Genomic DNA, 55,853 nt, shown 5'->3' with positions numbered 1-55,853 from the left:
GGGGCGGGCGGGGCCTGGATGGGATTCCACGTTTCCGCATTCACCACCAACGCGCAGAACTGGCCCTGGTACCACAACCAGTTCCTCGGCAGCGGCGGCTTCAAATCGAACACCTGGGGGCCGACGACCGCGGTGCTGCGAACCGAGGACCGGACGCATCCCTCGACCGTGGGCCTGCCCACCACCTTCACCTCGTCGGTGAGCGAGTGGTACAGCTGGCAGAACGACCTGCGCAACAACCCGGACATCAAGATCCTTGCGTCCGTCGACCCGGTGAGCTTCCCACTGGGCACTGACCCCAACCAGTCCTGGTACAGCGGCTACTACCCGATCCTCTGGACCAACACCAAGTACAAGATGCTCTACGCCAACTTCGGGCACAACGCCGTGGACTACAGCACGGGAACGACACTGTCTTCCACGTTCGCCAACGCCACGCAGAACCGGTTCCTGGTGGACGGGCTGAAGTGGCTGGGCGGCGGCGGAGGCGATCCCACGCCGACGGCCCCGATATCCGAGACCGCCTGGTATTCGCTCACCGGCAGCGCGACCGGCGCCTGTGTGGATGCCCGCGGAGCGGCCACCGCCAATGGGACCGCGATCCAGCAGTACGCGTGCAATCAGACCGCGGCTCAGCAGTACCAATTCCGCTCCACGGACGGCGGGTTCATGCGCATAGGCGTCCGAGCCAACAGCCAGCAGGTCATCGACGTGACCAATGTGTCGACCGCCGACAATGCCCCCCTCCAGCTGTGGTCCTACGGAGGCGGAGCCAACCAGCAGTGGCAACCAGTGCGGGAATCCTCCGGTCGCTATCACTTCGTCGCCCGGCACAGCGGAAAATGCCTCAGCACGCCGGCGTCCTCGGCGGGCGGCGTCCAGCTGATTCAGCGTTCCTGCGACAACTCGGCCGCACAGAGCTTCCAGCTCACCGCCCAGCCCTGACGGTTACTCGATAAATCCGCTCCCCCATGCACCGCCGGCACACGGCCGCCCGTGTGCCGGCTCCGCTGACCGCCTTGGAAGCGGCTGGGCCGGCGTACGCGCACGGCTGGCCCCGCCCATGGCCGGTATCCGCTCTACTGTGCCGCTGTGTCCCTGAGAGCGTCGATCAGCCCGCGCAACGCGGGCTGGGGCAGCGAGGTTTCCCGCACCGCCGCGTAGATCCCGCGGATCGGCTCGGGTTTGCGGACCTTGCGTACGACGACTCCGGGATGGCGGCTTCCCAGGCCCATTCTCGGCATCAGGCTGATTCCGAGACCAGCGGCGACAAAGCCCTGGGCCGTGGCGTAATCCTCGCTGTCCACCACGAAGTTGGGACTGAACCCCGCCGCGGCGCAGGCATCGAGCACGACGTCGGGGCAGGGGCCGGACGCCCATTCGTTGCCGACCCATGGCTCGTCGGCGAGGTCGGCCAGGTCGAGTACGCGCTTTTCGGCAAGCCGGTGCCGCCGCGGTGACGGACCCGTCGGCACGTCAGCGGCTGCCGCGTGCCCGGAGAACCGGGGCGCGACGGTACTCGACGGGTGAGGGGGCGTTCGTGGGTGCCGGTGCGCTGGACCACGCGGTGCACAGTGACCGCGGCCCCGGTGAGCGGTTCGCCTTCCGGGTGCGTGCCATAGGTCGGCGCCGGCCTGTGCTGCCCGGTCGCATCGCCACCTGGGAGTACCGCTTCGCGGCCGTCGATGGCGGCACCCGGGTGACCGAGACCTGGACCGACGACCGGCGTGCCTGGCCCGATGCGCTGGCCCATGCCTTCGACAGGCTGGCGACCCGGGGGCACACGTTCGCCGACTTCCAGCGCCGCAATATCCGCACCACCCTGGACAACCTGAAGCAGGCGATGGAGGCGGGGCCGGCCAAGGACTGACCGGTCGGCTGCGCTCAGCCGGTGGACAGTCCGGCCGCGGACGCGGCGAGCGCGTCGAGGAGCGGCCGGAACAGGGGGTGCGCTTCCGCTCCACGGCGTACGGCGGCGAAGACCCGGCGGGTCGCGGCAGGGCCCGCCACCGGCCGCACGACGGTGTCCTTCAACTCCATCCCGCGCAGCGCCGAGCGGGGTACCAGCGCCACCCCGGCGCCCGCTCCGGCAAGTGCCACGACGGCGCGGAAGTCGTCCGAGGAGTGCATGAGGCGGGGCTGGAAACCGGCTAGTTCGCAGGCGAGCAGCACCATGTCGTGGCAGGGGTTGCCGGGGTACGGACCGATCCAGTCGCTGTCCGCGAGCTCGGCCAGCGCGACGCGTTCGGACGCGCCGAGGGGGTGGCCGGCGTGCAGCACGGCGTCGAAGGGCTCCGCGTACAGCGGCACGCGAGCCAGGCGTCGGTCGTCCTCGCGGGGCGCTCCCCGGTATTCGACAGCGACGGCCAGATCCGCCTCGCCGTCGAGCACCAGTGGCAGGCTCTCGTCGCCCTCGGCGTCCCGTACGCGTACCCGGATGCCCGGGTGCTCCGCGGCGAGGCGCCCTATGGCCGGGGCGACGACCTCGGCGATGCCGGTGGCGAACGCGGCGACCGTGACCTCGCCGGACGCGCCGCCCGCGTAGGCCGCGAGCTCTGCCTCGGCCCGCTCCAGCTGGGTCAGAACCGCGTTGGCGTGCTCCAGCAGGATTTCTCCGGCCGCCGTAAGCCGTACGCCTTTGCCGCTGCGGGTCAGCAGGGTGTGACCGGTCTCCTGTTCCAGCGCGGCGAGCTGCTGGGAGACGGCGGAGGGGGTCAGATACAGCGCTGCGGCAGCGGCGGTCACCGTTCGGTGGTCCGCCGCGGCACGCAGGATACGCAGCCGGCGGGGGTCAATCACCCAGCCATTGTCGCCCGCGCGTCGACGAAGGCCGCCACCGCCCGCTCCACGTCCTCGGTGGAATGCGCGGCCGAGAGCTGGACCCGGATCCGGGCCTGGTCCATCGGGACGACGGGGTACGAGAAGCCGATGACGTACACGCCGCGCTCCAGCAGGAGTTCGGCCATCCGGCCGGCCTCGGCGGCGTCGCCGATCATGACTGGGGCGATGGCGTGGTCGCCGGGCAGGATCTTGAAGCCCGCCTCGGTCATCTTGGTACGGAAGAGCGCGGTGTTCGCGTTCAGCCGCTCGCGCAGGTCACCGGCCGACTCCAGCAGGTCGAGGACCTTGAGGGAGGCTGCGGCGATCACCGGGGCGAGGGAGTTGGAGAAGAGGTACGGGCGGGAGCGCTGGCGCAGCAGGGCCACGATCTCGGCGCGGGCCGCGACATAGCCGCCGGACGCGCCGCCGAGCGCCTTGCCGAGGGTGCCGGTGATGATGTCGACGCGGTCCATCACGCCGTGCAGCTCGGGGGTGCCGCGGCCGCCGGGGCCGACGAAGCCGACTGCGTGCGAGTCGTCGACCATGACCATCGCGTCGTAGCGGTCGGCGAGGTCGCAGATCTCGGCGAGGGGGGCGACATAGCCGTCCATGGAGAACACGCCGTCGGTGACGATGAGGCGGCGGCGGGCGTCCTGGGTCTCCTTGAGCTGCTGCTCAAGGTCGGCGATGTCGCGGTTGGCGTAGCGGTGGCGGCGGGCCTTGGACAGGCGGATGCCATCGATGATGCTGGCGTGGTTCAGGGAGTCGGAGATGACCGCGTCCTCGGGGCCGAGGAGGGTCTCGAAGACGCCGCCGTTGGCGTCGAAACAGGAGGAGTAGAGGATCGTGTCCTCCTGGCCGAGGAACGCCGACAGGCGTGCCTCGAGCTCCTTGTGCACGTCCTGCGTGCCGCAGATGAAACGGACGGAGGCCATGCCGTAGCCCCAGCGGTCCAGCGCTTCCTTGGCGGCGGCGACGACCTCGGGGTGGTCGGCGAGACCGAGGTAGTTGTTGGCGCAGAAGTTGAGCACGTCACCCGAGGCGACAGATACGGAGGCGTTCTGCGGGGTGGCGATGACCCGCTCCGGCTTGTAGAGACCGGCGGCGCGGATCTCCTCGAGGGTGGTGCGGAGGTCGTCGCGGACGGACGCGTACATGGTGGGGCTCCTTAACGAAAAGCTTTCAGACGGTCCAGTCGAGGATGATCTTGCCACTGCGGGCGGTGGCGGCCTCGTCGAAAGCGGCGTCGAAGTCCTGGTAACCGTAGCTGCCAGTGATCACCGGCGAGAGGTCGAGGCCGCCTTCGAGCAGGACCGTCATCGCGTACCAGGTCTCGAACATCTCGCGGCCGTAGATGCCCTTGATTGTGATCATCGACGTGACGATCTTCGACCAGTCGACGGCGAACTCGTCCGCGGGCAGGCCCAGCATGGCGATGCGGCCGCCGTGCGTCATATTGGCGACCATGTCGCGCATCGCCTCGGGGCGGCCGGACATCTCAAGACCGATGTCGAAACCCTCCTTGAGCCCGAGCTGCCGCTGCGCCTCGGCGATGTCGCTCTGGGCGACGTTCAGAGCGAGGGTGGCGCCGGCTTTGCGGGCCAGTTCCAGGCGGGGCTCGCTGACATCGGTGATGACGACATTGCGCGCGCCGGCGTGCCGGGCGACGGCCGCGGCCATGATCCCGATCGGGCCCGCGCCGGTGATCAGTACGTCTTCGCCGACCAGCGGGAACGAGAGCGCGGTGTGCACGGCGTTCCCGAACGGGTCGAAGATCGCGGCGATGTCCAGGTCGACCTTCGTGCGGTGCACCCAGACATTGGACGCGGGCAGCGCGACATACTCGGCGAACGCGCCGTCGCGGCCGACGCCGAGGCCGATGGTACTGCGGCACAGATGGCGGCGGCCGGCGAGACAGTTGCGGCACTTGCCGCAGACGAGGTGGCCCTCGCCGCTCACCACGTCGCCCACCGCGATGTCCTGGACGTCGGCGCCGACCGCGGCGACCTCGCCGACGAACTCGTGGCCGAGGACGCGGGGCGCACTGACGGCATGCTGGGCCCAGCCGTCCCACGACCTGATGTGCAGGTCGGTGCCGCAGATCCCGGTGCGCAGCACCTTGATCAGCACGTCAGCGGGGCCGGTCTCCGGCTCCGGCACGTCCATGAGCCAGAGACCTGGCTCGGCGTGCTGCTTGACAAGTGCCTTCATCGGGGCGGCTCCAGCATCGTGGTGGGGGTGACCGAGGACAGGTGTGACGGCTCCGGCGGGTGCGGCGGCGGATGCGACGGTTGCGGCAGTACCGGCCGGTGGACCTGCACCAATCTGCCCATCGGTGACTTCAGAGTCCATCGAGGATTTCTTAAGCGGGCCAACAGCGCAGCTTCATGCCGGTCCGGCGTCCAAGATTCCGAGAGAGGAAACGACACGAACAACACGTTGTACGGGAAAGGGGACCGCACTCCGCAAGGCTGCACTGAACTCGCGCTCGGACCACTCGATCAGCTGCGGGTTTCGGTCGCAGCGCATCCGGGAGCCGGTCGTTCAACGAGCGGCGGGCGACTGGTTTTCGTGCCGCATCGGCGCCGCCGTGGGCCGCACCGCTTGTTCGGCTCCTGCCGCCGTCGCAGCACCGGTCAGTCGATGCCGTGGATGCTGCGGGCGCGGCCCGTGATGCCGCCGCTCTGGCGCGATACCCGCGCCTCCATCAGGTTGGGAAGGTCGGCGGCCGAGGCGTCGGCCCGTCGGTCGGTCAGCCGGTTCGGTCCCCGGCCGCCCCATCAAGGCTCCGACAGTTGCGAGCGACCCGTAGTCAGCCCACAGGCCCCGTCTTTCTGATGCGCAGTCGCCTGAGCAGGCCGTGTCCGTACGGACTTCGGCGCACCGGCATCAGCCGGGGGCGCCCGGGAACTTCCTCACCCTTGAACTCGGGGTCGGTCTTCGCGGCGGGCCGTGGCGCCGGGCGCAGCTCGCGCGCCTCCCGCAGGGCATGGGCCAGGCTCACTCGGTGCCAGAGGATCTCGTCCGGGTGGCCCGCCAGGAGCAGCCGCCCCACCACCTCTCTCCCGGCCTGCGATTCCGGGCGGCCCGGGACGAGTTCGGGCCGGAGCACCCGCAGATGCGAGCGTTCGTAGGGATCGGGCACCACCTCCGCCACGGCGAACGGGTCAAGTACCGAGGCGATCGCCGCGGCCCGCTCCCAGGGGTCCTCGGTCCTGCGCAGCAGCAGTCCGAGCCGTCGGCCCCGCCAGTTCCGTGGGCGCCGGTCCTCGCCCTTGTCCAGCATCGTCCGAAGAGCGGGCGGGGTCCTGCCGCTGAGGAGGTCGGGATGGGCGAGGGCGAATTCGCTGAGTTCTTCGGCCAGATAGAGCCAGACGACCGCGCGGTAGCGGTTCAGATAAAACCGGATCGGGATGACATGGCCGGTGCGGGCGAGCCGGGTGAACCGCGCCGGGCTGATCGAGATGAGCCGCGCGCCCTCGACCGTGCCCACGGTCCTCACCCGGTCCCGCAGGGCGTCCGGGAATCCTTCCGCCCTGCGCAGCTGGTCGACCTCCTGCCGGTCGATCCGTGGCGGGCCGCCGCTCGCACCGGGAGTGGTGCGGATGTGCCCCAACTGGACCGCGAGATCCAGCTCGCCCCGCTTCAGGTCCAGTTCCTGAGCGGCCCGGCCCAGTGCCAGACTGCCCACCGCCGCGCCGCTTCCGGCTGCTGTCTGACTGCTCGGTGCGTGCGGTGCGTGCGGTGCGTGCGGTGCGTGCGGTGCGTGCGGTGCGTGCGGTGCGTGCGGTGCGTGCGGTGCGTGCGGTGCCAGACTGCGCGTCGATGCTTCCTTCACCGTCATGACGGTCTCCCCCGTGAGGTGTGAATACTCTCGGTGACGACCGTAGCCCGACTGCGGCACTTCCCGCCCGGCCTGTGGAAAACTCCACGGACCGGGCCATGCCCAGCCGAATTCCCGCAGCTCAGCGGGCAGTCCCGCCCGGCTGCCTGGCCTCGACGCCCAGATGCTCGCCGACCCGGTTCACCATCAGCGTCATCTCGTACGCGACCTGACCGACATCCGCCTCGGCCGCGCTGAGGACGCACAGACAGCTTCCCTCGCCTGCCGCCGTGACGAAGAGCAGCGCTTCGTCGAACTCGACCATGGTCTGACGCGCCTTGCCCGCGCGGAAATGCCGTCCGGACCCGCGCGCCAGGGAGTGCAGACCGGACGAGACCGCGGCGAGATGTTCCGCGTCCTCGCGCGCCAGTCCCGTACTCGCTCCGGTCACCAGACCGTCGTTGGAAAGCACCAATGCGTGACGTATGTACTCAATCCTCTTCGTCAGGTCGTCCAGTAGCCAGTCAAGTCCCTTGTCCAACGCCATGGTCGGTCCTCCCCGCTCATACGTTCCCCGTGGCCGCGCGTCGCCCGTAAGCCTTTCGTACGAGGGACGACACGGCAAGGTGCAGCCAGCCGACGGAATCGAGCAGCCGGACAGTGTGCATCCGGCTGGCATATTCGACCAGTCGTACGAGCACTTCCTTTCCGGAGTCGTGATCACGCGCGTCGCACAGCACCACAGGTGTCCCGCGATCGAGATCGAGGGCGCGTGAGACTTCATGCGCACCGTAAGTGCGGGCGCCGGCGAAGCAGTTGACCGCGACAACAAACGGAATGCGGCGGTGCTCGAAGTAATCGGCGGCGGGAAAGCAGTGCACGAGGCGCCGTGTGTCGGCGAGGACCAAGGGCGGCCCTCCCCGGTGGGAAGGGATCGCTTTTAGAGCGTTGTGATTGTTCCGGGCCCATTCGATGCCCATTTCTGCAGCCCTTTCCGCAGTCTTCCCGCAGTCTTCCCGCAGTCCTTCTGTAGCCACTCCATGCACCGGAGGGGCGCGACCGGCGAGGCCGCAGGATATTCGCTGGCGGCTTCCGCCGGGTGTGCCGAGGATCGGGTCATGCCCTACTTCCTTGCGACCGACCGTCTTGGGCTTCGCCCTTTCAGCGAGGCCGATGTGGACCATCTGTTCGACCTCGACAACGATCCCGAGGTCATGCGTTTCATCAACGGAGGCCGGCCCACCACCCGCGAAGCGGTCAAGGCCGAGTCTCTGCCACGGTTCCTCCGTCACTATCCGTGCATCGACAACCGCGGCTGCTGGGCGGCCGAGGAGCGCACCACCGGCGAATTTCTGGGCTGGTTCGAATTCCGGCCGCAGGACGACCACAGTGCCGCCGTGGTGGAACTCGGCTACCGGCTCGGCAGGGCAGCCTGGGGGCACGGTTACGCCACGGAGGGTTCGACCGCCTTGATCCGCAAGGGGTTCACGGAGCTCGGCGTGCTGCGGGTGACCGCGAACACGATGACGGTCAACGCCCGTTCGCGGCATGTGATGGAGAAAGCGGGCCTGAGCTATGTCCGGACCTTCTTCGAGGAGTGGCCGGAGACCATCGAAGGTGCCGAGCGGGGCGATGTCGAGTACGCCCTGACCAGAGCCGACTGGGCGCGTGCGCGCTAGAGAGCCCTCAGTCCCTCGATCACCTCCCTGAGGATCTTCTCGTCGGGCAGCTGAGCGGGCGGTACGGGGCGGCTGACGCGGACATAACCCGCTTCGAGGAGATCGCCGAGAAGGACCCGTACGACACCGACCGGCAGATCGGCGTCGGCGGCGAGTTCCGCGACGGACTGGGTCTCGCAGCGGCACAGCGTGAGCAGTGCGCGGTGTTCGGGGCCGAGGAGGGACTCCTCTGCGGCGCCCGGTGCGTCGGCGGCGATGTCGACCAGTGCGATCAGGTCGAACCGTACGTTGCTGGGGCCCGGCTTGGTCCGCCCGCCGGTCATCGCGTACGGGCGGACGAGCGGGCCGGCTTCGGCGTCGTACCACTGGCTGCCGACGATGTCGGCCATGTCTGATGCGTCGGTCATGTTCGTCACGTCGCGATGATGCGCGGCGGGGTGCGCAAATGCTCGCCGACACGTTTGACGAGACGCGCCATTTCATAGGCGATCAGGCCGATGTCGGCGACGACGGAGGTGAGTACGGCGAGGCAGGACCCGTCGCCCGCGGCCGCCACGAAGAGGAAGCCGTCGTCCATCTCCACCATCGTCTGGCGTACGCCCCCGGCGTGAAAGTGGCGTCCCGCTCCCTTTGCCAGGCTGTGGAATCCGGAGGCGACGGCTGCCAGATGCTCGGCGTCCTCGCGGGTCAGCGCGGTTGAAGCACCCACCGGCAGGCCGTCGTTGGACAGCACGACCGCGTGGCGGACTTCGCCGACGCGCAGGACGAGGTCGTCCAGCAGCCAGTCGAGGTCGCCAAGGGTGTGGCGGGCTGCGGCTGTCTCGTGCTCGGTCATGGTCTGTCTCCTTCGCTGCCGGGGGCGGCGGCGGTGCGAGGCGCGGGCATGCGAAGCGCGGGCGGGCGGGGTGCTGCCATGCCACGCGCGCCCGTGCCTGGAGCCGCGCCGCCGCCCCTGGTCCAGCCGTTGCGGTACGCCGTCATTCGGTCCCGTACCTGTTCGGGGGTGCGTTCGGGGGATTCCTCCGCGCCCGTTGCCTGGTCCTCCGGCTCCTTGGCCGGGGGCTCTTCACGCAACTGCGGGACGAGGTGCGCCTGCCTGACCCGGCGCGGGAGTTCGCCGTTCTCGGTCTGCGGCGGGGCGCCGCGCAGCCGCAGGGCGGTGACTCCGGGCGGTGTGGGAATCTCGGCCTGCGCTGCGAGCGCCGGGCGGTGGGCCGGGGCCGGGACGGGTGGGCTTGTCCTGCGCGGTCCCGGTTCCGGCGGCGCGGACGGTGCCTCGTGGCCGGGGTCCGGAGCACCGCGGGAGCCCGCCGGGGCGGTCAGGGCGCTCTGCAGGAGTGAGGTCGGCAGCAGCACCACCGCGGTTGTGCCGCCGTACGGCGAGGTGCGCAGATGGACCTTGATGTCGCGGCGAAGGGCAAGGCGGCTGACGACAAACAGGCCGAGCCGGTCGCTGTCGAACAGGTCGAGGGCTTCGGACTCCTCCAGGCGGCGGTTGGCTTCCGCGAGGGTGTCCTTGCCCATGCCGAGGCCGCGGTCCTCGATCTCCAGGACGTAGCCGTTGCCGACGGGTTCGCCGCTGACCCGCACCTTGGTGTAGGGCGGGGAGAACTGGGCGGCGTTCTCGACCAGTTCGGCCAGCAGGTGGGTGACGTCGGCGACAGCGGCGCCGACGACGGCGGTCTCGGGGAGTTGCCGCACCTCCACGCGCGCGTAGTCCTCGATTTCCGAGACGGCGGCCCGTACGACGCTGGTCAGCGGGACGGGCAGGCGCCAGGCGCGACCGGGCGCGGCGCCGGACAGGATGATCAGGCTCTCGGCGTGCCGCCGCATACGGGTGGTGAGGTGGTCGAGCCGGAACAGGTCGCCGAGTTCGTTCGGGTCGTCGGCGCGGCGCTCCATGGTGTCGAGCAGGGTGAGCTGGCGGTGGACCAGGATCTGGCTGCGGCGGGCGAGGTTGACGAAGACGCCGGAGATGCTGCCGGCGAGCTCGGCGCGTTCGATCGCGGCGCGCAGCGCGGCCCGGTGGACGATGCCGAGCGCCTCGCCGACCTGGCCGATCTCGTCCTCGGCGGGCGGACCCGGTGGGGCCTCGGCCTGGATGTCGATCTCTTCGCCGGTACGCAGTCGGCGCATGGCGTGCGGCAGCCTGTGCCGGGCGATCTTGAGTGCGCCGTTGCGCAGGCTGATCAGTTCGACGACGAGGACGCGGCCGATGCGTACGGAGATGATCAACGAGGCGGTGACAGCGGCGAGTCCGAGGAGCACGGCCGCTCCTGCCGGGGTGAGGATGCCGCCCGTGACGGGGTCCGCCCTGTCTGCGGCGCTGCCGCGGGCGTCCGTCTCGATGGCGCGTATGCCGTCCGCGACGGTGGCACGGGCCTTGTCCCACGCCGTGGCCGGGACGGTCTGTGCCGCCTTGCGGCCTGCGGGGGCGGTGAGCACCTTGTCCTCGGCCAATTGCAACTGCCGGTAGGCGCTCTGCCCGGCGAGTTGGCGCCAGGCGGTGCGCTCGGGGCCGCGCAGGTCGATGACGGTCGATTCGGTGAGGCTTCTGCGGGTCGAGACGGCTCCGGTGAACAGCCGCAGGCGTTCCGCGGCCATGGAGTTGCTGAGCTGCGCCGAGGTGAGGAGCGCGTCCTCCTGAGCGAGCATCTCGCCGGCCCGGGCGAACTCCAGCAGCACGCGGGCATCAGAGCCCGGTCCGGCGTCCTGGACGCCGGCGAGTGCGCCGGAAACGCCGAACGCGGCGGTGACGGTGGCGGTGTACTGCTCGTACGTGGCGTTCCAGCGGGCCTTGCCGTTGACGACGGCGGCGCGGAGGGTTCGCAGTCCCTCCGCGCGGGCGACGAACTGGTCAAGCCGTCCCGCGACGCCGGCCGGGAGGCCGCCGCCCGCGGCGACCGTCGTCCGGTCGTTGAGGCGCAGTCTGCTCACGGCGTCGTCGGTACGCCGTGCCTCCTGCTGCACTGCGGCGACGCCTTCGTCCGAGGGAGCCGCCACCTGACGTACGGCCGCGCGCCGTTCGGCCTGCAGGGCGGCGACCGCGGCGGCTACAGGTTCGCGGATCTGGGCGTCGACGCGCTGCAACTGGCTCAGCCGCGACACCTCCTGGGCGGTGCTGACGGTGGCGAACCCCCACAGGGCCAGCAGCGAGACGACGGGCACCATCAGCAGGGAGATGATCTTCGCTCGTACGGTTCTGGGGCGCGGCAGCCATCGTCCGCGTACGACAGCGGCGGTCGGGGGTATGTCCGGTGGCTCCTGTCCGGTGTGTTCGACTGCGGGCGGCCCGGCGTGCGCGCGTCGTCCGCGGGCTGCCGACGCGGGCGCGGGCGGCAGCGGGGGCGGCGTCGTCGGGTCGGCGCCCGGGGTCCTGCGGGGTGTGCGCATGGCCTCCTCGTTCCGGTTACGGGGCTGGGGGTGCGGCAGCCGGGCCGGCTAGGCGGTGGGTCGGCCGCTCGGCCGAGGTGTAGGCGGCGCGTTCGCGTGCCGTCGGGGAGAGCGCGACGAACGCGGAGGTGACGAAGAGGTACGACCCGAGGCCGACGGCGAGGGGGAAGATGAATTGCATCGCCGCGGCCCCGGGCAGTTCGGCGCCGGAGGGCTCGACCCGCACGCTGACCGCGAGCATTCCGGTGTAGTGCATGCTGCTGACCGCCGCGCCCATGACGAGCGAGGCGATCGCGACCGCCACCGGCGACTTGATGTTGAGCGCCGCCCACAGGGCCGCGGTCGCGGCGACCACGGCGATGACGACGGAAACCACGATGAGCAGTGGGTCGTAGCGCACCGTGCCGTGCAGCCGCAGGGCGGCCATGCCCAGGTAGTGCATGCTGGCCACCCCGAGCCCGGTGGTGAGCCCGCCGACCAGCAGCGACCTGGCAGGGTCGCGGCCGAAGCCGACGCAGAACACACCGGCGCCGACGACCAGCATGGCGACGAGCAGGCTGAGGATGGTCAGCGGCACGTAGCGGATGTCGGTGCCGCGCACGGCGAAGCCGAGCATCGCGACGAAGTGCATCGTCCAGATGCCGGTGCCGATCGCCGATGCGGCGGTGATCAGCCAGTTGCGGCGGGAGCGGCCGTTCGCGCCGAGCGCGCGTACGGTGCAGCGCAGCCCGAGGGCGGCGCCGATGACGGCCATCGCGTACGACAGCACGGGAGTCAGCAAGCCGAAGGCGGCGTGGTCCAGGTGTCCCATGGCTCAGTGACGCTAGACCCGCAGGGGGCGCGCACAAGGGGCGCATTTCGAAAGCTGATGGAATATGACAGAGAGATGTTTCAGAACGATCGTGCCGCGCTCGAACGTGTGCACAGTACGGTCGTGGTGCCGCACGATCGGATCGGCTGAGCCACCCGGGCGGACGAGCCGCACGGTCGGGTCGGGTGGACCGCACGGTCGGCTGAGCCGGTGGGGGATCATGGCCTCATGGCCGACGACCACACACATGTGCAGGAGTTCTTCGGCGCCCGCGCCGCGGACTGGGACACGCGCTTCCCCGACGACGGCCCGGCCTACGCCGCCGCCGTCGCCGAGCTCGGGCTGCACCCCGGCGACGCCGTGCTCGACGCCGGCTGCGGCACGGGCCGGGCACTGCCGCCCCTGCGGTCCGCCGTGGGACCGCGGGGCACGGTCATCGGAGCGGATCTGACACCCGCGATGCTGGCTGCGGCACTGCGCGCCGGGCGAGGCGACAGCGGGCAACTGCTGCTCACGGATGTAGCCAGGCTGCCGCTGCGCACCGAGTCACTGGACGCCGTGTTCGCCGCCGGCCTGATCGCCCACCTACCCCAACCGGACGTGAATCTACGCGAGTTGGCCCGGGTGGTGCGGCCGGGCGGAAGGCTGGCACTTTTCCACCCCATCGGCCGCGCGGCCCTCGCCGCCCGCCAGAGCCGGCAGATCACCGACGACGATCTGCGCGCCGGGCCCAACCTCCGTCCGCTGCTGGCCGGTTCGGGCTGGCGGATGATCTCGTACGTCGACGAGGACGCCCGCTTCCTCGCACTCGCCGTCCGTCAGGACTGAGCCGCCGCCACGGCCCGTACGAACTCCCCCGGGCTGTCGAACTTGACGTTGTATCCGGCGTCGGGACCGTGACCACCCGTACGCCGGAGGCCACCAGCTCGTCGTGGCATGGGAGTTCGCCACTGAGCGCCTTGCGAATACGTGCGTTAGATCGGCAGCTCAATGAGATCCGGCGCATCGTGGGCCGCGTACTGCGGTTCAGGCCTGTCGCGCTGCGGTGCAGGCCGAGTGGGTCGGCGCCACGAGATTGGCGGAGCTGGGGTGACTGCGTACCGCGATCGACTCCATCGCCCCGGGACGCCGACACTCGTTGCAGGTCCAAGACCGCACAGGGATGACAGACTTGAAAGATCGGCGGCGGACGCGCCGCCCTGGGGAGAGGTGGTCCTGGTGTTCAACAGGCTCCGCAAGTTCCTCGCGTACCGCCCCGAGGACCCCGAGGGGACGGCGGCAGGGCGGGTCCCGCCACGCCGGCACAACATCTTCGAGGCCGCGGCCGTCTATGTGTCGGGGTGCGTGGAGGACGATCAGGAGCAGATCGACGAGGCGGTGACCTGGGTGTCCCCCGAGGCGCTCTCCTTCGGGATAAACGAGCTGGCCTGCCGCGCGGTCATCGCCCTCGCCCGCGAGCGGGACGAGTCCCCGCAGACGGTGGCGCGTAGTCTCCTCGGCCTGCCCGCCGCCTGACGTCGGTCAGAGACAGGTCGTACCGGGCGAGCGCCTGCGCCGGGGGCGGTCTGGTGCGCTCGGCGTGGGCGAGCCGTTCCTTGACCTCACGGACGGTCCGCGGCCGATAGCCGGGGACGCCGCAGCAGCCCTGCCGGAAGCGGAGGCCCGCGCTCAGCACGGCGGAGAGCGCGCGCCAGCCTGCGGTGTCACGGCGACGCGGCACCGCGAGGGCCGAGCCCCGCGTTCAGCAGGACGCCACCGCATCGCGGGCAGGGGTCCGTGCGGACCCTGGCGCAGTCCGGCGCCTTCTTGAAGGAGGCCCAGCAGGGCAGGCAGATGAAGTGGTGACGGGCGGCGGGCATGGGGAGATGCTGGAACCCCGGCGCGGACGGGGCCGAATCAATTTCGCCACCCAGGCCCTCGACGGCCGGGTTACCTACTGGTTAGGGTGCGCCGACGAATGATCGGATGGGGAGGGTGACGTGGCCGGGACGGACGACGCCGTCGACGACGACGCGCTGTATGTGCTGACCGCGGTGCTGCTGACGCCGGCGCAGTTCCCGAGCGTGCTCGGCGACGACTTCCCGGCCGCGTGCGCGGCACTGGGCCTCGAGCCGTTCGCCGAGGGGTATGGGCTCGTGCTCGGCCAGGACGCCGAGGGCGCGCGGTGGACGGTCGTCATCGACGATGTGTCGCTCGTCGCCGTCGCGATCGCGTCCTGGGACTGCGGGATGGAATACGACCTGTCCCCCGACGAGCGCACGGTGGTCGCCGCGCTCCCGGGCTGGCCGCTGGCCGTCGCGGTCGCGGCTCCCGGCTTGCCCGCGCCCCACGATCCGGCGCCCGAGGAGGGCGACCCGCCACCGTTGGCGCCGCCCGACACTGATGAGTGGGGGCCCGCGCAGCGCCGGCTGGGGGCCGACGAGATCGCGCTCCAGTGGGCGGAGTGGCGACAGCAGCTCGACGACGAGGTGCCTGCGTCGCCGGACACGGCCTACGACGATCGGCAAGAACCGCACGAGGGAGTACGGCGGGTGCTGAAAGATGCCCACGGCTACGTGGAGTCGCCCCCGCCGACCGGGCGGGTCCGCTCCAGCTTCGCACCCGGTGGGGCGCGGACGCTGCGCGCCGACGGTCCTGGTTGGTCCCTGGTCGCCAGGACCGACGACATCGCTTTCGTGCTGCTGGACGAGGAGCCCTGCGAGGTCCTGCCGGTAGGCCGCGGGCCGGAATTGCCGGCGCTGCTGGAGGCGCTGGACAAGATGGCCGTGCGCCCGGCCTGAGCGTCGGCCCAGCTGTATTCCTGGCGCACGCGCCAGGCCGTCTCCACGGCGGTCGGGCGCTCAAACCCCGCGCGCCGCGCCGTCACGCGCATCGCGCCCCTCGCACCCGTCGCGCGGAGATTCGGTCAGCGGCCGATCTCCTTGCGGGAGGCACGGCGCAGCCTGCGGCGCTGGCTGGGGTCGAGCATCAGATACGCCGCCGCGGGCACTCCGAGCACCACCAGCAGCGACCACCAGAATCCGATCAGCGGCATCAGGAGCAGGCCGACGGCCACTCCCCCTATGACGAGCTTTGTTCGTGTCGACATCTTCGCGCCTCCTTCGCGGCCTTGGCCGCTCCTGGCGTGAGAACGTGCACGCACGTCTCACGGTTCCACTATGCGTCCGCGCGCAGCGGTTCGCCGACCTCGTGCAGGTGGGTCAGTGCCTGCCGGTAGGAGTCGATGAGCCCGGTCTCGGTGTACGAGACCCCCAGCGAGCGGCAGTGAGCGCGTACCAGCGGCTGGGCGAGCCTCAGGTGGGGGCGCGGCATGCTCGGGAAGAGGTGGTGCTCGACCTGGTAGTTGAGTCCGCCCAGGAACCAGTCCGTGACCAGGCCGCCGCGGATGTTGCGGGAGGTGAGCACCTGCCTGCGCAGATGGCCCCAGCGCTCGCCGCTCTCCTCGTCGGGCACCTCCATGCCCTTGTGGTTCGGCGCGAAGGCCATGCCCAGGTGGAGGCCGAGCAGCATCTGGTGAATGAGCGCGAAGACCACTGCCTGGCCGAGCGGCATGGTCGTCAGCAGCAGGGTGGCGTAGGCGACGACATGGGTGAGCAGCAGCAGGCCCTCGAGGGCGCGCTCGCGCCTGGACTGGCGGGCGCCCCCATCCTTGGAGAAGACGGCCTGGAATCCGTAGACCTTGAGCGCGATGCCTTCGAGGGTGGTCAGCGGGAAGAACAGCCAGGCCTGGTGGCGGGTGAGCCAGCCGCGGATCCCGGCGCGGCCCTTGGCCTGCTTCCGTGTGAAGACCAGGATGTCGGCGGCGACGTCCGGGTCCTTGTCCATGTGGTTGGGATTGGCGTGGTGCCGGTTGTGCTTGTCGTTCCACCATTCCTGGCTCATGCCGAGGAGCCCATTGGCGTGGATGAGCTGGATGATCCGGCTCCCCCGGCGGTCGCCGGTGATCTGCGCGTGTCCGGCGTCATGGCCGAAGAAGGCGGTACGGGCGGACACCACGGCGAGCAGCGGCGCGAGCAGGAGCACCGACCAGGAGCCGCCGATCAGCGCCATCCCCGTGATCACGGCGGCGAGGCCGAGCAGGTTCAGGGTGATGCCGCGTGCGTACCAGCCGGTACGGCGTTCCAGGAGGCCCTGTTCCTTGACGGTCCGCAGGAGAGGCGCGAAGTCGCTCCCGGTGCTCCGCCGCGCTCCCTCGGCAGGGGCAGGTGGCGCGAGGGTGGCAATGACCTGGGGCATGAGCGGACTCCGGTCTGTAGGCCGTGCACTGATTTGCTTCTGCGCTGGCCTGAGCAAACGTACGTTCCCGTGCCCCTTCGCAGCCATGACGCCAGCACCCGGACTTCGGCGGAGGCCAGCCCGTGACCAAGGGTGGTGCTGACTACACCACCGTCAGCTCATAGTGAGCTACGTCACGGCCCTGCCGCATCCGCTCGACGGCCGACGTGGAGTACTCTCGGCGGCCGGTCCGCAGTAGTCAAATTTGAGGAATGCGTCATCGCTGTGCACAGGTCCCCCGCGGCAACGCCCTCCCCGGTCGCCGAACTCACCCGCTGCTCCGCGATCTTCGTGCCCGCCGACCCGGCCCGCACCGGACGCGTCGCCTTCTGGCGTCCCGAAGGCGGCGAGCCCCCGGCCCCGCCCGGATCACGCTCGCACTCCGTCGAGCCATTCACCGTGGTCGGCGACGACGCCCGCCCGCGGGCCGTACGGGCGCTGCTGCTGCCGGTCCGGGACGCGCTTGCGGTCCTCACCAGGGCGCGGGCCGGCGCGGACGCCTCCCCCGCGGCCGCCTTCTGGGGCGCGGCGACCGTCCTCGCCCTTCAACTCGCCGCACGCGGGCTGCTGTTGCCTGGCCTGACCGCCACCGACCATGACGCCTGGCGGGTCGGGCCGCTCACCCCCCAGGATCTGGAGCGGGTGCGTACGCTCGCGGCATCGATGCCGCCGGCCGCGCACGCCGTGCCGCTGGACGAGGCGGCCGATCCCGTACTGCTCCCCGAACCGGAGCGGCTGCTGCGGGCGTTCCTGGACGCGGTCGCGGACGGCCTGCCGCGCACCCCCGCCGCGCCGCTCGCCACCGGCAGCCCCGCCTTCGCCGCGCCCGAGCCGCAGCACCTCCCCGACCAGCGCGCCTGGGCCACGGATGTCGCGGCGGGTTACGACGCGGGCGTACGGCTCTCCCTGCGCGTCGAACTGCCGGGGCTCGCAGAGGCCGACGCGGATGGCGAGGGCCCGGCCTTCCGTGCCGTCCTGCAGATGCACAGCGTCAGCGATCCGGCCGTCGTCATGGAGGCCGCGGACGTCTGGGCAGGACGACCGGGGACGGCCTTTGGTCCGCGGGCCCGGATGGACGCCCTGCTTGCGCTGCGCCGCGCCGCCCGCGCATGGACGCCGCTCACCCCGCTGCTCCACGCCGCCGTCCCCGACGCCATCGAGCTCGCCGACGAGGAGGTCACCGAGCTCCTCGGCGAGGCGGCCAGGGCACTGGCGACGACCGGCGTGCAGGTGCACTGGCCCAAGGAGATGGCGCGCAAGCTCACCGCCCGTGCCGTGGTCGGCCCGCCCGAGGGAGCCGAGACCGAAGCCGGGACCGAAGCGGAGACCAAGACCCCGCAAAAGGACGGTTCCGGGCTGCCCTCCTTCCTCTCCGCCGACGCTCTGCTGGCCTTCAACTGGTGGTTCGCGCTGGGCGATCAGCAGCTCACCCGCGCCGAGCTGGACCACCTCGCCGAAGCCACCAGGCCCGTCGTGCGCCTGCGCGACCAGTGGGTGCTCATCGACCCCGAAGAGGCCAGGCGGGCCCGCGAGAGCCAGGACCGCAAGCTGACTCCGGTCGACGCGCTCGGCGCCGCGCTGACCGGCTCGACCGAGGTCGACGGCCGCCGCGTCGACGTACAGGCGTCCGGGTGGCTGGCGCGGCTGCGCGACCGGCTCGCCGACCCCGAGGGCGGGCAGCAGGAGATCGGCCAGCCGGCCGCGCTCGACGCGGTGCTGCGCGACTACCAACTGCGCGGCCTCAACTGGCTGAACCGGATGACCTCGCTCGGCCTCGGCGGCGCTCTCGCCGACGACATGGGCCTGGGCAAGACCATCACGCTCATCGCGCTCCATCTGCACCGGCAGACCGACGTCTCGGCAGCGGGCCCCACGCTCGTCGTCTGTCCGACGTCCCTGATGGGCAACTGGCAGCGCGAGATCGAGAGGTTCGCGCCGGGCACACCGGTGCGGCGCTTCCATGGCGCCTCGCGCGGTCTCGACTCGCTCGCGGACGGCGAGTTCGTACTCACGACGTACGGCACGATGCGCCTGGACGCCGAGGTCCTCGCCAACGTGCACTGGGGCATGGTCGTCGCCGACGAGGCTCAGCACGTCAAGAACCCGTACTCCGCCACCGCCAAGCAGCTGCGCACCATCGGCGCGAAGGCGCGCGTCGCGCTCAGCGGCACACCCGTGGAGAACAACCTGTCCGAGCTGTGGGCAATTCTCGACTGGACCACACCCGGGCTGCTCGGCCGGCTCGGCACCTTCCGTACGCGCTATGCGCAGGCGGTTGAGGGCGGCAACGATCCCGCCGCCGCACAGCGACTGGCCGCGCTGGTACGCCCGTTCCTGCTCCGTCGACGCAAGTCCGACCCGGGCATCGCCCCCGAACTGCCGCCCAAGACCGAGACCGACCACGCCGTGTCGTTGACCAAGGAGCAGACAGGGTTGTACGAAGCGGTGGTACGGGAGACCCTCGCCGCAATCTCGGAGGCCGGCGGCATGGAGCGGCGCGGCCTGGTGGTGAAGCTGCTCACCGCGCTCAAGCAGATCTGCAACCACCCGGCGCAGTACTTGAAGGAGCACAGCCTCAAGGAGGAGCGGCCCCGGATCGCGGGCCGCTCCGGGAAGCTGGAACTGCTGGACGAACTGCTCGACACGATCCTGGCCGAGGACGCGAGCGTGCTGGTCTTCACCCAGTACGTGCAGATGGCGCGGCTGCTGGAACAGCATCTGGCGGCCCGCGGGGTGCGTACCCAGTTCCTGCACGGCGGCACGCCGATCGCCGAGCGCGAGGCGATGGTGAACCGCTTCCAGGATGGTGAAGTTCCCGTCTTCCTGCTGTCGTTGAAGGCGGCTGGCACCGGGCTGAACCTCACCCGCGCCGAGCATGTCGTGCACTACGACCGCTGGTGGAACCCGGCGGTCGAGGCGCAGGCCACCGACCGCGCGTACCGCATCGGCCAGCACCGCCCCGTACAGGTCCACCGGCTGATCGCCGAGGGGACCATCGAGGACCGGATCGCGGACATGCTGGCGCGCAAACGGGAGTTGGCGGACGCGGTACTCGGCTCCGGCGAGGCCGCGCTGACGGAACTGACCGATGCCGAACTGGCGGACCTGGTGAAGCTGCGAGGGAGCGGGCGATGAGCGGCGGGGACGAGATGGAGCGGACATTCGCCGCGCTGCCGCCGGCGCGCGGACGTGGCTTCGCGCAGACCTGGTGGGGCCAGGCCTGGCTCAAGGCGCTGGAGGACACAGCGCTCGACGGTGAGCAACTGAAGCGGGGCCGCCGGCATGCGCGCGAGGGCGCGGTCGGTGCGGTGTCTGTGCGTCCGGGGCGGATCACCGCCGTCGTGCGGGACCGGGACGGCACCGCGCAGCGCAGCGATGTGCTGCTGCAGGAACTGACCGAGGCCGAGTGGGACCGTTTCCTGGACATGGCGGTCGACCGTGCGGGGCACATCGCGGCGCTGCTGGACCGGGAGATGCCGCCGCACCTGGTGGAGGACGCGGCGGCGGCCGGGGTCGAACTCCTTCCGGGAATCGGCGACTTGGAGCCCGAGTGCATGTGCGAGGCGTGGGACCACTGCCCGCACACAGCCGCCCTGTGTTACCAGGTGGCGCGGCTCCTGGACCAGGATCCGTTCGTGCTGCTGCTGATGCGCGGGCGCGGCGAGCGCAGGCTGCTGGACGAGTTGCAGATACGGAGCGTGGCGCGGGCGAGCGCCTCGGCGGCGCCGGAGCACAAGAGTGAGCGGCCTGTGGGTGTGCGGGCCGACGAGGTGTTCGCGGCGTGGGACATCCTGCCGCCGCTGCCCGCTCCCCCGCCGGTGCCCGAGGAGCCCGGCCTGCCGCCCGCCTTGGACACCGAGACCACTCCGGCGGCAGGTGTCGACCCCGCGGCGCTGGAGTTCCTGGCCGCGGACGCGGCGGCGCGGGCGCACCGGATGCTCACGGAGGCGCTCTCGCCCGGGCACGGGCTTCCGCCGCCTGAGCCGGAGTTGAACCAGGACCAGGATGCGGTGCGGCTCGCGTCCGCATTGCCCTCGCCGGCGATCGCGGGTCGGCTGGCCGCGGGCACGGCCCGGCAGCGCGCCGAGCTGAAACTTGCCGTACGCGCCTGGCAGTTCGGCGCGGTGGCCGCGCTCTCGGCGCTCGAGGAGGAGTGGACGCCGGAGCCCGAGGCCCTCGCCCGGGCGGCGACAGCGCTTGCGGAGGCCTGGGAGGCGGCGGACCGGCCGCAGTTGCGGGCGGCGGGCCCGGCCCGGTGGACAGTGGTGGGCGCGGAGGCGCAACTGCGCCTGGGGCGTGACGGCCGCTGGTGGCCGTACCGCAAGGAGCGGGGCCGCTGGGCGCCGGCCGGGCCCGCTGACCACGATCCGGCGGCGGCGCTGGCGGGCGTCCTGGGCGAGACCGGCGCGCTCGGCGGTACCGGCGCGGCGGGCCATACCGACTGAACAGCCGTGCCGCGCCCGCATGGTGGCCGTGTGTCCGACAACGACTTCGGGATGACGGACGACCCCCGAGGCCTTCGACGCACAGGGCCTCCTTCTGGACAGCGGCATTAAAGACGACGGTTACGTACGTGCGACTGCCGCGGCCGCTGCGGCGCAACTGCTGCCCGGATGACGTCCACGGTCGTGTCGGAACGGCGGTTCGTGGGCAGCACCCTCCTGTTCGCGTAACCCCGTCCCGGCCATGGCAGTTGCACCTGGTGCAGTGGCCGGCCCGCGACTACGGGCCGGCCACTTTGGACGCGTAGGAGCTGATCGCGACACCAACTGCACCTGCGTCGCCGAGATCCGCAAGGAATGGCTTCCGGCGGGGGATCCTCATGGCGGCCTCCACCGTCATCTGCGGGGGGCCGCCGCCGTACTGACCCGCGCATCCCCCCACCAGGAGATGACCCATGGACCGTAGACGACTGATTCAAGGTGCCGCCGCCGCGGCCACCGCCGGTGTGCTGCTGCCCGCCCCTCGCGCGTATGCGTCCGCCCGGGCGGACACCGACTATCCGTCAGCGCAATGGATGCCGGCCTCGCCGTCCAACTACACGGTCTCCAGCCGTCCTTGGGAGTATCCGGTGCAGTATGTGATCATCCATGTGACGCAGCTGACCTTCGCCGTCACGCTGGGGATTTTTCAGAACCCGGCCAAGAAGGTCTCCGCGCACTATGTGGTGCGCTCGTCGGACGGCGCTGTCGCCCAGTGCGTAGAGGAGCGCAACGTCGCTTGGCACGCGGGCAATTGGGACTACAACACGCGCAGCGTCGGCATCGAGCACGAGGGCTGGGTGGACCAGCCGAAGTACTTCACGCACGCACTGTACGAGCAGTCGGCGGCGCTCACCGCCTCGGTCTGCGACCGGTACGGCATCCCCAAGGACCGGGCTCACATCATCGGCCACAATGAAGTGCCCGGCGCCACCCACACCGACCCGGGACCGCTGTGGGACTGGACGCGCTATATCCGCCTGGTCAACTTCGCCTGACGCCGGGACGCTTGTCGCCAGGACGCTTGTCGCAATTCGCCGATGGGGTCACGATGGGCTCAGGAGGCCGAGGTGAGCGACGCATGGGTGGCCCTTGAGTCCGGCGCGGATCCGACGGAGCGGATCGCCGTGCTGCGCAGGGCGTACGACGCGTATCTGGCAGGGGGACGGGTCGAACGGCCGGTCCGGTCCGTGGTGGCCGACTCATGGCGGCGTTCGGCGCGCGCGCACGTCAGCCCGGAGGGCACGGCGGGCGTCGAGCTGGACGACGACGCGCTGGCGGCGTACCGCGGGAGTCATCCGCTGGCGCGGGCGATGCCGCTGGTGCGGGAGCTGATGGGTGCCTACGCCATGGACGGCGATCATCTGGTCGCGGTGTGCGACGCGCACGGTCGGCTGCTGTGGGTCGAAGGGCCGAATGCCACGCGCCGGAAAGCGGACCGGATGAACTTCGTGCCGGGTGCCCGCTGGGCCGAGGCGGTCGCCGGTACGAACGCCCCGGGCACGGCGATCACCGTGGACCGGCCCGTTCAGGTCTTCGCCGCCGAGCACTTCCGGCGGACGGTGCACGCCTGGACGTGCGCGGCAGCCCCGATCCACGATCCGGCCACCGGGCGGGTGCTCGGCGCGGTGGACATCACCGGCGGGGACCAGCTTGCGCATCCGCACAGCCTCGCGTTCGTGGGGGCGGTGGCACGGGCCGCCGAGTCGCAGCTGGCGCTGCTCGCCCCGCCGCCCGCCGCCGGCCGGGTGCGGTTGTCGGCGCTGGGGCGGGACGAGGCGCTGCTGGTGGTGGGCGGCCGCAAGGTGCGCCTGAGCCGCCGGCACAGCGAGATCGTCGTGGTGCTGGCACACCGGCCCGCGGGCGTCGGCGGCGACGAACTGCTGATGGAGCTGTACGAGGACGAGTCGGTCACCCCGGTGACGCTGCGGGCGGAGCTGTCCCGGCTGCGCGGGCTGCTGGGCCCTGAGCTGCTGCGCTCGCGCCCGTACCGGCTCGCGGTACCCGTCGACGCGGACTTCGACACGGTGGCGCGGCGGCTTGCGTCCGGGGCGGTGACCGGGGCGCTGAGCGCGTACGCCGGACCGCTGTTGCCCGCCTCGCAGGCGCCCGCGGTGGCGCGGCTGCGCCGCCGCCTGGAGGACCAGCTGCGGGCGGCGCTGATCGCGCGCGGCGATCCGGGGCTGCTGGCGGACTGGGCGTACAGCCCGTGGGGCGAGGACGACCTCCCTGTGTGGCGGGCGCTGGCCGCGGTACTCCCCGTACAGCAGCGTCCGTCCGCGCTCGCGCGCGTGCACGACCTGGATGGCTGGCAGGGGGCGTGACGGCTGCCGCCGGGCGCACACCAGACCGCATTCGAACACATGAACGGTGTCTTTTCCCGCCCGATGACCGATCCCGCACTGCGAAAGGGGCCCGATCTCCTTACTGTCAATGGGTGGAGCACCACGGGGCATGGCCCGGCCGGGCCCGTGTCGGGTGCCCGCCCATCCGAAGCCGGAGGAGTCCCCATGCCGGAGCTGTTCATCGGCGGTAAGTGGACCGCTGCGGGCGACGGGCGTGTTCGTGAGATCCGCTGCCCTGCGGACGGCACCCTTGTCGCCACCGTCGACGAGGCGGGGCCGAAGGACGCAGCGGCGGCGATCACCGCGGCCCGGGACGCCTTCGACCGCGGACCCTGGCCCGCCGCCGCGGCCGCAGAGCGTGGCCGGCTGCTGCTGGGCGTCGCCGACCTGCTGGAACGCGACAAGGACGCACTCGCCCGCGCCGAATCCCTGGACACCGGGAAGCGGCTGGTGGAGAGCGAGTACGACATGGACGACATCGCCAAGTGCTTCCGCTACTACGGCAATCTGACGGCGTCGGGCGGCAGAGACCGGATCGTCGACGCCGGCAATCCGGAGGTGGACAGCCGGGTGGTGCACGAGCCGGTCGGCGTATGCGCGCTGATCACTCCATGGAACTATCCGCTGCTGCAGACCGCGTGGAAGGTCGCGCCGGCCCTCGGCGCGGGCAATACCTTCGTCCTCAAGCCCAGCGAGCTGACCCCGCACACCGCGATCATTCTGATGCGCCTGCTGGCCGAGGCGGGGCTGCCGGACGGTGTGGCCAATCTGGTGCTGGGCCCGGGTCCCACGGTTGGCGCGCCACTCACCGTGGACCCGCGGGTCGATCTGGTGTCGTTCACCGGCGGGCTCCTCACCGGGCGCAACATCATGGCCGCCGCCGCACCCACCGTGAAGAAGGTCGCCCTCGAGCTGGGCGGCAAGAACCCCAATATCGTCTTCGCCGACGCCGACTTCGACACCGCGGTCGACTACGCACTGCTGGCGGTTTTCCTGCACTCCGGGCAGGTTTGCTCGGCCGGGGCGCGGCTGCTGGTCCAGGACGAACTGCACGACAGGTTCGTCGACGCGGTGGTGGCGCAGGCGCGGGAGATCCGGCTCGGCGGCCCGTTCGACCCGAACGCCCGCGCGGGGACGCTGATCTCCGCCGCCCACCGCGAGAAGGTCGAGGCCCATGTCGCGGCGGGCATCGCCGAGGGCGCGGTGCTGCGCTGCGGCGGCGCGCGGCCCGACGACCCGGCTCTGCAGGACGGCTTCTACTACCTGCCGACCGTGCTGGACGAGTGCACACCGGGCATGTCGGTGGTGACCGACGAGTCGTTCGGCCCGGTCCTCACCGTCGAGCGGTTCCGCGACGAGAAGGAGGCGGTCGCGCTCGCCAACGACACCGTCTACGGGCTGGCGGGGGCGGTCTGGTCGCAGGACATCGGCCGGACGCACCGGGTCGCCTCCCAGCTGCGCGCCGGAACCGTATGGATCAACGACTTCCATCCATACGTCCCGCAGGCGGAGTGGGGCGGGATGAAACAGTCCGGCTTCGGCCGCGAACTGGGCCCCGCGGGTCTCGCGGAGTACCAGGAGACCAAACACATCTGGCGCAACCTCGCTCCCCGCCCCCAGAGGTGGTTCGCATGAGCACGGACGCCGGTGCAGGGCCGGACCCCACCAGACCCGCCGGCGCCGCCCGGACCCAGGGCCAGGACGACGACGACGCGCTCGGCGTACTCGGCTACCGTCCGGAGCTGAAGCGGACCCTCGGCAACTTCCACACCTTCGCCGCCGGGATCAGCTACATCTCGATTCTGACCGGCACCTTCCAGCTGTTCTACTTCGGCGTCAGCTTCGGCGGCCCGGCCTACTGGTGGTCCTGGCCGATGGTCTTCGTCGGCCAGCTGATGGTGGCGCTGTGCTTCTGCGAGCTCGCCGCCCGCTACCCGGTGGCCGGGTCCGTCTACAACTGGGCCAAGAACATGGGCGGCCCGCACGTCGGCTGGCTCGGCGGCTGGATGATGATGACTGCCACCATGGTCACGCTGTCGGCCGTGGCGCTCGCCTACCAGATCACGCTGCCGCAGATCGACGACTGGTTCCAGTTCGTGGGTGACGGCAGCGGCAAGAACGACGCGGCCGCCAACGCCGTCCTCCTCGGCACGGTGCTCGTCCTCTTCTCCACCGTGGTCAACGCCTTCGGTGTCCAGCTCATGGCGCGCATCAACTCCGCAGGTGTGTTCATCGAGTTGATCGCCGCGGTCGCTCTCATCGTCTTCCTTGCGGCGCACGTCACCCGCGGTCCCAGCACCGTCCTGACCGAGACGTACGGGCTCGGCAGCGGCGAGCCCCTCGGCTACTTCGGCGCGTTCCTGACGGCGTCCCTGGCCTCCGCGTATGTGATGTACGGCTTCGACACGGCGTCGTCGCTCGGCGAGGAGTCGCACGACCCGAGCCGCAACGCGCCCCGTGCGATCCTGCGGGCCCTGATCGCGTCCTTCGTCATCGGCGGTCTGATCCTGCTCTTCGCCCTCATGGCGGTGCCGGATCTGTTTGCCAAGGAGCTGTCCACGGTCGGTCTGCAGTACGTGGTCCTGGAGACGCTCGGTTCGACGATCGGCGAAATCTTCCTGTGGTGCGTGGTCATCGCGGTCACGGTCTGCACACTGGCGGTGCACGCCGCCGGTATCCGGCTGATGTTCGCCATGGCCCGGGACAACAACCTGCCCGCGGGCTCGCTGCTCGCGCGTGTCAGCCCGCGCTTCAAGACGCCCGTGGTGCCCGCCGTGGTGATCGGCGTCGTGGCTGTCGTCATCCTGGTCATCAACATCAACCAGCCGCAGATCTTCTCTGTGATCACCAGCATCGCGATCATCATGATCTACGTGGCGTATCTGCTGGTCACCGCACCCATGCTGATCCAGCGACTGCGCGGCACTTGGCAGCCCGCCGAGGGAAAGTTCTCACTCGGCAGGTTCGGACTGCCCGTCAACATCCTCGCCGCGCTGTGGGGCGTGGCCATGTCGATCAATCTTGCCTGGCCTCGCGCCGAGGTCTACAACGCGACCGGTCCGCAGCACTGGTACCTGCGCTGGGGCGCGTTCCTGTTCATCGGCGTGGTCGCCCTCGGCGGCTTCGCCTACTACTGGTTCGTGCAGCGCCACCGCACCGGCGTACTCGCCGAGCACCGCGCCGTGGTCGAGGGCGCGGCGCCGACCGCCATCCCCTGACCTCCCTCGATCCTGGAGATGCGATGTCCGCACAGAGCCCCGTCCACGAGTTCGACTATGTGGTGGTCGGCGGCGGCACGGCCGGCGCCGTCATCGCCGCGCGCCTGACCGAGAACCCGGACGTCAGCGTCTGCGTACTGGAGGCGGGGCCCTCGGACGTCGGTGACGAGAACGTCCTCCGGCTCGACCGCTGGATGGCCCTGCTGGAGTCCGGCTACGACTGGGACTATCCGGTGGAGCCGCAGGAGAACGGCAACAGCTTTCTGCGGCACGCCCGGGCCAAGGTGCTCGGCGGCTGCTCGTCGCACAACTCCTGCATCGCCTTCTGGGCCCCGGCCGAGGACCTCGACGAGTGGGGCGCGATGGGCTGTACGGGCTGGAGCGCCAAGGACTGCTTCCCGCTCTACCAAAGCCTGGAGAACAACGACGCGCCCGGGGAGCACCATGGCCGCTCGGGCCCTGTCATCATCCGCACCGTACCGCCGAACGACCCGTGCGGCAGGGCGCTGCTCGCCGCCTGCGAGGCGGACGGCATCCCCACCACGCCGTTCAACAGCGGCACCACGGTGGTGCGCGGCGCGAACTGGTTCCAGATCAACGCCCGTCCGGACGGCATCCGTTCGTCCGCCTCGGTGTCCTATCTGCACCCCATTCTCGGCAAGCGGCCGAACCTGGAAGTACGCACCGAACTGCAGGTCAAGCGGCTGCTGTTCGGCGGAGACGGGCGCTGCACGGGCGTCGAGTACCTGGAGCCCGACACCATTCACAGCGGGTCGGTCTCGGCGCGCCGCGAGGTGATCGTCTGCTGCGGGGCCATCGACTCGCCGAAGCTGCTGATGCTGTCGGGTATCGGACCTGCCGGGCATCTGCGGGAGTGCGGTGTCGATGTGCGGGTCGACTCCCCCGGGGTCGGCTCCCGTCTCCAGGACCACCCGGAGGGCGTGATCATGTGGGAGGCGAAGCAGCCCATGGTCACCTCGTCCACGCAGTGGTGGGAGATCGGCATCTTCGCCGACACGGAACCGGGCCTGGACCGGCCCGACCTGATGTTCCACTACGGCTCGGTGCCGTTCGACATGAACACCTACCGGCGCGGCTACCCGACGTCCGACAACGCCTTCTGTCTGACCCCGAACGTCACCCGCGCCCGCTCGATGGGCACGGTGCGGCTGCGCACCCGTGACTTCCGGGACAAGCCGAAGGTCGACCCGCGCTACTTCACGCACGAGCACGACATGAGGGTGATGACGTACGGCCTGCGGCTCGCGCGTGAGATCGCCGCGCAGGCTCCGATGGCGGAGTGGGCCGGCAAGGAGCTCGCTCCCGGGCAGGCGCTGCAGTCCGACGAGGAGCTGTTCTCGTACATCCGCGAGACCCACAACACCGTCTACCACCCGGCGGGCACGGTGCGCATGGGCGCGGCGGACGACGCGGATTCGCCGCTCGATCCGCAGCTGCGGGTCAAGGGCGTCAGCGGGCTGCGGGTGGCCGACGCGTCCATCATGCCGTTCCTGACGACGGTCAACCCGTGCATCACAGTGATGATGATCGGCGAGAAGTGCGCGGATCTGATCAAGTCGGCCTGAGCAACGATCAATTGACCGGCTGTCGTGCAACACCTCGTGCAACACACCTCGTGCAACCTGGCTGCAACGTCCGGGCTCCTAGCCTCGCGGCGAGCGCCGTCCAAAGGCGGGCGGCACCCTCACCGGGAGGCCATGGAGATGACCCGATACGCAGCGCCGGGCAGCGACGGCGCACTCGTCTCGTACCAGTCCCGCTACGACCACTGGATCGGCGGCGAGTACGTACCACCGGCCCGCGGCCAGTACTTCGAGAACCCTAGCCCGGTCAACGGCCGCCCCTTCACCGAGATTGCCCGCGGCACCGCCGAGGACGTCGAGCGTGCCCTGGACGCGGCGCACGCGGCAGCGCCCGGCTGGGGCCGCACCTCGGCCGGCGACCGCGCCACGATCCTGCTGCGGATCGCCGACCGGATGGAGGCCCATCTGGAGGAGCTGGCGGTCGCCGAGAGCTGGGAGAACGGCAAGCCGGTCCGGGAGACACTGGCCGCCGACATCCCGCTGGCCATCGACCACTTCCGCTATTTCGCGGGCGCCCTGCGCGCCCAGGAGGGCTCGCTCAGCGAGGTCGACGACGACACCGTTGCGTACCACTTCCATGAGCCGCTCGGCGTCGTGGGCCAGATCATCCCCTGGAACTTCCCGATTCTGATGGCCACCTGGAAGCTGGCACCCGCGCTGGCCGCCGGCAACGCGGTCGTGCTCAAGCCGGCCGAACAGACCCCGGCCTCGATCCACTTCTGGTTGAGCCTGGTCGCCGATCTGCTGCCGCCGGGAGTCATCAACATCGTCAACGGCTTCGGCGTGGAGGCCGGCAAGCCGCTGGCCTCCAGCCCGCGCGTCGCGAAAATCGCGTTCACCGGGGAGACCACGACGGGGCGGCTGATCATGCAGTACGCCTCCGAGAACATCAAACCGGTCACGCTGGAACTCGGCGGCAAGTCGCCGAACATCTTCTTCGACGACGTCTCGGCCGCCGACGACGACTTGCGCGACAAAGCGCTCGAGGGCTTCACGATGTTCGCCCTCAACCAGGGCGAGGTGTGCACCTGCCCCTCACGCGCACTGATCCAGCGCGGCCACTACAGCGAGTTCCTGGAGGCGGGCATCGCCCGCACCGAACAGATCGTGCCCGGCCACCCGCTGGACACCGACACGATGATCGGCGCTCAGGCCTCCAACGACCAGCTCCAGAAGATCCTTTCGTACCTGGACATCGGTCAGCAGGAGGGCGCGAAGATCCTGACGGGCGGTCAGCGAATCGAGCACGACGGCGAACTGGCGGGCGGCTACTACGTCCAGCCGACGGTCTTCGAGGGCGACAACCGGATGCGGGTCTTCCAGGAGGAGATCTTCGGCCCGGTCGTCGCTGTCACGTCCTTCGCGGACTTCGACGACGCGATCAAGACGGCGAACGACACGCTGTACGGACTGGGCGCGGGCGTGTGGACGCGAGACATCAACACGGCCTACCGGGCGGGGCGCGCCATCCAGGCGGGGCGGGTCTGGACGAACTGCTACCACGCGTATCCGGCGCATGCGGCGTTCGGCGGCTACAAGCAGTCCGGGATCGGCCGGGAGAACCACAAGATGATGCTGGAGCACTACCAGCAGACGAAGAATCTGCTGGTGAGCTACTCGCCGAAGAAGCTGGGCTTCTTCTAGACACATGCGAAAAGGCGCCTGACCTGGGTTTTCACCCGTCAGGCGCCCTTAGCTCAACCTGCTCTCTACCGAGCCCGGCTTGCGCGCTAACTCCCAATTCCTCCCACGACTGCACCTTTCCTGACCAGTGCTTCCGGACCAGTCACGGACCAAACCCCCGGTTCAGCCCTCGGGTACGTCACCTTGACTGACGCGCTGCCACTCGTTCATGGACTGCTCGATGAGGCGGTTCGCCTACTCTCGAAGGCCGTCAAGGAACGTACGGCTGCCGGAGCCGGAGGACCCGCAGCCGGCCGCCGCGAGCACCGCCGCCAGCGCAGCCGCAGCCGTCCTACTCCCCACACCGCAGTAACGCCGGCGCCGACGTGTCCATGTGCTGTTCCCAGTCGCGGGGCCGCAGTTCACGGCCGGCAGTCGCACAGACCGTGCGGATCCAGTCACGTGGATCGAGCCTCCATTGGATGAGCGTTCCGAGGTTGTCGGTGGTGGGGCCGTCGAGGGCGGGGGACTCGGTCTCGGAGTAGTCGGCCTCGGTGGCGGTGACGAGCCCGGTGCCGTCCGGCGTGAGGGCGAGGCCGGTGGAGTTCGCGAAGTTGTGCTCGGGCAGGGGGAGGGTGCCGAGGCTGGTCTGCGACGCGAGGTCGAGGAGGCGGACGGCCTGGTCCTCGACGGTGGTGCCGGCCAGCAGCTTCCCGTCGGTCACCGGGCCCACCGCGGGGTCGTCCACGCCCTCTGCAGTGCCGAGCCGCCGGTCGCCGGAGGCGGACCGCACCTCGATGGTGCCGCTGTCGTGCTGGATCAGCAGGTGGTTGCCGCTGTAGGTGAGGCCGCGGGCGTCGGCCGCCGGGATCGTACGGATACGGCCGGAAGCCGTGCTGATCACGTGCACGCGGGCCTTGCCAGGGTTGTCGAGGACCTGCTCGTCCAGTACCGCCGCGTACGAACCCCGCGCGTGCAGCGCCACCTTGGTGGTTGCCGGATACCGGTATCCGTCGGCGGTCGGTGCCATCGACCGCGGGCCGTCCACTTTCCGCAGCGGCTTCCCCGACTCCGCGTCCCGGAACCAGACGGCGCCGGACATGTGCACCTCGGCCACCTCCCGGCCCCCGGGCAGGTAGCGCGCCAGCGCCGGCGGATCGGACACCCGCAGCGGATTCGGTACTGCGGGCCAGGAGCCGACCGGCCGCCACACCTTGCCCCGCGCAAGGCTTTGCGCGCTGCCGTCCGGCGCCAGCACGGTCAGCCGCCTGCTGTCCGGCCGCCACGCCAGCGCCGAGAACCCGGGGATCCGCATCGTGCCTTCTTCGCCCCGCGGCTTCGTGCCGGGCGGGCCGAGCCGCGACAGGGCCAGCCTATTGCCCAGGCCGTCGAGGACCGCCGCGTCCTGTCCGTCCGGGGCCACCGCCACCTGCGGCGCCACGCAGCTCAGGCAGGAGCCGGGGATGTCGGCCTTGCTCTCCCAGGCGATCCGGGTGTGCTGCCCCAGGTCCCACAGGGTCAGCGCATCCGAGGAAGCCGACAGGAGCCGGTCGCCGCCGGAGCCGAGGAAGGCGAGCGCGTTTGGCGACACCGGCCCGGCACCCGGCAGCGCCAGCGGCCCGGAGCCCTTCTCCGCCCGCCCGTGCGTCCGGCTCACCCGCAGCGTCGAGCCGATCGCCACCGCCGCGTGCGTGCCGCCCCGGCTGACCGCGAGCGCCGAGGGCAGCCCCGGCTCGGTGTCCGCGACCAGCTCCGGCTTGTCGATGTCGGGCTTGCCCCGGGAGGGCCAGACTGGCAGCGGGGAGCCCTTGTTGCTGTAGGTGAAGTGGCTGCCGTCCGGGGCGAGCGCGGCCGCCGAGTTGTGTACGCCGAAGCCGAGGGAGCTGCCAGCGGTGCGCTTGAGCCGCGGCACGGAGATACGGTTCCAGCTGCCGTACGCGAACTCGATGACCACCAGCTCGTCGTCTCCGTCGAAGGCCAGGGCGGAGGGATCCGAGGACAGGTCGGCGAGCTTCAGATGCTTGGTGCGGCCGGAGTCCCGGTCCAGCACCGACAGAGTGCCCGGGACCTCGAACACCGAGGACTTGGTGGCGACTGCGATGAAGCGGCCAGACGGTGAGACCGCGACGGCCGCAGGTGCCTGTCCCTCGGGCAGACGGGGCGCAGGAGAGCTCTTTCCGGCCGCCCAGACGCTGACCGTCCGGTCGTCGGAGGCAGCCACGACGCGGCCGTCGACATCCGAAGCGACCGCCTCCACCGAGCCGGGCAGGCGGCCGATCTTCTGGTGGTATCCGGTGAATCGCCCGCCCTCCAGGCCCCACACCTCCACGTCACCGCCGCGGCTCCCGGTGAGCGCCCGCTCACCGTTCTGCGACGCCGCCACCGCCGAGACCGTACCCGCGGCCCGTACCGAACCGGCCAAATGCGGGCTCGCGGTCACCGCGCGGAACAGCGCCTTTCTGGTCTGCGGATCGGCATGCTGCCGGTACGCGCGCTCGGCGAACAGCCCGGCCAGCGTGACGTCCGTGGACAGCAGGTCCGCCGACGCCTCCGCCAGCCGGTGCGCCTGCGCCATCCGCTCCCGGGCCGTGGCCTCCCGGTACTGCACCACCACCCCGGACGCCGTCATCGCCAACACCAGCACCACCGCGGTGACCAGGCGGCCGGTACGGAACCGGCGGGCGTATCGGTCGGCTTGGCGGAGCGTCCCGGCGAACTTCACGTCCGCTGGCTCGGGTGCGTGCGCCGCGTCGGGCCGGTTCGCGGCGGGCGCCACCAGGCGCAGCCCTTTGCGGCGGGCCGCCAGCAGCTTGTCCTCCATGCCGCTGACCCCGTCCAGACGCTCGCCGTGCCCCAGCGCGCCGGTCACCGCGGTGCGCGGGCGCAGGCCGTAGAACACGCCGCGCAGCCAGGCCGCGCTGGGCCGCCGCCGCTGCGGATACCGCAGGAGCTCCCGCAGGCCCAGCGCGAAGGCGGCACCCAGCGAGGGGCCTTCGACACGGGTGGGCGAGCGGTCGGTGAACACCAGCCGCCATAGCACACAGCGCGCCCCCCGGCCGCGGCCGGCCACCGCCCACGCCCGGCCCAGCGCGGTCGCGAACTGGCCGTCCGAGCTGCGCAGCCCGGTCATGTACCGCGGATCGGGGTAGAGACCGGGTGGCCCGGCGGGGAACTCGCGGAGCTCCAGCACGCCGCTGGCGCCTGCCTCGCCGGAGCGCTCCGTTTCGCCGAACACCACCGGGACCTGCACCCGCCGGCTCGGCTTGCAGCCCGCCATCAGCAGGACAGCGGCCACCAGCATGCTGTCGGGTGCGGGGGCCGCCTCCCCGGGCAGGTGCGGGATGCGTTCCAGCACGGCTTCGAGGCGCGCGGCGGCTGATTCCGGCACGGCGTCCAGGCCGCGGCCGGACGGTTGCACGGGGCCGGGCGCGGCGTTGGCGGACAGCAGGCCGGAGTCCGCCCACAGGGTGCGCAGGGAGGCCAGCGCCTCATCCTGGTCCGACGGGGAGGCCAGGGCGCGGGCCAGGAGGTAGGCGTGCCGGGCGGGGGTGAGAGTGGTGGGCTCGCGGTCCGGGGCGTTGGCGTCGATCCAGTCCGCCAGGGCTTCGGCGGACTCCTCGGTCAGCCAGGCGGGGTCGGTGCGGGCTGCCTCGCTGCAGGACCTCCACCACAACCGCCGCTCACCCAGGAGCTCGTGGACCGCCCCCTGCGGGGTGGATTCGCGCAGGACTGTGTCCAGAGCGGTGCGGTGCGTTCTCCCGGCCGCCGTCACAACGCCCCGTCGATGGTGTCGCGTACCCCCTGGCCTGCGCATTCCCCGACCCGACGCCAGGCCTCGCGAGTCGCCTCGTTGCGTGCGGCGCGGACGGAGTGCGCGACCGTGGCGGGGGGCCAGTCGGGGTCCTCGGGGACGGGTGCCGGGCCGTTTGCCTGCCAAGTCGAGCCTGCCGTGAAGCCGTTGAGGCGGACGAGAGAGGCTGCGGGGCCGAAGCGGGACGGGGCTACGGGGACGAGGAGGGTGTGCTCCTCGCCGTCCGGTCGGGTGTACGTGACGGTGGCCAACTCCGGTTGGTCCGCGGTGTCTCGTACGACCAACTCGAGGGCGTACTCGGCCGTCTGGTCGCCGGTGCGGCGCAGGACGAAGACTGCGCGGCCGTCGGGAGAGGGGGCCTCCAAGACCACCGTGTCGCTTCCGGAAGCGGTCAGCGCGCCAGCCACGGGAAGCGAGGGCAGGGCGAACCAGCCCGCGGCGGCAGGGGCTGCCGGCGGGCGAGATGCGGGCGTGAGGCGGGGAGCCGCTTCAGGCGCGTGCCCGGGGCGTGGGGGCAGGTTGATCCCGGTGAACGAGGCCCAGGTGCGCTGCCACAGCGCGTACCCGGCGCGACCGCGCCCCCCTGCGAGCGAGGAAGCAGCACGGCGGCCGGTGGTGAAGGACGACCAGAAGCGCCGGGCGACCGATCCGCGCGTCATGGGATGGCCTCCCCGGAGGCGGGTGGGGGAGAGCTCGGACTGGTGGGAGCGGCTGGAGCTGCGGGGACGCCTGGTGTACCCGGGACAGCCGAAGCAGGAGGCGCGATCACTGGGGCAGGCGCCACTGGCACAGCAGGTCCGGGGGCCGCCCCTGCCCCCACAGCTCCAGCCGCACCGGGCGTGGCCCCCAACTGCAGCGCCTCGGTAACGGTCGTGGCACTCCCCATCTGTGCCAGCACCGCAGGCGCCGAAGCCCCTACCGCGACCGCCGCGAGCATCCCGCCCAGCTCTCCGTGGAGCAGCCATCCTGCGGCGCAGCCCAGCACCACCCGGAACAGCGCCGCCAGCGAATCCGCAGGCAGATCGATATACGCGCCGAGCTGCGGCAGCGCCTCGGCAGCCACCCGCGCCGTGTGCCGCGCCTGCTGCCAGGCATGCAGCCGCCCGAACGTCACGACGGCCTCCACCACCAGCCCGCCGCCGGCGCCGTACAGCGCGCCCTCGGCCCCCGAAAGCATCCGACCTCCTCCGCCCGAGCCCCACACCCGCCGCAACGCCTTGCACGTCAGCAAAACCTAGCGGCGTATCAGCTGCACTGACCTTGGTTGTACAGAAGTTTCGCCTCCTCGGTGGAACATGGCCGGATCGGTATGGGGCTGCGCGCTCGCGGCTGTGTCAACGGCCCTTACCTTGATCATGGGTCGATGGACGGGTTTTCCGCCGCCACCCACCTCACAAGCTCAGGACTTCGCGTCATCTGCCTGTCCAACCACACCGGTATCGCGGCCGACCACATCACGGCCACCGCACTCGCCGAACTCGGCCGCCACCCCGACGCGACCCAAGTGAGGCCCTGCCCCGAGCCCTTCAGCATCGCCCTGCCCCACCATGCATCCCATCCCCGTTTTCCGCCCCAACAGCGACACACCGCACACCCCGCTGGGCACGTACGCCGCCTGCCAGGACGTACCCGGCACCGTCCGCCTCTCGCCCTGCCCCACCTGCTCGCCCAGTGCGGCACCCAGCCGGAACGATGGCACGCCCTGCTCAAAGCACTCGACTACGGTCCCACCGACGAACAGATCACCTTCGAGCGGCTCCTCGACAGCATCCAAGACCTGCAAACGGACGACTGAAATGGCGAAGTCTCTGCATGACGCACAGGGTTCAATACATCGGTACGGACGACACCCTGAGGAAACCGCACAGTGAGCCCCACCGAGATCACCCGTAAGAACGAGCACAGCGGCAAATGCGCGCAACGACCGCGCTGAACACGATCATCAGGGATGCCCTCCGCCCTGGCCTTCCCCCACTTCACTGGACCTTCCTCGCCGGCGCTCCCCGCCTGGTCGGCGAACCGTCGGCTGTCGGCGAGGAGATGGACGACGCGAGCAAGCGGGCCGCGTTCCAGGCATGGGCCGCCCACCTCGGGGCCGAGCGAACCGAGGAGCATGGTTCGGGCTCGACCTTCCTGCACGCAGCAGCAACGAAACTGGTCGGGGACAAACCCGTCAGCATCACCGTGATGGCCACCTCCACCACGACGGTGGCGACACCGCGTAGATCTCGGGGTCAGCGCCGGTCCGGCAGCCGGGCGACGCCCGAGGCGCCCTCGAGTTCGGCCTTGGCTTGTTCCAGTTCGAGAGAGAGCTCCGCGATGATCATTCGCATGGTCTTGGTTCGCGCCCGCTCCTGGCGGAGCTCGTCCCTCAAGTCGTCAGCCTCAGCCTTGACCTTCCGATTCTCGTCGGCGAGTTCCTGCATCGCGGTCGGGATGGAGTCCTGGGCCTTCGCACGCGCCTGAAAGTCCTGGACGAGATCGGTGTGCCGGTACACGATGTCGCGCCGCAGGTCGCACTCGGTGATCAGCTCCGATGCGGTCAGTCGCCCAGACCGCGAGCGCAACGGGGTCCCGGCCAGGAGCCGTTCGGCCGCGGCTTGGATCGCGGCTCGGTCGGCTTTCTGGTCGCGTGGTCGGCGTCCCATCACCGCTCCTTCGACGTTGATGCTGTCGGAACCGGTCGCCCTTGATGGGCTGCGGTGATTGCTCGGCTGCGCTCAGCCAGAACGGCCGCTCGGTCTCGCAAGGGACGTGGACTGAGCTGGTCGGCTGCCGCCTTCTCCCACTGCTGCTGCAGACGCCTCTGCACGACGATGTTCCGGTCCGTGTAGACGAGATTGCTGCAACTCGACCAGCACTCCCTCTCGTTGGGGCCATCCTCAGTGGGCAGTCCGGCTTCGAGGCAGGCCTTCCGGCAGGCGGCCGTCTCGAGTCGCCACACACAGGTAATGGCCTCGCCATGGTGGATGTTCGGATTCGTCTGGTCGAGCAGCCGCTGGACGCTCCTGCCCGCGGTGACGACTCGTCCGGCGAACCGGGCGCGTCTGCGTACGCGGTGGCGATACTCGTCGGCGGCGGGGCCAGAGACGTGTTCGCCGGCGTCCAGCAGGCGAGCGTCCTGGTCGTTCTGTTCCAGCACCATCTCCAGGGTCTCCAGCTGGATGTCGTCCATCCAGGAGGAGTCGTCCCGGCCCGCGTAATTCAGGGTGACTTTCGTGTGGACATGGGCGTACTGCAGTGCGGCGGCCACCAGTCCGCGGGGGCGGCGGACGATGAAGTACGCCAGGGTCCGACTTGTGTCCGCAGAGGCCGTGTGCGGGTGACCCCGTGTGGCGATTGAGCAGGCGTTTCGTTGCGGACTACTTTCGCGACGCAGGCAGCCGGAGGTGTTGCATTCCGAGACCGTCGATGTGATGCGTATCACTCTCCGGGTGCCTCGGGTCGGGCATGCGCGATCATGACCGGAATGGACGCTCGTTTCCTTGGTATCGCTGATCTGGTCGAAGCCCCGTCCGTGGCGGTCGTAGTCGACGTCATGCGTGCTTTCACCGTGGCTGCCTGGGCCTTTGCCCAGGGGGCGGAAAAGATCGTTCTTGCTGAGTCGCTGGACGAAGCCCTGGCGCTCAAGGCTCGCCACCCGGATTGGGTGGCGCTCAAAGACGGTCCGCCCGCGCCCGGGTTCGACACCGTCAACTCGCCGGGCCTGCTGCGGTCTATTGACCTTGGCGGACGGACCGTTGTGCAGAAAACCACGGCAGGGACAGTCGGCGCCCTTGCGGTCAAGGAAGCGCCGCTGGTGCTGTGCGCCAGCTTCGTGGTGGCGGAGGCAACGGCTCGGCTCTTGCGGACACGCAAGAGTGACAGTGTCACGTTCGTAGTCACTGGCGACGATGGACAGGCCGATGAAGATCTGGCGTGCGCTCAATACATCGCTCGGAGAGCTGCCGAGGCTGGGACGGATGCTGCTGAGTTCCTCCGCCGCGCTGCCGCGTCGCGCGCCGCCGCCGAGCTGGCGGAGGGTGTGCGTCAAGGAGTCCATCCCGATGACGTTGCACTCTGTCTTGAGCTCGACCGGTTCCCCTTTGCCATGGTGGCGACCTTGGAAGGCTCGCTCATGGTCCTGCGTCCGTGCGCCATGCCTTCGCTGACCGACGACGCCCCGATCTGATCGCTGGTGAGGTCCAACTCTCACCATGCGAGAGCCAGCACCCAGTCGGGTGTGCGGCATCAGCTGCATGTCCCGATGACGGTGGTTCGGGGTGGCGGCAGGTGGCTGACCCGAGTGGTGCCGGCAGTGATCTCGCGGAGCCGGACGATCTCTTCGTGCTGGGCGGCGAGGCGGGCCAGGGCCTGGGTGCGGAAGTCCGAGAGCTCGTCGATCGTCTGCTCGGACTTGGCGAGCCGTTCCTGGAGCTTGGTGTTCTCTTCCTTGAGCCGGGCGATCTGGGCCTCGCGAGGTCGGGGATCTCGCTGGCCTCGCGCATGGCGTTCAGGCGTCGTTCGAATTCGGCGCGGAGGTGCGTGTAGGGGCGGGTGCCGTAGAAGGCGGTGCGGTCGACCGCCGCTTCGTGGGCGAGGGTCTTGATGTCGCACTTTCCGCCGGGCGGGATCTCGCCGCGCAGGAGGCGGTCCATGGTGGCCCGGATGCGGTTCTCGTTCTCGGTCCGCTGGGCTGCGGAGAACGTCTTGGTGCGTTCGGCGTGTTCGGCCCAGACGGGGCGGTGGCAGAAGTGATGGGTGGCCTGTGGGCAGCGGGCGGAGTCACACATCCCGACGAGCGGCCGGTTTGCGGTGGGGGTGCCGGCGAGCTTGAGGCAGAGCGCCCGGGAGGGGTCGGTGAACCAGCAGTAGTTCGCCGGGCCGAGGTGTAGGACCTTGGCCCGTTTGGTCAGCAGGTTGAGCACGTCGCGGTCAGTGCGCTGGGCCTTTGGGGCTGGTGCCGCTTGGTCGAGCTTGCCGTCGATGCTCGCGAAGAACTCGGTGAGGCTGCGGGCGCCGGGGCCCGTGGGCAGGATGCCCTCCTGGTAGTTACGGAACTCGGCCAGCACCAGTTCCAGATTCCGTTGCTGCTCATGGTCGTTGACCTCAGCCAGCAGCTCAGCCTGCGCTCCGCCTGGGCGAGACGCATAACCTTCTGTAGTTGCTATACTCACATGGCGTAGGTAAATCTTGGTCGCCAGTAGACCGCCAGGTCGGTAAGCAATCTCGATCGCCAGCTTCCTGCGCAGCATCCTCAGAGGGCGGTATGTGACGTGATGCCGCGTTTGTTGTCGCTGGAATGTGTGGCACAGGCGTATCGGGGCTGATCGGGGAGTCCTGTCGTGCTGGAGTGTTCTTCGTGAGCGACCGCCAGCCCTACAAGAGCGACTTATCCGACGGGCGGTGGGCCCTGATCGAGCCCGTCATCGCCTCCTGGAAGGCTCAGCATCCCTCCGTCAGCGGCCACCAAGGCGCCTACGAGATGCGGGAGATCGTCAACGCCCTGCTTTACCAGTCCCGTACCGGCTGCCAGTGGGACTACCTCCCCCACGACCTGCCCCCGGTCGGCGCGGTGAAGTACTACTTCTACAAGTGGCGCGACGACGGCACCGACCAGACCATCCACGACCTGCTGCGTTGGCAGTCCGCGAGGGCCGGGGGCGCAAGGCCGACCCGAGTCTGGTGGTGCTCGACACCCAGAGCCTGCAAGCGGCCGTCGGGGTGCCCGCCGACACCACCGGAAGAGACGCGGCAAAAAAGTCCCAGGCCGCAAGCGCGGCCTGGCAGTTGATGTTCTCGGTCTGGTGATCGCGGTGGTGGTGCTGGCCGCGTCCGCGCACGACAACGCCGCCGGCATTGCCCTGCTGGACAAGGTCGCCGCCGACACCGATACGGTGCACAAGGCCCTGGTGAACCAGGGGTTCAAGACCGCCGTCATCGACCACGGCCAGAAGGTGGGCATCGACGTCGAAGTCGTCGAGCGCAACCCGGCAACCAGCGGGTTCGTCCCGCAGCCCAAGAGATGGGTGGTGGAGCAGGTGAACGGGATCATGATGCTGCACCGCAGGCTGGTGCGGGACTACGAGCACCGGCCCGCCTCCGCCGAGTCGAGGGTGTACTGGGCCATAAGCGATCGGATGGCCCGGATGCTCACCGCGACCTCCACCCCTACCTGGCGCGGCGCATGAGCGGCAGCGAGCTGACCTTGGGAGCGGTGCTGGCGCACCTGGAGGAGCAAGAGCGCGAGATCGCCGCGCAGGCCGAGGCCACGCGGGGACGCATCGCGGAACTCACCGCGCAATTGGAGGAGTTCGACCGGGTCGCCGAGGAGGTCCGCATCACCCGCAAGACCCTGCTGGCGCTGCCTGATCCGTCCCCGCCGACGCCGCCGGCCGCGAAGCTGCCGAACCATCCGGCCTACCGGCAGATCATGGCGGTGTTCGCCGCGGCCGACGCCCCGCTGCGGGCACGGGCGGCCGCGGGGCAGGTGCACGAGCATGACGTACCGGGTGGCGCCTTCGACCAGGGTGCCGAGCGGAGGCGCCGTCCTTGCCGATGCCTCTGCGGGGCGTTCGCTGATCATGACCATGGGGGGGGTGAACCGCGGCTGGCGCTGCTGGGCCTGGCGGCGGGGCATGCGCATCGCACGGCCGGTGCGCGGGCCGCGGGCAACCTCGCGGTGCAGTTCCCCGCGTCCTTGGACGTAGAGGGCCTGGCAGACCGTTTCGTGGGCCACGCGCTCTCCGGCCGATCGGGCAACGCGGGCTTGGTCGTGGCACCGAACGTCACTCGAACGTGATCCCGTCGAGGTCGACGCTGACGAGCAGCAGATCCCGGTTGGCCGTTCCGTCCTCGGTGAGGGGTAGACCCGTCACTTGGTCGGGATCATGATCCCGTCGAACTCCTGGTACTCCGAGGGATAGTGCGCGGCCGGGCCGCCCGCGACAACCTCGGCGTTGTAGTCGTGCCGCTTGATCAGACTGTCGCTGCCGACGTAGAAGGTCTGCTCCTTGGAGTGGGTCGCGATGTCATCGGGGAACGTCACCTTCAGCCGCCGCGTCTGGCCGTCCTCCTCCCAGGGCGTCAGCTCCTCGGTCTTGAAGCCGGGCATGGTGAATGAGAAGGGCGCGGTCAGATACGTCCACATCGCATATCCGGCGAAGTATGCCCACTGCAGTTCATGTTGCTGTAGCCGAGTGATCGTGCGAGGTCACAGGACTTCCAGGTCGCTTCGGGGCGGTGCGCATGAGCTGGAGGGTTCGGTTCCTTTGTCCTTCACCGGTCTGGCCGGGCCCGCGTCCCGCCCGGCGGCCGTCTGCTGGCGCGGTGGTCTTGGGTGGTGGCTGTGTGCTCGGCGCATGGTGAATCTTGAAGTCCAGAGCCTCGATGGTGGAGCTCGTGCGCGGACGAGGGTCGGCGAGGCGAGAGTAGTAGCGGGACATGGGCGCTTTGACCTTGCGATTGCAGGAGCGCAGGCGCCGTTTGGGAAGGAGTCCGGCGAGGACGGCGCGGCCGATCCGGCCGAATACGCGCCGGTCGACGCGTGAGAGCTGCCGCACCCTGCTGGTCGCCGCTGGGGACTGCCGGGCGGCGAGGGTGATTGCGCTGGTCAGGCCTGCGACCTTGCACACGGTGACGGCGGCGACTACTGCCCACGTGGCGCGGGCGCCGAATGCCGCACGTCGCCCGCCCGCGCGCAGTGGCAGTTCCGGCAGGAGATCGATCTTCCGCCCGCCGCACCGGCCGCTGTCGCCACTGAGCGACCAGCAGTGCCGGGTCCCACGGACAAGGCCACATACCGATGTATTCCCTTTTCTTTCTCTATGCTGATAAGACCCGATTTCCACCTAATCACACCGAAGGTCACGAAACGTCCCCCATGCGTGCAGCCCGACAAGCGGCCCTGCCACCTGACAACCGTGAAGTGGAGCGGGCCGGAGGACTCCCGTTCCACGGACCGACCCTGGCCAGGGCCCGCGTGGTGGCACAGGCCGCCGCCCTGGCGGCGGCCGTGCTGGCCGGCATGGGCCTGTTGGGATGGGTGCTGGACAACGCCGTCCTGAAGAGCCTGCTGCTCGAGCATGCCCCGGCGATCAAGCCCAACGCCGCGGTCGGCCTGGTGGTGCTGGGGCTCTCACTGCTGGTGCTGGTCCGCAGACCCCGGACGCTGCGCATGGTGTGCGTCGCGCGCATCGGTGCGGTCGTGGCGGCCGGAATCGGCGCGCTGACCCTGGTCCAGTACGCCACCGGAGCTGACCTGGGCATCGATCAGCTCCTGTTCCGCGACGACACCGCTGGTACGGTGACCGTGCCGCCGGGGCGGATGGCGTCGGGCACAGCGTTGGCCCTTGTTTTCGGGGGCCTGGCGTCGCTGTGCCTGAGCAGGCCCCGGATGCCTGCCTGGACGGCCCAGGTGCTGGGAATGGCCGTCCTGATCGTTGGCATGGTCCGGCTGTACGGCTACGCCTATGACGTGCGGCAGTTGGAGCAGTTCGGCCACTACACGAACATCGCGCTGCACGCGGCGCTCGCCCTCGTCCTGGTGGGCCTCGCGCTGTTCCTGGCCCGGGCGGACGAGGGCGCGGCCGGGCTGGTGATGAACGCGGGCACCACGGGTGTGCTGGGCCGCTGGATGCTCGGTACCACGCTCGTGGCGCCGCCGCTGCTGGGCTGGGCCGTTCTGACCGGCGAGGACGCCGGGCTGTACGGGGTGCGCTTGGGAGTGGCGCTGCTGGTGTGCGGGCACGTGTGCGCGTTCACCGTGGTGACCTTCGTCGCCCTGGTCGTGGGCCGCCGTATCGAGGTCGCGCGGGTCCGTGCCGAGCGGCAGGTGCGGCAGAACGAGCTGCTGCAGTCGTTCATGGACCACACGCCCTCGGCGATGTTCGTCAAGGACCTGGACGGCCGGTACCTGACCGTCAACAGCAGATTCGAGAAGGTGGTCCGCCTGCCGCGCGGGCAGCTCCTGGGCCGCCGGGTCGAGGACGTACTGCCGCCGGAGAGCGCGGCGCCGGCCCGCGCCGCCGACCTGGAGATGCTGGCCCAGGGCACGGCACTGCAGCGCGAGGATCTGATCACGCTGCCCGAGGGACCGCGCTACTTCCTGACCACGCTGTTCCCGCTGAACGACCGCTCCGGTGCACCGTACGCGGTGTGCGGGGTGCTCACCGACACCACGGAACAGGTCACCGCCCGGCGCGAGATCGAGCGGGCCAACCAGCGCTTCCACGCCCTGCTGGAATCCGCGCCCGACGCCACCCTCATCACCGACGGCGACGGCGTCATCCTGATGGACAACGCCCAGGTCGAGCCGCTGTTCGGGCATCCGCGCAGCAGCCTGGTCGGCACGCGGGTCCACGACCTGGCGCCCGGCCGGCTGCGCCGGCACCACGCCGCGCTCCTCGACGCCTATCTGCGGCAGCCGTACCCGGAACCGGTAGTCCTGGATGACGGCCTGTACGGTCTGCGTCGCGACGGCTCGGAGTTCCCCGCCGAGGTCAGCATCAGCGCCCTGCGCGCGGACGAGGACATGCTGCTGTTCCTCACCGTCCGGGACATCACCGAACGCAAGCGGACCGAGGCCGAGCGTGCGGAGCGCTACCAGCAGCAGCAGCGGGTCGCCTACACCCTGCAGCAGAGCCTCATGGGCGAGCCGCCCCGCCTGCCCCACCTGCCCAGCGCCCACCGCTACCTGGCATCCGTCCAGGAGGCCGGAGTCGGCGGCGACTGGTTCGACGTCATCCCACTGGACGAGGCGCGCACCGGTGTCGTCATCGGCGATGTGATGGGCCGGGGCCTGGACGCGGCGGCCGTCATGGGCCAGCTGCGCGCCGCCGCGCACGCCCTGGCCAGGACGGGAATGGCTCCCTGCCGCCTCATGGCGGGCCTGGACGCCTTCGTTGGCGACCTGGCGGACCAGCTCGTCACCTGCTGCTATCTCCTGATCGACCAGCACGCCCACGAGGTCACCGTCTGCTCCGCGGGGCACCTCCCGGTCATCGCGATGCCGCCCGAGGGGCCTCCCCACCTACTGCGGGCACCGATCAGCGTGCCGCTCGGCATCAGCAACGTGCCGCTCGGCATCAACAGCCCGCCGCACGAGCAGACCAGCGAGCCGCTTCCGGCCGGCAGCACGCTCGCCCTGTACACCGACGGGCTGGTCGAGCGACCCGGCACCGACATCGACACCCAGATCGACACCCTGGCCGACATCCTGGGCACAGTGCTCAAGGAAGCCCCAGCGGACCCGGACCTGCTCGAACGCGCCGCGGACAAGATCGTCGCGACCCTCATACCGGACACCACCGCGCACGACGACGATGTCACCCTGCTCCTGCTGCGGCTGCCGGAAGGAGATCCCCCTGGAACTCCGGGCACCGGCGTCGTGTGACTGAGCAGGGAAGACTGCCGAACCACTCAAGTAGTCGGCGCGTTGGCGGCCAGTGCTTCAGCGGTGCAGGCTTCACAGACGAAGTCCACCAGGCCACCGCCCCGGGACCACACCACCCAACTCATCAGCCTGGAACGGCTCTACGACAGCGAATGACCGGTTGGCCGATTGTATGCCGGCCTCCGTTGCAGCCAGGTGTGGCTCACGCCCGCTTGCAAGGGACCAGTGCACCGCGACTTGTCAGCCACAGAGCCTGCGGGAGCGGCACAGGACTCCCATCCCGTGCCGGGTAAGCCGCAGGTCAGCCGACGAGAGGGAGGCCATGCCGGGGTGCTGCGGAGACCACGCCGAGGTGCTCCAGCAGCAGTCCTTCCCTGGTGGACCAAGGGCAGATGTCGACGCTCTCGGCCTCGCACGCCGAGAGGAGCGCCTCGGCAACCAAAGCTCCGGCCAGGGACTGCCCCACGCGGTGCCGGGAGATACCCGGCAGTTGGGTCCGCCGAGCGGGGTCCGCTCCGGCCAGCACCGGGATCCACCGCCGCAACTGGGGCAGTGTCAGCTGCCGCCCAGCATGAGGTTTCAAGCGCCGGGGTGGGGCGCCGGCCAGCTGGGCGAGCTGCTCGAAGGTCTTGGAGCAGGCGACGACGCGCCCGTCCCGTGTGGCCCCCGGCAGGCTGGGCACCGTGCTCAGGGCGTGGCCAAGGTACTCCCGGACCTCCTCCAAGCGCCCCGTGGACGAAATGGTGCCGCCCGGGAGCCAGTCCCGGGTGATCCGCCGGGCGCCCAGCGGCAGCGAAAGCACGCTGCGGGGCTGCACTCCCCGGCCCGAGGCGATCTCCACGGTGCCGCCGCCGATGTCCAGCATCAGCAGCGGGCCGGTCTCGGAGCCCGTCCACTGCCGGGCCGCCACATAGGCCAGGCGTGCTTCCTCCTCGCCGGGCAGAACCCGCAGCCGGGTGCCGGTGGCACGGGCCACCTGTGCGATCACCTCTTCCCGGTTGGGCGCATCCCGGATGACCGAGGTCGCGAAGGGGAACACTGCCGGCGGGCAGCGGACCCGGGCCGCGGCCATCGCCTCGGCCACGGCGCGCTGCACGCTGGTGATCCCGGTCGCGCGCACGCGGCCTCTGCGGTCCAGCGCCTCGTGCAGCCGTAGCCGCACCTTGTACGAGAACACCGGATCCAACCCTGCGCCCGGCCGCCACCGGACCACAGCCAGCAACGCGCTGTGGCACCCGACATCCAGTACGGCAGCCTGCTCCTGCCCTTCCCGTCCCATCCGACTGCCTCTCCCCCAGTTTTCACCAGTTCGATTGCGTCCGACCAACAACGACCGCTCCTCCTCCATCACTCTCCGGTCGCTCGGTGTGGAGGACGTCAATCGGGCCGCGCTCCGGCTGCCGCTGGGTGGGGGCCCGGAAGTCACGCAGGGTGCGCACACGCGGCCTCGTCGGCGAGGAAGGCTCGTCGCGGGTGAGTGGATCCGGGCCGGACACCGGGCAGATGCACGTGATGTCCTTGTCGCAAGACCTCCGAACCGGGCGCAGGGCCGACCGTCATCGCGCGTGCGTCTCCTCGCAAGCTTGGCGGGGCGCTCAACCCCGGAATCCTGGCCGCGCTTATCGCGACCCTAGGCGGTGGTGCGCCCACGCAGGGCGGCTCCTGACACGGCGGATTCGCTTGATCGTCGCAACGTTGCAGCCTTCATAGTGTCAGAGCGGCGGTGAAAGCATGGGCGGGGGTCTGCCAGTTGAGGGTTTTACGGGGTCGGTTGTTGAGTCGGGTCTCGATGGCTCGGAGGTCGTCCGCGGTGTGGGAGGGACAGGTTCGTGCGCTTGGGCAGGTACTGGCGGATCAGGCCGTTGGTGTTTTCATTCGTGCCGCGCTGCCAAGGGCCGGCTGGGCGGGCGAAGTAGACGCCGTTGTCGAAGTACGGTGCGAGTTCGTGGTGTCGTGCCATCTCGGAGCCCTGGTCCCAGGTGAGAGTCCGGCGGGCGTGTTCGGGTAGCTGGCTGAACGCGGCGATGAGCGCGTCGCGGAGGTGCCTGGCTGAGTGCCCGTCAGGGGCACCCGGGAGACGTTGCTGTCCCTGGTGGGCGACGACGGTCTCATCGTGGACGTCACCGCAGAGCCCGAGCCACCTCAAGGACGTGTGCGGGCACTGCCCGAAGATCGCCGAAGCCTGCCGCCTGGCCCGCGGCTTCGCCACCCTTCTGCGCCGCCGTGACGGGCACCGGCTGGGCGACTGGCTCGCCCAGGCCGACGAGTCCCAGGTCAAGGAAATCCGCACGTTCGCCAATGGTCTTCGCAAAGACCTCGCCGCAGTCACCGCCGGCCTCACGCTGCCTCTCAGCTCTGGCGCCGTCGAGGGCAACGTCGCAATGATCAAGCTCCTCAATCGCCAGCACTACGGCCGGGCCGGCTTCGACCTGCTCCGAAAACGCGTACTCCTGGCCCACTGACCACGCCCCGCCGCTACCTACGGTCGCTGTCTCAGCACGGCCCTTCGGGCAACAGTTGGACCAGACCGACCCAGGGGAATTCGCCCGTCGTGTGAACCGCGCGGACCCTCCAACGGCCGGCGGGCAGCGGAACGGGAGCCTGCCCCTGCAGGCCGTGGTCCAGCATGCGCCAGCGCGTGGCCGCGTCACCGCGGGTGAAGCGGAGTTCGTGCTCCACTCCGCCCTGGCCAGCCTTGGCGGCGACGGATCCGTCCTCCTCGTCTCGGCCACCCCAGGTGATGAGGGTGCGGACGACTCGTGCTAATAGTCACGCGAACTGGATCCGCGGGACTGCGTTCTCCACGACGAACCGCTGGAGGGAATATACCGGGTCGTCCTGGCGGCTGACCCGATCCACCGCCCGGTAATCCAGCAGCAGTCGGTCCCGCGTAAGTTCACCGATTACGTAGCCGCAGTGCAGGTCGGCCCACTTCATCTGCGGGTTGACGAGCGTACGGATCTGCCGAGCCTGGTTGGCTTGGGGGTTGAAGTCCTGCGCGCTGGTGATGGACAGACTGGTGAACTCGGTGCCCATCGGCGTCGACGCAGGATTATCGAGGTCCGACGGCAGTTCCGAGACGTAACCGCAGTGGACGTCGCCGGTGAGGACGACGAAGTTCGTGAGCGTTCCGGTCTGCCGGGCCCCGGCGACCGCGTCGAAGATCCGCTTCTGCGAACCCTGGTACCCGTCCCAGTTGCCGGCGGCGTAGGTCGCCGGCCGTGGGTCGGTGCTGTTGGCTGTGTTGACCAGGGCCATCAGCACGCCCTGGGGGACGATGTTCCAGCGGGCCCGTGATGTGGACAGACCATCGACGAACCACTGTTCCTGCTCGCGGCCAAGGATGCTGCGGGCGGGATCCCGGCGGGCCGGGGAGTCGGGAATCGTCGCGGGCGTAAGTTCTGGCGAGCGGTACTGCCTGGCGTCCAGCATGTCGAACTGCGCGAGGTCACCGTACTGGAGACGCCGGTAGAGCCGCGCCTCGGGTCCCTGCGGCAACTGTGGCTGGCGCAGGGGCATGTGCTCCCAGTACGCCCGGTATGCGGCTGCCTGGCGGAGGATCTGTTCCTCGGTGGTGGCCTCGTAATCGTTGTAGACCTCGTGGTCGTCCCACATCATCACCCAGGGGGCGGTCCGGTGGGCCTGAATGACCTCGGGCTGGCTCTTGTAGAGCGCGTAGCGCAGCCGGTACTGCTCCAGCGTCCTGGTCTCCGGAATCAGCTCTGGCGGCAGGTCGGTGGGAAGCTGGCGCCCCTGGCTGAGCTGCAAGACGGGATATTCGTATATGTAGTCTCCGAGGAAGAAGACCGCGTCGAGGTCCTGTCCGGCCATGTCCTGCATCGTCTGGAAATACCCGGCCCGGTAGTTCATACAGGACGCGAAGGCAAACCGGAGTGGAGTCATCGTTCCGGGCGCGGGTGCCGTCTTGGTTCGAGCCGGTTCGCTGACGTGGCCGCCGCAGGAGAATCGGTACCAGTATTCGGTGCCGGGCTGGAGCCCACGGACGTCGACATGCACGGAGTAGGCATATTCCGGCCAGGCGTGGGCGACCCCCCGCCGGACGACGTGCGAGAACGACTCGTCCGCCGCCACCTGCCAGGCCACGGGAATCGGCCGGTTCGACCGTATGCCGCCGGACGGTGCCAGAGGCTGCGGCGCCAGCCGGGTCCACAACACGACTGAGCTCGGCAAGGGGTCTCCGGAAGCGACGCCGAGCGTGAAAGGGTAGTCGAGTTTCTTCGAACCGGGCGACGGCGAACTGGCAAAAGCCGGACGCTGGATGCCGAAGGCCAGGGCGGCTGCGCTACCCCCGGCCGCGAGCAAGACCCGTCGCCGATCGAAAGAGGACAGTCGACTCAGGGACGTGCTGTGTTCTGATATTGAGGACATGCCTGGAACTTCAGTTCAGTCCGGCAGCCGGTACGTCGCTACCGCCTTAACAAGTCGTGTCAATTTGGGATCATCCGCTTGTCGGCCCGCCGGACCATTCATGTTCTCCCAGGGATCAGAATGCCGTTCTCGTGACAGCAAGGGGGCGTGCACGGTGTGCGGTACGACGCCGTTGGTCTCGATCGCGGTGCGGATCAACTCCTCGGCCAGCATGCTGCCTTCACGGCGGGGACCGTCCAGCCGACCACGTAGCGGCTGTAGATGTCGATCAGGACATACAGGTGGTTTCACCCCCCTTTCGGGCCCGCGGGAGCCTGGTGATATCCCATTACCAGACCTGCGAGGGGCCGTCGGCGACCAGCTCAGGTTTCACCTTCGACGGATGGGTGGCCTGACGTCGCCGCTCACCGCTCTGCCCGGCCTGCCGCAGGATCCGGTACATCGTCGAGGGCGAACACCAGTAATGGCCCGCGTCCACTTCCCGCGCCCAGACTTGAGCGGGCGACAGTTCGGCGTACTCAGGACGGTTCAACAGCTGAAGCACTGCGGCCCGTTCAGCAGCCGACAGAGCTGACGGCGGAGCGGGCCGGGAACTGCGCACGGCCGGCGGCCTGGGCTTGAGACGTCGGTAGTGCGTCGCTCTGGAGCGGCCGGTCAGCCGACACGCCACCGCGGTGCCCAGATGCATGTGCAGTCCGGTGAACGCCTCGTCCACCACCGGGTCGACGGAGCCTGTCAGTCCGCGCTCTCGGCAAGCAGTTCCAAGAGCGCGGAAGCGTTTCCCGTGATCTCAAGGGCGGCATCGCGCTTGGCCAGATCCTTTTCCAGACGGGCGACCTTCTTCCGCAGCCGTTCCAACTCCGCCTGTTCCGCAGCTTTTTCGGCCGTGCCGGGCTGGTGCGCCGGCCGGTCAGCGTGGTCATCGCGCTGGCGTCCCGGGCGGCCCGCCCGGGCAGAAGCGCCTTCGGCCTCGGCGCGCCGAGCGACCGCGACCGGGCGATCAGCGTGTTGCGTCACGCGGTCGAGCTCGGCGTGAACCACATCGACACCGCCGCGTTGCACGACGCTCCCTGCTGCGTGACCGCGGGGGCGTGCGACGCCACTTCACCCCTCACGCCCTCCGGGCCGTCCCGACTGATGACACCGCAGTGCCGTCATTCCCCAAACTGACACAGCCACGGGCGCACCGCTGCCTTCCGTTCAGTCCGCGACCAGTACGCCCACGCCGGTGATGCGCCCGTGGGCGAGGTCGGCCAGCGCTCTGTCGGCCTGGCCCATGGGATAGCGGGTCAGTCGTACGCTGGGGCGCAGTCGGGCTGCCTCCGCCAGGAAGGCGCAGCCGTCCTCGCGCGTGTTGGCGGTCACGCTGCGCAAAGTGCGTTCCTGGAACAGGTGGCGTCCGTAGTCGAGCCCGGGCACATCGCTCAGGTGGATGCCCGCCACCGCGAGTGTTCCGCCCCGGTCCAGCGCTTCGAGCGCGGCCGGTACGAGGTCGCCGGCCGGTGCGAACAGGATGGCTGAGTCCAGTGCTTCGGGCGGCCCGTCCGCCGCAGCCGAGGCGGCTCCCAGCTCCAGCGCCAGCCGCTGGGCGTCGACGGAGCGGGTGACCACGTGCACGGTGGCCCCGCGGGCGAGGGCGAGCTGGGCCGTCAGGTGGGCGGAGGCGCCGAAGCCGTAGATGCCAAGCCGCCCGCTTACGGGCACGTCGGCCCGCAGCAGGGCCCGGTAGCCGATGATGCCGGCGCAGAGCAAGGGCGCGGCTTCCTCGTCCGTCCAACCCTGGGGCAGCCCGTAGACGTACCGGGCGTCGACCACAGTGTGTCCGGCGTAGCCGCCGTGGATGTCCCAGCCGGTGTAGCGGGAGCGGGGACACAGGTTCTCCCGTCCCGAGCAGCAGTAACGGCACTCCCCGCATGTGCCGGCCAGCCAGGCGGCCCCCACCCGGTCGCCGACACGGACCCCCTCGACGGCCGCCCCCGCGGCGACGACATGGCCGACCACCTCGTGGCCGGGAGTGCACTGTGCTGTGCGCGGGGCGAGGTCCCCCTCCGCGAGGTGCAGATCGGTCCGGCACACACCGCATACCCGCACCGCCACGACCAACTCGTCCGGGCCGGGCGCCGGGACGTCCCGCTCGACGCGGCGCAGCGGGCCCTCTTCGATCGGCCGGGGTCGGTCGACCACCCAGGCGGACGTGGACAGCCCACGGTGGGGTGCCATGCCTCCATCATGTGCCCGTCGCGGCGGCTCGACGACACGGTGCATGTGCCAAGCAACGGGAGATCAGGCGCCGCACGATCCGCGGGGTTCGCGTTCGAAGCGGGATCCGGCGCGGAAGAAGGGGACGAGGTGGGCGCCATTGACCGCTCGCCAGCGGGCCTGGGCCGATTCGACGAGCTTGGACACGGGCGTCCCCGGGTGCGCGCACCATGTGCGAGCGGTGCGCGTACGGCATCCGCCCGATGCGCACTCTGGGCGGTAGCGCACCGTCCCGGCCACGCGCACCCCGAAGCCGCACTTGAAGCGGAGAGGCGCTCCGCCCACGCCGGTGCGTACCGACCGCACGCGGCGCTGACCTGCCGTGGTGAGTTCCGGCGGACCACGAACTCACCGCCAGCTGCCTCTGAATTCACCACGGAGCTGGAAGAACTCACCACAGCCTTCCCGGGCTCCGGCTGCGCACCGATCGCCGACCTCTCCGGGATCTCGGTCATAGCGCCCAGGCGGGCAGTCAGTCTCCATCACAGACGAACCCCGGAGAACGCTTTTGCCTCTCACGCGAAAGCCAGTTGGGTTGTAGGCGCCGGAGTCCCACGCCTCGGCCAGCGGGACGACGTGGTCGATGTCCACATCCGAGGCCGCGTACCACGTGGCACCGTCGCAGGGCGAGTACCAGCTGCCGCTGGTGACCGCGCAGGAGGAATTGGTGACCACGCCTGTGCCGTCGCGCTTGAGGATGATCTCGCGGTGTCACAGGCGCCGCTGACAGTGATCCAGTGCGGGAACAGATCACGGCTGTAGCCGGTGCGGGAATGCTCAGCCGTGACGGCCAGGGGGGCAGGTAGGAACGGGCGGTGGAGGCCGCGATCGGGGTGGGAAGGGCGGCCTGCGCCGGCGTGGTGCCAAGGAGGGTGACGGCGGCGGTGGCGGCAGCCAGACACAGGCACTCATCGACGGGCGCTGCGTCGCCTCCCCATTCGCCCGCACCCCTGACCATGACCCTCAACGGCACCGATGACGCCACACTTCGGGCCGTGCTGAACGGCGAGCCACAGTTCCCTGCGCGCCAGCACCCCCGACTTCACCGTCTCCATCGCCGGACCACCCTCGACCTCGGGCCCGTCCACGTCTTCCACACCCGCGTCACCGCCGAGAACGGACACGACGCCCTTGCGGTAGCGCTCCACCGAGCGCTGCGTGACTCCCGAGCGCCTCGGCCACGGCCTTGGTGGTCTTCAGCTTCCCGAGCAGGAAGTTGATGCGGGCCCTTGGGAGGCTCGCGGGTGAACACCTCGCGGCCGGCGCGCTCCAGGGCGTCGTCGATGTCCCCCACGGCCTACTCTCCTTCCTCGAGGACGGCGTCGTGGCCGTCGCCCTTGATGTGGCGTGCGGGGTTCATGCCCTTCTCCATCAGGTCCACCGCCCACGCCATCTGTCGAAGGTCTCCAGGCCGCTGCTCCAGCGGCTGTTCGCCGCCGTGCTGCTGGCCGTGGCCGCTCTGATGCTCGTCGACGTCTTCGTATGAACGGCTTCCCCTGGTCAGGCCAGGGAGAGGAACAGCTTCTCCAGCCGGGCCCGCATCTGCTCCCGGTCACCGGTCGCCTGCCCGCCCTCGGCCATGCAGTGCTCCAGCCCGGTCGCGATGATCGCGAACCCGGCCCGGTCCAGCGCGCGAGATACAGCGGCCAACTGCGTGATGACGTCCTCGCAGTCCCGCCCCTCCTCGATCATCTTGATGACCCCGGCGATCTGGCCCTGGGCCCGGCGCAGCCGGTTGAGCACCGACTTCAACTCGGAGGCCGCCATGTCAAGCTCCACGCTTCCTCCTCCATCAATACCCCTAGGGGTATCGTACGGTGTTCGGGACGGACCACCCCAGCCCCGCGAAAGGACACCACCCCCTCATGAACGCCCCCAGCGCCGTAGCTCCCGCCCAGGCAGCCCCGCGCCTGGACCAGTACACCGTCATCGACGTCCGCACCCCCGGCGAATACGCCGCAGGACACGTCCCCGGCGCCCACAACATCCCCCTCGACCACCTGCACACCGCGCTGCCCGCCCTGAAGGCCGCAGCCGCCCGCGGCGACCTGCTGATGGTCTGCGCCTCCGGCAACCGCTCCACCACCGCCTGCACCGAACTCGCCGCAGCCGACATCCCCGCCGCCACCCTCACCGGCGGCACCACCGCCTGGGCCGAACAGGGCCACACCCTTCACCACCCCGAAGGCGCGGCCACGACATGGGCCATGGAGCGCCAGGTCCGCCTTGCCGCCGGCTCCCTCGTCGTCCTCGGCCTCGCCGCCGGCACCCGCTACCGGCCCGCCCGCTGGCTCTCCGCCGCCATCGGCACCGGCCTCGTCTTCTCCGCCGCCACGAACACCTGTGGCATGGCCGCCATCCTCGCCAAACTCCCCCACAACCAGCCTCGCACCACCGACCTCAACGCCACCCTGGACGCCCTGCAGAAGTGATGCGGAGGAGCTGAGCAGTAAGAGTCGCCGCAGACCCTCGCGCGGCGCCAGTTTCGCTGCCTGATCCCCCAAGCCTGTTAGATGATGGCGACGCGTGGGTTCATCGCCGAAGACCCTTCGGAAACCGTGAACTCACGGGGGTTCGCGCGCTCACGCAGTTCCTCGAGGGCGGCCTGGCCGTCGCCGAACAGCTCCTCCGGCTCCATCTCGCGGTTCTGCCACTCCAGCGCCGCCCGGATCCCCGGGTCGGTCACGACGGTCTTGCGGGCGGCTCGGTGCGCGTGATGGCCCGGCGGTACCAGGCCGGCTTCTCCCGGGGCGGTGCAGGAGGCGTCGGCGCGGCGGCCGCAGCCGGGGTGACGTCGGAGTTCGCCGTGGTGGTGGCCGGCGTGCCGGGTGCGAGAACGTGGATCGTACGGATCTCGCGCCCTTGACCGTCTCGTTGCGTGTGGCCGGGCCAGCTCGGGCGCGGGCTCCCCGCGGCTGCGGGGAGCAGAGGTCGATCTCGGCCGACGGGTTGAGTACCAGGGGACCATCCCCGCGGGTGCGGGGAGCAGGCGGCCGCAGTGCTGCCCTTCCTGACCCCGCTGGGACCATCCCCGCGGGTGCGGGGAGCAGACGGCCACGGACAGGCAGCCGAGGCGGCCGACGCGGCCGTCAGCTTCCGTCGGCTGCGGCACGCAACGCCGCGACGTCCAGTTTCTGCATACCGAGCATGGCCTTCATCGCCCGCTGCGCGCGTGCCTCGTCCGGATCGGTCAGCAGTTCCTCCAGCACGGCCGGGACCACCTGCCACGACAGGCCGTACTTGTCCTTGACCCAGCCGCACGGGCCCTCCTGTCCACCCTCGGACAGCTTGGTCCAGTAGTAGTCCACCTCCTCCTGGTCGGCGCAGTCGATCAGGAACGACACAGCCTCGTCGAAGGTGAACTCGGGGCCGCCGTTGATCGCGGTGAAGTCCTTGCCGTCGAGGACGAAGTCGACGGTGAGGACGGTGCCGGCCGGGCGTGGTCCCGCCTCGCCGTAGTGGGAAACGTTCTTGATCTTCGAGTTGGGGAAGACCGAGACGTAGAACTCCGCGGCCTCCTTGCCCTGCGTATCGAACCAGAGATTGGGTGTGATGCGGGGCATGGCGTTCTCCTGATCTCGTCGGGGGGCGGCGGTGGTCTCTGCCGGTTCCGACCGTCCGGCCGTCCGGAAATCATCGCTCCCCCGCCGCCGGATTCCGTGGAGGCCACCACGTGCGCGGCGGAGCACCCCGGCGGAGGATGGATGCGATGACCGGATCCCCGGCTGACCGTGCAGAGCGGCACCCTGCGATACGGGCGGTACGACCAGAGCCGCGCTCTGCAGACGGTCGTGTGTGAGGCGGAACAGGCAGCTCGGGCGCTCGGCCTCCCGTCCGTCCGGTGGGCACCGTGCACGGGGCCAAGGTGCCCGCACCACCGGCCACATGGAGATCGGCGGCGTGACGGTGGAGGCGAAGCGGCTGCGCGGCCTGCTCCGGAGCCTTCCGCCCCAACCGGGCTGGGACTCCGCGCGCCCGTCGGCTTCGTCGGCCTGAGTACCTACCTTGCGCCGGTAGAACCGCACGTACTTGTCGAACTTGCCCGCGGCGAAGACATCGTCTACCCGGACGCCGTATCGATGCTCGACCCGCCGGAACGACCCAGAACCACTGAACCCCCCGGGGGGACGCGGGGGCATCCGGATCCGGCCCAACGCGGCCGGACCGGGGCGCTGCGCCTTCGCGCACCGCGCCCCGGGCTGTGTGAAGCCAAGACCTATCGGATGGTCACTGCTGGGTTTGGTTTCGAGGGCCGGTCATTTTGCTCAGCACGAGGCTGTAAATGCCGGCCATCACGAAGGTGGCAATGTACTGAGCCCACGTCACATCACTGAGTGCTTTGTTCAGCAGGATGAGACAGGTCGCCCACACGAGAGTGACAAGGATCTTGGCTATCACGGTGCACCAGCCTTCTTAAACAAGTGCCGCGAGGCAACCCGCGGAGCCTGCGACGATGGTCTTCTTAGCGATGTCGGCGGCCACGTCCTTACTGACGAACCGGCCGACGATGAGGGCAGCAGCCCCACCGATACCGCCCTTGACCAGGCAGTCCTTCACCGCCTTCTTCATCTTCTTCGTCATCAGGAGCGATTTGCAGGCCTTCTCGCTCTTGTAGACGGTGCACATTGACCGCTGCTCGCCGATGGGGTCAACCATCGCGATCGGCGGGGCGGCTGCCCGCGGGCCCGTGTCCGCTGATGCGGTTCCCGCACCGGCGATAAGAACGCCGGAGAGCAGGGCTGCGAACAGCAGGCTTGATATAGCGCGCTTCATACTCGAATTTCCCCGATTCGCTTTCTGCTGGGAGAGCGGTTCTGGTCAGGAACGACGCCCTCCGGTCACGCATGACACTAACCCCCATGATCCTTACGGGGAAACAGAGTTGAGGATCATTTGAGCTTGGTCAAAAGCCCGGTCACCGGCTGCTCTTCCGGCGGCTGCGGCAGCACC

General features: G+C 70.1%; 50 protein-coding genes and 6 pseudogenes (1 of these 56 running past the window's edge). 23 read left to right on the top strand and 33 right to left on the bottom strand.

All coding sequences use genetic code 11. The annotated features are described in order from the left end of the window. Positions 1-945: the 3' portion of a ThuA domain-containing protein gene (locus ACWDO5_RS03315; RefSeq protein ID WP_450527949.1), read on the top strand. The gene continues 354 nt to the left of window position 1, outside the view; 945 of the gene's 1,299 nt are visible here — the last part of the coding sequence; the start codon falls outside the window, past its left edge; its stop codon occupies positions 943-945. Positions 946-1,079: 134 nt separating this feature from the next. On the opposite strand, the gene ACWDO5_RS03310 is transcribed toward ACWDO5_RS03315, so the two are convergent. After that, positions 1,080-1,475: a LysR substrate-binding domain-containing protein gene (locus ACWDO5_RS03310; protein ID WP_450527948.1), complete on the bottom strand. Its 396-nt coding sequence runs from the start codon at positions 1,473-1,475 to the stop codon at positions 1,080-1,082. Positions 1,476-1,550: 75 nt separating this feature from the next. Between ACWDO5_RS03310 and ACWDO5_RS03305 the strand changes: the two are divergent. Further along, positions 1,551-1,870, top strand: a pseudogene (locus tag ACWDO5_RS03305) (SRPBCC family protein); the annotation flags it as partial. 14 nt (positions 1,871-1,884) lie between these two features. Here the strand turns inward: ACWDO5_RS03305 and ACWDO5_RS03300 are convergent. The 6 genes and pseudogenes from ACWDO5_RS03300 to ACWDO5_RS03275 form a co-directional block, all read right to left on the bottom strand. Next, positions 1,885-2,799: a LysR family transcriptional regulator gene (locus ACWDO5_RS03300; RefSeq protein ID WP_450527946.1), complete on the bottom strand. Its 915-nt coding sequence runs from the start codon at positions 2,797-2,799 to the stop codon at positions 1,885-1,887. After that, entirely contained in the window at positions 2,796-3,977 is a 1,182-nt protein-coding gene (locus tag ACWDO5_RS03295; protein WP_450527944.1) for a glycine C-acetyltransferase, read from the bottom strand. Before ACWDO5_RS03295 ends, ACWDO5_RS03300 begins: the two co-directional genes overlap by 4 nt. A gap of 25 nt (positions 3,978-4,002) precedes the next feature. Continuing rightward, a complete protein-coding gene (gene tdh, locus ACWDO5_RS03290; protein WP_450527942.1) occupies positions 4,003-5,031 on the bottom strand; it encodes an L-threonine 3-dehydrogenase in 1,029 nt (342 codons plus the stop codon). A gap of 601 nt (positions 5,032-5,632) precedes the next feature. After that, complete coding sequence (locus ACWDO5_RS03285; RefSeq protein WP_450527940.1) at positions 5,633-6,664, bottom strand: DUF6397 family protein; 1,032 nt, start codon at positions 6,662-6,664, stop codon at positions 5,633-5,635. 121 nt (positions 6,665-6,785) lie between these two features. After that, the gene (locus tag ACWDO5_RS03280) at positions 6,786-7,190 is read right to left on the bottom strand and encodes a roadblock/LC7 domain-containing protein (RefSeq protein ID WP_450527938.1); all 405 of its coding nucleotides are present in this window, start codon (positions 7,188-7,190) and stop codon (positions 6,786-6,788) included. 88 nt (positions 7,191-7,278) lie between these two features. Further along, positions 7,279-7,551: pseudogene (locus ACWDO5_RS03275) on the bottom strand (ATP-binding protein); the annotation flags it as partial. A 210-nt stretch (positions 7,552-7,761) separates the two neighbouring features. Between ACWDO5_RS03275 and ACWDO5_RS03270 the strand changes: the two are divergent. Beyond that, positions 7,762-8,322 (top strand): GNAT family N-acetyltransferase, encoded by a 561-nt coding sequence (locus ACWDO5_RS03270; RefSeq protein WP_450527937.1) that lies wholly within the window; start codon positions 7,762-7,764, stop codon positions 8,320-8,322. Here ACWDO5_RS03270 and ACWDO5_RS03265 read toward each other — a convergent pair. The 4 genes from ACWDO5_RS03265 to ACWDO5_RS03250 are packed head-to-tail and all read right to left on the bottom strand — an operon-like array spanning position 8,319 to position 12,526. Next, positions 8,319-8,729 carry a DUF742 domain-containing protein gene (locus tag ACWDO5_RS03265; protein WP_450527955.1) on the bottom strand — a complete coding sequence of 137 codons (411 nt, stop codon included), beginning with the start codon at positions 8,727-8,729 and terminating at the stop codon, positions 8,319-8,321. The two genes, ACWDO5_RS03270 and ACWDO5_RS03265, sit on opposite strands and share 4 nt — an antisense overlap. Positions 8,730-8,734: 5 nt before the next feature. Continuing rightward, a complete protein-coding gene (locus tag ACWDO5_RS03260; protein ID WP_450527935.1) occupies positions 8,735-9,157 on the bottom strand; it encodes a roadblock/LC7 domain-containing protein in 423 nt (140 codons plus the stop codon). Beyond that, positions 9,154-11,715: a nitrate- and nitrite sensing domain-containing protein gene (locus ACWDO5_RS03255; protein WP_450527933.1), complete on the bottom strand. Its 2,562-nt coding sequence runs from the start codon at positions 11,713-11,715 to the stop codon at positions 9,154-9,156. The genes ACWDO5_RS03260 and ACWDO5_RS03255 overlap by 4 nt, the downstream gene beginning before the upstream one ends. Before the next feature lie 16 nt (positions 11,716-11,731). Continuing rightward, on the bottom strand, positions 11,732-12,526 hold the full coding sequence (locus ACWDO5_RS03250) for an MHYT domain-containing protein (RefSeq protein ID WP_450527931.1): 795 nt from the start codon (positions 12,524-12,526) through the stop codon (positions 11,732-11,734). Between the two features lie 228 nt (positions 12,527-12,754). Here ACWDO5_RS03250 and ACWDO5_RS03245 point away from each other — a divergent pair, with 228 nt between their 5' ends. Next, a complete protein-coding gene (locus ACWDO5_RS03245) occupies positions 12,755-13,354 on the top strand; it encodes a class I SAM-dependent methyltransferase (RefSeq protein ID WP_450527929.1) in 600 nt (199 codons plus the stop codon). 390 nt (positions 13,355-13,744) lie between these two features. Then, positions 13,745-14,041: a hypothetical protein gene (locus ACWDO5_RS03240; RefSeq protein ID WP_450527927.1), complete on the top strand. Its 297-nt coding sequence runs from the start codon at positions 13,745-13,747 to the stop codon at positions 14,039-14,041. A 188-nt stretch (positions 14,042-14,229) separates the two neighbouring features. Here ACWDO5_RS03240 and ACWDO5_RS03235 read toward each other — a convergent pair whose 3' ends face one another. Then, the gene (locus tag ACWDO5_RS03235; RefSeq protein WP_450527926.1) at positions 14,230-14,385 is read right to left on the bottom strand and encodes a hypothetical protein; all 156 of its coding nucleotides are present in this window, start codon (positions 14,383-14,385) and stop codon (positions 14,230-14,232) included. A 120-nt stretch (positions 14,386-14,505) separates the two neighbouring features. Here ACWDO5_RS03235 and ACWDO5_RS03230 point away from each other — a divergent pair, with 120 nt between their 5' ends. Then, positions 14,506-15,306, top strand: coding sequence for a hypothetical protein (locus ACWDO5_RS03230; RefSeq protein ID WP_450527924.1), 801 nt, complete (start codon positions 14,506-14,508; stop codon positions 15,304-15,306). 125 nt (positions 15,307-15,431) lie between these two features. On the opposite strand, the gene ACWDO5_RS03225 is transcribed toward ACWDO5_RS03230, so the two are convergent. Then, positions 15,432-15,614 carry a hypothetical protein gene (locus ACWDO5_RS03225; protein WP_450527923.1) on the bottom strand — a complete coding sequence of 61 codons (183 nt, stop codon included), beginning with the start codon at positions 15,612-15,614 and terminating at the stop codon, positions 15,432-15,434. 68 nt (positions 15,615-15,682) lie between these two features. Then, complete coding sequence (locus ACWDO5_RS03220; RefSeq protein WP_450527922.1) at positions 15,683-16,762, bottom strand: fatty acid desaturase family protein; 1,080 nt, start codon at positions 16,760-16,762, stop codon at positions 15,683-15,685. Positions 16,763-17,026: 264 nt separating this feature from the next. On the opposite strand from ACWDO5_RS03220, the gene ACWDO5_RS03215 reads away from it, so the two are divergent. From ACWDO5_RS03215 to exaC, 8 genes are all read left to right on the top strand, one after another. Then, positions 17,027-19,936, top strand: coding sequence for a DEAD/DEAH box helicase (locus tag ACWDO5_RS03215; RefSeq protein ID WP_450527921.1), 2,910 nt, complete (start codon positions 17,027-17,029; stop codon positions 19,934-19,936). Then, positions 19,933-21,246, top strand: a complete 1,314-nt coding sequence (locus ACWDO5_RS03210) for an SWIM zinc finger family protein (RefSeq protein WP_450527920.1) — start codon at positions 19,933-19,935, stop codon at positions 21,244-21,246. The genes ACWDO5_RS03215 and ACWDO5_RS03210 overlap by 4 nt, the downstream gene beginning before the upstream one ends. A 452-nt stretch (positions 21,247-21,698) precedes the next feature. After that, positions 21,699-22,280: an N-acetylmuramoyl-L-alanine amidase gene (locus tag ACWDO5_RS03205; protein WP_450527919.1), complete on the top strand. Its 582-nt coding sequence runs from the start codon at positions 21,699-21,701 to the stop codon at positions 22,278-22,280. A gap of 72 nt (positions 22,281-22,352) precedes the next feature. Further along, entirely contained in the window at positions 22,353-23,606 is a 1,254-nt protein-coding gene (locus ACWDO5_RS03200) for a GAF domain-containing protein (RefSeq protein ID WP_450527918.1), read from the top strand. Positions 23,607-23,792: 186 nt separating this feature from the next. Beyond that, positions 23,793-25,262 carry an aldehyde dehydrogenase family protein gene (locus ACWDO5_RS03195; protein ID WP_450527917.1) on the top strand — a complete coding sequence of 490 codons (1,470 nt, stop codon included), beginning with the start codon at positions 23,793-23,795 and terminating at the stop codon, positions 25,260-25,262. After that, positions 25,259-26,845 carry an APC family permease gene (locus ACWDO5_RS03190; RefSeq protein WP_450527915.1) on the top strand — a complete coding sequence of 529 codons (1,587 nt, stop codon included), beginning with the start codon at positions 25,259-25,261 and terminating at the stop codon, positions 26,843-26,845. The genes ACWDO5_RS03195 and ACWDO5_RS03190 overlap by 4 nt, the downstream gene beginning before the upstream one ends. A 23-nt stretch (positions 26,846-26,868) precedes the next feature. After that, on the top strand, positions 26,869-28,431 hold the full coding sequence (locus ACWDO5_RS03185) for a GMC family oxidoreductase (protein ID WP_450527913.1): 1,563 nt from the start codon (positions 26,869-26,871) through the stop codon (positions 28,429-28,431). A gap of 138 nt (positions 28,432-28,569) precedes the next feature. Further along, positions 28,570-30,093 (top strand): acetaldehyde dehydrogenase ExaC, encoded by a 1,524-nt coding sequence (exaC, locus tag ACWDO5_RS03180; RefSeq protein ID WP_450527911.1) that lies wholly within the window; start codon positions 28,570-28,572, stop codon positions 30,091-30,093. 331 nt (positions 30,094-30,424) lie between these two features. On the opposite strand, the gene ACWDO5_RS03175 is transcribed toward exaC, so the two are convergent. Genes ACWDO5_RS03175 through ACWDO5_RS03165 form a run of 3 tightly spaced genes read right to left on the bottom strand, consistent with a single transcriptional unit; the run spans position 30,425 to position 35,060 of the window. Next, positions 30,425-33,844 carry a WD40 repeat domain-containing protein gene (locus ACWDO5_RS03175; protein WP_450527909.1) on the bottom strand — a complete coding sequence of 1,140 codons (3,420 nt, stop codon included), beginning with the start codon at positions 33,842-33,844 and terminating at the stop codon, positions 30,425-30,427. Further along, positions 33,841-34,542, bottom strand: a complete 702-nt coding sequence (locus tag ACWDO5_RS03170) for a hypothetical protein (protein WP_450527908.1) — start codon at positions 34,540-34,542, stop codon at positions 33,841-33,843. The genes ACWDO5_RS03175 and ACWDO5_RS03170 overlap by 4 nt, the downstream gene beginning before the upstream one ends. Continuing rightward, entirely contained in the window at positions 34,539-35,060 is a 522-nt protein-coding gene (locus ACWDO5_RS03165; protein WP_450527906.1) for a hypothetical protein, read from the bottom strand. The genes ACWDO5_RS03170 and ACWDO5_RS03165 overlap by 4 nt, the downstream gene beginning before the upstream one ends. A 186-nt stretch (positions 35,061-35,246) precedes the next feature. Here ACWDO5_RS03165 and ACWDO5_RS03160 point away from each other — a divergent pair, with 186 nt between their 5' ends. Next, on the top strand, positions 35,247-35,678 hold the full coding sequence (locus ACWDO5_RS03160) for a hypothetical protein (RefSeq protein WP_450527904.1): 432 nt from the start codon (positions 35,247-35,249) through the stop codon (positions 35,676-35,678). A gap of 439 nt (positions 35,679-36,117) precedes the next feature. Here ACWDO5_RS03160 and ACWDO5_RS03155 read toward each other — a convergent pair whose 3' ends face one another. Together ACWDO5_RS03155 and ACWDO5_RS03150 are read right to left on the bottom strand one after the other, a co-directional pair. Continuing rightward, complete coding sequence (locus ACWDO5_RS03155; RefSeq protein WP_450527903.1) at positions 36,118-36,531, bottom strand: hypothetical protein; 414 nt, start codon at positions 36,529-36,531, stop codon at positions 36,118-36,120. After that, entirely contained in the window at positions 36,531-37,136 is a 606-nt protein-coding gene (locus tag ACWDO5_RS03150; protein WP_450527902.1) for a hypothetical protein, read from the bottom strand. Before ACWDO5_RS03150 ends, ACWDO5_RS03155 begins: the two co-directional genes overlap by 1 nt. 216 nt (positions 37,137-37,352) lie before the next feature. Between ACWDO5_RS03150 and ACWDO5_RS03145 the strand changes: the two genes are divergently transcribed. From ACWDO5_RS03145 to ACWDO5_RS03135, 3 genes and pseudogenes are all read left to right on the top strand, one after another. After that, positions 37,353-38,054: a 2-phosphosulfolactate phosphatase gene (locus ACWDO5_RS03145; protein WP_450527901.1), complete on the top strand. Its 702-nt coding sequence runs from the start codon at positions 37,353-37,355 to the stop codon at positions 38,052-38,054. Positions 38,055-38,155: 101 nt separating this feature from the next. Continuing rightward, complete coding sequence (locus ACWDO5_RS03140; RefSeq protein ID WP_450527900.1) at positions 38,156-38,413, top strand: hypothetical protein; 258 nt, start codon at positions 38,156-38,158, stop codon at positions 38,411-38,413. An 811-nt stretch (positions 38,414-39,224) separates the two neighbouring features. Further along, a pseudogene (locus ACWDO5_RS03135) lies at positions 39,225-40,053 on the top strand (IS5 family transposase). Positions 40,054-40,337: 284 nt separating this feature from the next. On the opposite strand, the pseudogene ACWDO5_RS03130 reads toward ACWDO5_RS03135, so the two are convergent. Both ACWDO5_RS03130 and ACWDO5_RS03125 read right to left on the bottom strand, forming a co-directional pair. Next, positions 40,338-40,604, bottom strand: a pseudogene (locus tag ACWDO5_RS03130) (IS30 family transposase); the annotation flags it as partial. A gap of 132 nt (positions 40,605-40,736) precedes the next feature. Then, on the bottom strand, positions 40,737-41,012 hold the full coding sequence (locus ACWDO5_RS03125) for a hypothetical protein (RefSeq protein ID WP_450527899.1): 276 nt from the start codon (positions 41,010-41,012) through the stop codon (positions 40,737-40,739). Between the two features lie 732 nt (positions 41,013-41,744). Here ACWDO5_RS03125 and ACWDO5_RS03120 point away from each other — a divergent pair. Beyond that, the gene (locus ACWDO5_RS03120; RefSeq protein WP_450527898.1) at positions 41,745-44,255 is read left to right on the top strand and encodes a SpoIIE family protein phosphatase; all 2,511 of its coding nucleotides are present in this window, start codon (positions 41,745-41,747) and stop codon (positions 44,253-44,255) included. Between the two features lie 301 nt (positions 44,256-44,556). On the opposite strand, the gene ACWDO5_RS03115 is transcribed toward ACWDO5_RS03120, so the two are convergent. Next, the gene (locus ACWDO5_RS03115; RefSeq protein WP_450527897.1) at positions 44,557-45,534 is read right to left on the bottom strand and encodes a Ppx/GppA phosphatase family protein; all 978 of its coding nucleotides are present in this window, start codon (positions 45,532-45,534) and stop codon (positions 44,557-44,559) included. 480 nt (positions 45,535-46,014) lie between these two features. Next, positions 46,015-46,464 carry an IS30 family transposase gene (locus ACWDO5_RS03110; RefSeq protein WP_450527895.1) on the bottom strand — a complete coding sequence of 150 codons (450 nt, stop codon included), beginning with the start codon at positions 46,462-46,464 and terminating at the stop codon, positions 46,015-46,017. On the opposite strand from ACWDO5_RS03110, the gene ACWDO5_RS03105 reads away from it, so the two are divergent. Then, positions 46,406-46,717 (top strand): transposase, encoded by a 312-nt coding sequence (locus ACWDO5_RS03105; protein ID WP_450527893.1) that lies wholly within the window; start codon positions 46,406-46,408, stop codon positions 46,715-46,717. The two genes, ACWDO5_RS03110 and ACWDO5_RS03105, sit on opposite strands and share 59 nt — an antisense overlap. 307 nt (positions 46,718-47,024) lie before the next feature. Here ACWDO5_RS03105 and ACWDO5_RS03100 read toward each other — a convergent pair whose 3' ends face one another. The 3 genes from ACWDO5_RS03100 to ACWDO5_RS03090 all read right to left on the bottom strand — a co-directional run bounded on the left by ACWDO5_RS03100 (position 47,025) and on the right by ACWDO5_RS03090 (position 49,362). Next, positions 47,025-48,644, bottom strand: a complete 1,620-nt coding sequence (locus ACWDO5_RS03100; protein WP_450527892.1) for an alkaline phosphatase D family protein — start codon at positions 48,642-48,644, stop codon at positions 47,025-47,027. Between the two features lie 15 nt (positions 48,645-48,659). Then, positions 48,660-48,857, bottom strand: a complete 198-nt coding sequence (locus ACWDO5_RS03095; protein ID WP_450527890.1) for a hypothetical protein — start codon at positions 48,855-48,857, stop codon at positions 48,660-48,662. 115 nt (positions 48,858-48,972) lie between these two features. After that, positions 48,973-49,362, bottom strand: a complete 390-nt coding sequence (locus ACWDO5_RS03090) for a hypothetical protein (RefSeq protein ID WP_450527888.1) — start codon at positions 49,360-49,362, stop codon at positions 48,973-48,975. Between the two features lie 233 nt (positions 49,363-49,595). Here ACWDO5_RS03090 and ACWDO5_RS03085 point away from each other — a divergent pair. After that, positions 49,596-49,706, top strand: a pseudogene (locus tag ACWDO5_RS03085) (aldo/keto reductase); the annotation flags it as partial. Positions 49,707-49,844: 138 nt separating this feature from the next. Here ACWDO5_RS03085 and ACWDO5_RS03080 read toward each other — a convergent pair. Together ACWDO5_RS03080 and ACWDO5_RS03075 are read right to left on the bottom strand one after the other, a co-directional pair. After that, positions 49,845-50,864: a zinc-dependent alcohol dehydrogenase family protein gene (locus ACWDO5_RS03080; RefSeq protein ID WP_450527886.1), complete on the bottom strand. Its 1,020-nt coding sequence runs from the start codon at positions 50,862-50,864 to the stop codon at positions 49,845-49,847. Positions 50,865-51,443: 579 nt separating this feature from the next. Continuing rightward, positions 51,444-51,861 (bottom strand): annotated as a pseudogene (locus tag ACWDO5_RS03075) (hypothetical protein); the annotation flags it as partial. Between the two features lie 261 nt (positions 51,862-52,122). Here ACWDO5_RS03075 and ACWDO5_RS03070 point away from each other — a divergent pair. Further along, entirely contained in the window at positions 52,123-52,389 is a 267-nt protein-coding gene (locus tag ACWDO5_RS03070; protein ID WP_450527885.1) for a hypothetical protein, read from the top strand. 14 nt (positions 52,390-52,403) lie between these two features. Here ACWDO5_RS03070 and ACWDO5_RS03065 read toward each other — a convergent pair whose 3' ends face one another. Further along, complete coding sequence (locus ACWDO5_RS03065; protein WP_450527883.1) at positions 52,404-52,682, bottom strand: metal-sensitive transcriptional regulator; 279 nt, start codon at positions 52,680-52,682, stop codon at positions 52,404-52,406. An 86-nt stretch (positions 52,683-52,768) separates the two neighbouring features. On the opposite strand from ACWDO5_RS03065, the gene ACWDO5_RS03060 reads away from it, so the two are divergent. Continuing rightward, positions 52,769-53,335 carry a rhodanese-like domain-containing protein gene (locus ACWDO5_RS03060; RefSeq protein WP_450527881.1) on the top strand — a complete coding sequence of 189 codons (567 nt, stop codon included), beginning with the start codon at positions 52,769-52,771 and terminating at the stop codon, positions 53,333-53,335. Between the two features lie 77 nt (positions 53,336-53,412). On the opposite strand, the gene ACWDO5_RS03055 is transcribed toward ACWDO5_RS03060, so the two are convergent. The 4 genes from ACWDO5_RS03055 to ACWDO5_RS03040 all read right to left on the bottom strand — a co-directional run bounded on the left by ACWDO5_RS03055 (position 53,413) and on the right by ACWDO5_RS03040 (position 55,676). Next, complete coding sequence (locus ACWDO5_RS03055; protein ID WP_450527880.1) at positions 53,413-53,589, bottom strand: hypothetical protein; 177 nt, start codon at positions 53,587-53,589, stop codon at positions 53,413-53,415. A 403-nt stretch (positions 53,590-53,992) separates the two neighbouring features. Continuing rightward, positions 53,993-54,466, bottom strand: a complete 474-nt coding sequence (locus tag ACWDO5_RS03050; RefSeq protein WP_450527878.1) for a VOC family protein — start codon at positions 54,464-54,466, stop codon at positions 53,993-53,995. Between the two features lie 664 nt (positions 54,467-55,130). After that, positions 55,131-55,301: a hypothetical protein gene (locus ACWDO5_RS03045; RefSeq protein ID WP_450527876.1), complete on the bottom strand. Its 171-nt coding sequence runs from the start codon at positions 55,299-55,301 to the stop codon at positions 55,131-55,133. A 15-nt stretch (positions 55,302-55,316) separates the two neighbouring features. Then, on the bottom strand, positions 55,317-55,676 hold the full coding sequence (locus ACWDO5_RS03040) for a hypothetical protein (protein ID WP_450527875.1): 360 nt from the start codon (positions 55,674-55,676) through the stop codon (positions 55,317-55,319). Between the last annotated feature and the right edge of the window lie 177 nt (positions 55,677-55,853).

The organism is Streptomyces sp. NPDC000880 (assembly GCF_053599675.1).
Note: the sequence above shows the minus strand (reverse complement) of the source record. Positions and strands in the feature narration are given on the sequence as shown.

What these genes read in the sequence shown, in the direction of transcription:
- ACWDO5_RS03295 (WP_450527944.1), bottom strand. Translation starts at nt 3,977, where the DNA reads ATGTACGCGTCCGTCCGCGACGACCTCCGCACCACCCTCGAGGAGATC.
- tdh (WP_450527942.1), bottom strand. Translation starts at nt 5,031, where the DNA reads ATGAAGGCACTTGTCAAGCAGCACGCCGAGCCAGGTCTCTGGCTCATG.
- ACWDO5_RS03285 (WP_450527940.1), bottom strand. Translation starts at nt 6,664, where the DNA reads ATGACGGTGAAGGAAGCATCGACGCGCAGTCTGGCACCGCACGCACCG.
- ACWDO5_RS03280 (WP_450527938.1), bottom strand. Translation starts at nt 7,190, where the DNA reads ATGGCGTTGGACAAGGGACTTGACTGGCTACTGGACGACCTGACGAAG.
- ACWDO5_RS03270 (WP_450527937.1), top strand. Translation starts at nt 7,762, where the DNA reads ATGCCCTACTTCCTTGCGACCGACCGTCTTGGGCTTCGCCCTTTCAGC.
- ACWDO5_RS03265 (WP_450527955.1), bottom strand. Translation starts at nt 8,729, where the DNA reads ATGACCGACGCATCAGACATGGCCGACATCGTCGGCAGCCAGTGGTAC.
- ACWDO5_RS03260 (WP_450527935.1), bottom strand. Translation starts at nt 9,157, where the DNA reads ATGACCGAGCACGAGACAGCCGCAGCCCGCCACACCCTTGGCGACCTC.
- ACWDO5_RS03255 (WP_450527933.1), bottom strand. Translation starts at nt 11,715, where the DNA reads ATGCGCACACCCCGCAGGACCCCGGGCGCCGACCCGACGACGCCGCCC.
- ACWDO5_RS03250 (WP_450527931.1), bottom strand. Translation starts at nt 12,526, where the DNA reads ATGGGACACCTGGACCACGCCGCCTTCGGCTTGCTGACTCCCGTGCTG.
- ACWDO5_RS03245 (WP_450527929.1), top strand. Translation starts at nt 12,755, where the DNA reads ATGGCCGACGACCACACACATGTGCAGGAGTTCTTCGGCGCCCGCGCC.
- ACWDO5_RS03235 (WP_450527926.1), bottom strand. Translation starts at nt 14,385, where the DNA reads ATGCCCGCCGCCCGTCACCACTTCATCTGCCTGCCCTGCTGGGCCTCC.
- ACWDO5_RS03225 (WP_450527923.1), bottom strand. Translation starts at nt 15,614, where the DNA reads ATGTCGACACGAACAAAGCTCGTCATAGGGGGAGTGGCCGTCGGCCTG.
- ACWDO5_RS03220 (WP_450527922.1), bottom strand. Translation starts at nt 16,762, where the DNA reads ATGCCCCAGGTCATTGCCACCCTCGCGCCACCTGCCCCTGCCGAGGGA.
- ACWDO5_RS03210 (WP_450527920.1), top strand. Translation starts at nt 19,933, where the DNA reads ATGAGCGGCGGGGACGAGATGGAGCGGACATTCGCCGCGCTGCCGCCG.
- ACWDO5_RS03205 (WP_450527919.1), top strand. Translation starts at nt 21,699, where the DNA reads ATGGACCGTAGACGACTGATTCAAGGTGCCGCCGCCGCGGCCACCGCC.
- ACWDO5_RS03195 (WP_450527917.1), top strand. Translation starts at nt 23,793, where the DNA reads ATGCCGGAGCTGTTCATCGGCGGTAAGTGGACCGCTGCGGGCGACGGG.
- ACWDO5_RS03190 (WP_450527915.1), top strand. Translation starts at nt 25,259, where the DNA reads ATGAGCACGGACGCCGGTGCAGGGCCGGACCCCACCAGACCCGCCGGC.
- ACWDO5_RS03185 (WP_450527913.1), top strand. Translation starts at nt 26,869, where the DNA reads ATGTCCGCACAGAGCCCCGTCCACGAGTTCGACTATGTGGTGGTCGGC.
- exaC (WP_450527911.1), top strand. Translation starts at nt 28,570, where the DNA reads ATGACCCGATACGCAGCGCCGGGCAGCGACGGCGCACTCGTCTCGTAC.
- ACWDO5_RS03170 (WP_450527908.1), bottom strand. Translation starts at nt 34,542, where the DNA reads ATGACGCGCGGATCGGTCGCCCGGCGCTTCTGGTCGTCCTTCACCACC.
- ACWDO5_RS03165 (WP_450527906.1), bottom strand. Translation starts at nt 35,060, where the DNA reads ATGCTTTCGGGGGCCGAGGGCGCGCTGTACGGCGCCGGCGGCGGGCTG.
- ACWDO5_RS03160 (WP_450527904.1), top strand. Translation starts at nt 35,247, where the DNA reads ATGGACGGGTTTTCCGCCGCCACCCACCTCACAAGCTCAGGACTTCGC.
- ACWDO5_RS03155 (WP_450527903.1), bottom strand. Translation starts at nt 36,531, where the DNA reads ATGGGACGCCGACCACGCGACCAGAAAGCCGACCGAGCCGCGATCCAA.
- ACWDO5_RS03145 (WP_450527901.1), top strand. Translation starts at nt 37,353, where the DNA reads ATGGACGCTCGTTTCCTTGGTATCGCTGATCTGGTCGAAGCCCCGTCC.
- ACWDO5_RS03125 (WP_450527899.1), bottom strand. Translation starts at nt 41,012, where the DNA reads ATGTGGACGTATCTGACCGCGCCCTTCTCATTCACCATGCCCGGCTTC.
- ACWDO5_RS03120 (WP_450527898.1), top strand. Translation starts at nt 41,745, where the DNA reads ATGCGTGCAGCCCGACAAGCGGCCCTGCCACCTGACAACCGTGAAGTG.
- ACWDO5_RS03115 (WP_450527897.1), bottom strand. Translation starts at nt 45,534, where the DNA reads ATGGGACGGGAAGGGCAGGAGCAGGCTGCCGTACTGGATGTCGGGTGC.
- ACWDO5_RS03100 (WP_450527892.1), bottom strand. Translation starts at nt 48,644, where the DNA reads ATGTCCTCAATATCAGAACACAGCACGTCCCTGAGTCGACTGTCCTCT.
- ACWDO5_RS03095 (WP_450527890.1), bottom strand. Translation starts at nt 48,857, where the DNA reads ATGCTGGCCGAGGAGTTGATCCGCACCGCGATCGAGACCAACGGCGTC.
- ACWDO5_RS03080 (WP_450527886.1), bottom strand. Translation starts at nt 50,864, where the DNA reads ATGGCACCCCACCGTGGGCTGTCCACGTCCGCCTGGGTGGTCGACCGA.
- ACWDO5_RS03070 (WP_450527885.1), top strand. Translation starts at nt 52,123, where the DNA reads ATGCGGGCCCTTGGGAGGCTCGCGGGTGAACACCTCGCGGCCGGCGCG.
- ACWDO5_RS03060 (WP_450527881.1), top strand. Translation starts at nt 52,769, where the DNA reads ATGAACGCCCCCAGCGCCGTAGCTCCCGCCCAGGCAGCCCCGCGCCTG.
- ACWDO5_RS03050 (WP_450527878.1), bottom strand. Translation starts at nt 54,466, where the DNA reads ATGCCCCGCATCACACCCAATCTCTGGTTCGATACGCAGGGCAAGGAG.
- ACWDO5_RS03040 (WP_450527875.1), bottom strand. Translation starts at nt 55,676, where the DNA reads ATGAAGCGCGCTATATCAAGCCTGCTGTTCGCAGCCCTGCTCTCCGGC.